Source organism: Pseudomonas allii (genome assembly GCF_055380095.1).
This window is the reverse complement of sequence record NZ_AP039450.1, coordinates 457643-515313: the sequence shown is the minus strand read 5'-3', so window position 1 is coordinate 515313 and position 57671 is coordinate 457643. Positions and strand designations below refer to the sequence as shown.

The following is a 57671-nucleotide window of genomic DNA, read 5'->3' as shown; positions in this document are numbered from 1 at the left end:
AGCTCAAGGCCTTGCGCACCTCGGGCATGCGCTCAAGGATCGGCCGGCTCCACTCGGGGGCGAGCACGTCGATCTGGCAGTCCGGGTAACGCACGCGCAGGCACTGGAACAGTGTCTGCGCCATCACCATGTCACCGACCCAACTGGGCCCAACGATCAGAATATTCATGTAGTTTCCACAAACGATGCGGGGAGGCTTATGCCTCCCCGCCTCGATAATTACTGTAGGTCATGGTTAGCCCGGTACTAGCTGTGTGTGTGGGAGCGGGCTTGCTCGCGAAAGCGGTATATCAGTCGATATTTTCAGTGACTGACACCGCGCTTTCGCGAGCAAGCCCGCTCCCACATTTAATCGAGTTTCAGCTTAACCCCAGTTCTTTCCAGATTCGCATCACCTGGCGCCGTTCGTCGGCGAACTGATCCCCGGCCACCGTACCGGCCTCGTTCTGCAAGGCCTGGCGGTGCGCGGCGGATCGGTAGGCCTTATACACCTCGCGCAGCAGATGGGCATCGGCGGAGGGCATCAAACCCACCTGCTCCAGACCTTCCAGAATGCGGATATTGTCGGTGTAGCGCAGCAACGATGGATGTTGCGCAGACCACGCCAAAGCCGCGTATTGCACCATAAATTCAATATCGACGATACCTCCGGCGTCCTGCTTGAGGTCGAACACCGCCGTGGCTTCGAAGGCATTGGCGCCGGTGCCGGCCGCCGTGCCCTTGGTGCCCAGGTTGTCACGCATCTTGGCGCGCATCTCGCTGACCTCCTGGCGCAGCTTCGCCAGGTCCCGTTCCTGCCCCAATACGTTAGCCCGTACCTGTTCGAACGCCTGGCCCACATCCTGGCTGCCCACCAGCACCCGCGCCCGGATCAGGGCCTGATGCTCCCAGGTCCAGGCTTCATTTTGTTGATAGCGCTCAAACGCGCCCAATGAACTCACCAGCAAACCGGATGCGCCGGAAGGTCGCAGGCGCATGTCCACTTCATACAGTTGGCCCGAGTTGGTCTGGGTGGTCAGCAAGTGAATGATGCGCTGGCCCAGGCGCGTGAAGAACTGCGCACCGTCGATGGGCTTGGCACCGTCGGTCTCGGCCTGGGGGTCACCATCGTGGATAAACACCAGGTCCAGGTCCGACCCATGCCCCAGTTCGATGCCGCCGACTTTCCCATAACCGACAATGATGAACCCAGGATCGCACAGGGTGCCGTCCAACCGCTGTGGCGAGCCGTGGCGCGCCACGGTCTGGCGCCAGGCCAGGGCCAGCACTTGCTCGAGGATGGCTTCGGCGAGCCAGGTGAGGTAGTCGCTGACTTTCATCAGCGGCAGGCTGCCGGCGATCTCCGAAGCGGCCACGCGCAGGCGGTGGGCCAGCTTGAAGTGCCGCAGGGCTTCCATCTGTTGTTCAAGGTCATCTTCGGGGATGCGCGTGAGGCGCTCGCGCAACTCGGCGGCCAGTTCCGGCGCCAACGGCGGCTTGAACAGGCGGCCTTCGTTGAGCAATTCGTCGAGCAACAACGGGAAACGGGTGATCTGCTCGGCGATCCATGGGCTGGCGGCGCACAGGGTCAGCAGGCGGCGCAGAGCATCGGGGTTTTCCGTGAGCAGCACCAGATAGGCGGAACGTCGGGCGACGGCTTCCACCAGCGGCAACACGCGCTCCAGCACAAGGTCCGGGTTGGCATGCTCGACAGCCTGGGCGAGCAGGCGCGGGATAAATGCATCCAGACGCTCACGCCCCAGACGCTGCATGGCGCGCAATTGCGGGCTGTTGCGCAGGCCTGCCAACGTCTTGAGGGCCTTGGCCGCGTCGGTAAAACCACCTTCGGCCAACTGACGGCACGCAGCCTCTTCATCTTGGGACTCTTCCCACAGCGGCAACCACTCACCGCCTACGACCAATTCGCTTTCTTCGCCCTCTTCTTCGTCCGGATCGGCAATCACTTGGCGGAAGTGCCAGTCCACCCGGCCACGCCAGTACATCAGGCGCTCGTGGAAGGCGGCCCAGTCGGCAAACCCCAACATAAAGGCAATGCGCGCCTGGTCTTCGGGGCTGTCCGGGAGCATTTGTGTCTGGCGGTCGGCAATCGCCTGGATCGCGTGCTCGGTGTAACGCAGGAATTCGTAGCCATTGCGCAATTCGGCAATCACCGCCGGCGGCAGGTAACCCTGGCCTTCCAGGGTGCCAAGCACCTTGAGCAGCGGGCGCTGTTGCAGGCTCAGGTCGCGCCCACCGTGAATCAATTGGAACGCCTGGGCGATGAACTCCACTTCGCGGATGCCGCCCGAGCCCAGCTTGATGTTGTCGGCCATGCCTTTGCGCCGCACTTCCTGCTGGATCAGCTGTTTCATGGTGCGCAGCGCTTCGATGGCGGAGAAGTCCAGGTAGCGGCGGTAGACGAACGGCCGCAGCATGTCGAGCAATTGCGCACCGGCCACCTGGTCACCGGCCACGACCCGCGCCTTGATCATGGCATAGCGTTCCCAGTCGCGGCCCTGGTCCTGGTAGTACTGCTCCAGCGCATTGAAGCTAAGCACCAGCGCACCGGCTGAGCCATAGGGACGCAGGCGCATGTCGACGCGGAACACAAAACCGTCGACGGTCATCGGGTCAAGAGCCTTGATCAGTTTTTGACCAAGGCGGATAAAAAACTCCTGGTTATCCAGGGCGCGCTTCACACCGACCGTCTCGCCGCCCTCCGGGTAGGCGAAGATCAGGTCGATATCCGACGACAGGTTCAGCTCCACCGCACCGAGCTTGCCCATGCCGAGGATGACCATATGCTGCGGCTCGCCGCTGCGTCGGCCGGTGGGCGTGCCGAACTGTACGCAGTGGCGTTGGTACAGCCACTGGTAGGCCTGGTCGATGCAGGCGTCGGCCATGTCGGAGAGGTCGCGGCAGGTTTGCACCAGGTCGGCCTGACGGGTGAGGTCGCGCCAGATGATGCGCACTTGCTGGCGCGTGCGCTGGCGACGCAGCACACGGCCGAGTTCATCTTCTGTTTCGACTTGTTGCACGGCGCCAGCAATCTGCCCGCACAGCTCGCCGGGCGCAAAACCCCGGTCCAATTCGCCCCAGGCGGCCAGTTCGAGCAACATCAAAGGGTCACGAACACTCTGTTCAATGACGAAATCACTGGCGGCGCACACGCGGGCGAAGTCGGCCCACCGTTGCGGCGTCCACGCAGAAAGTCCATGATCGTCGTCCAGCGCGGCCACTGCGTCACGAAATGACTGCTCGGCCCGCTGGGCTTTTGGCAAGAGAATGGCCGGGAGTTGGGCCAGTGTTGGAAGGCTCATGGTCTATCCTTGATCGGCGTGTAATTGGCTACGTGTTGTGAACGCAAGGACCACGCTCTATGAAGGACTGTCGAACAAAGGTTAGAAATAGCTGAAATTAATTTCATTTTGGCAGCCAACATCAAACTTTCACCTTTTCTTGTTCGCAAAAGATCAACAATAACGATTATGCTCACCAGCCAGACCGAGCCATACGCTCAGTCTTGTGTAGTTTTACTACTCGTATATACATTCGAAAGGCTGAAATGGCCGACGATTTGTAGTAAAACTACAGGACGCCGAAGCAACCTTCGGCCATCCAAGAATTTATGTCGTCTGCCCACAAGGCCAGTCGCAAACTTCAGGCAACCGATTCTGGTAGCCTTTCCGCCCTGGAGCAAGCCATGCAAGACCTCGATCCCGTCGAAACCCAGGAATGGCTGGACGCCCTGGAATCGGTTCTCGACAAAGAAGGCGAAGACCGTGCTCACTACCTGATGACCCGTATGGGCGAACTCGCGACCCGCAGCGGCTCGCAACTGCCTTACGCCATCACTACGCCATACCGCAACACCATCCCCGTTACCCACGAAGCACGCATGCCTGGCGACCTGTTCATGGAACGCCGCATTCGCTCGCTGGTACGCTGGAACGCCATGGCGATGGTAATGCGCACGAACTTGAAAGATTCGGACCTGGGCGGTCACATCTCCAGCTTCGCTTCCAGCGCAACCCTGTATGACATCGGCTTCAACTACTTCTTCCAGGCCCCGACCGACGAACACGGCGGCGACCTGATCTACTTCCAGGGCCACACCTCGCCAGGCGTCTACGCCCGCGCGTTCATGGAAGGCCGCATCACCGAAGAACACATGAACAACTTCCGCCAGGAAGTGGACGGTAACGGCCTGTCGTCGTACCCGCACCCTTGGCTGATGCCTGAGTTCTGGCAGTTCCCGACCGTTTCCATGGGCCTGGGTCCAATTCAAGCGATCTACCAGGCACGCTTCATGAAGTACCTGGAAGCCCGTGGCTTCATCCCTGAAGGCAAGCAGAAGGTCTGGTGCTTCCTGGGCGACGGCGAGTGCGACGAGCCGGAATCCCTGGGCGCCATCTCCCTGGCCGGCCGCGAGAAGCTGGACAACCTGATCTTCGTCATCAACTGCAACCTGCAGCGCCTCGACGGCCCGGTTCGCGGCAACGGCAAGATCATCCAGGAACTCGAAGGCGTGTTCCGCGGTGCTCAGTGGAACGTGACCAAAGTCATCTGGGGCCGTTTCTGGGACCCACTGCTGGCCAAGGACGTCGACGGTATCCTGCAGCGTCGCATGGACGAAGTCATCGACGGCGAGTACCAGAACTACAAGGCCAAGGACGGCGCGTTCGTCCGCGAACACTTCTTCAACACGCCTGAACTCAAGGCGATGGTTGCCGACCTGTCCGACGACGAAATCTGGAAACTCAACCGTGGCGGCCACGACCCGTACAAGGTCTACGCGGCGTACCACGAAGCGGTCAACCACAAAGAACAACCGACCGTCATCCTGGCCAAGACCATCAAGGGTTATGGCACCGGTGCCGGCGAAGCGAAGAACACTGCGCACAACACCAAGAAAGTCGATGTCGACAGCCTGAAGTTGTTCCGTGATCGCTTCGACATCCCGGTCAAGGATGAAGAGCTGGAAAACCTGCCGTTCTTCAAGCCGGAGCCGAACAGCGCCGAAGCCCGCTACCTGGCCGAGCGCCGCGCCGCACTGGGTGGTTTCGTGCCACAACGCCGCGCGCAGAGCTTCAGCGTACCGACGCCGGACCTGAGCACCCTCAAGGCTATCCTTGACGGTTCGGGCGACCGTGAAATCTCCACCACCATGGCCTTCGTGCGGATCCTGGCGCAGTTGGTCAAGGACAAGGACATCGGCCCGCGCATCGTCCCGATCATCCCGGACGAAGCCCGTACCTTCGGTATGGAAGGCATGTTCCGTCAGTTGGGCATCTACTCCTCCGTCGGCCAGCTCTACGAGCCAGTCGATAAAGACCAGGTGATGTTCTACAAGGAAGACAAGAAGGGCCAGATCCTCGAAGAAGGCATCAACGAAGCGGGCGCCATGAGCTCCTTCATCGCCGCCGGTACTTCGTACTCCAGCCACAACCAGCCGATGCTGCCGTTCTACATCTTCTACTCGATGTTCGGCTTCCAGCGTATCGGCGACCTGGCTTGGGCAGCAGGCGACAGCCGTACCCGTGGCTTCCTGATCGGCGGCACCGCCGGCCGGACCACGCTGAACGGCGAAGGCCTGCAACACGAAGACGGTCACAGCCACATCCTGGCTGCCACCATCCCGAACTGCCGCACCTTTGATCCAACCTACGGCTACGAGCTGGCGGTGATCATCCAGGACGGCATGAAGAAGATGACCGAAGAGCAGCAGGACGTTTTCTACTACATCACCGTGATGAACGAGTCCTACCAGCAGCCAGCCATGCCGGCCGGCGTGGAAGAAGGCATCATCAAGGGCATGTACCTGCTCGAAGAAGACACCAAGGAAGCGGCGCACCACGTACAGCTGATGGGCTCCGGCACCATCCTGCGCGAAGTGCGTGAAGCGGCCAAGATCCTGCGTGACGAATTCAACGTTGGCGCCGATGTGTGGAGCGTGACCAGCTTCAACGAACTGCGTCGCGACGGCCTGGCCGTAGAGCGTCACAACCGCCTGCACCCTGGCCAGAAGCCACAGCGCACCTTCGTTGAAGAGTGCCTGACCGGCCGTAAAGGCCCGGTGATCGCTTCGACCGACTACATGAAACTGTTTGCTGAACAAATTCGCCAGTGGGTCCCGTCCAAGGAATTCAAAGTCCTGGGCACCGACGGTTTCGGCCGCAGTGACAGCCGCAAGAAGCTGCGTCACTTCTTCGAAGTTGACCGTCACTTCGTGGTGTTGGCAGCCCTGGAAGCCTTGGCTGACCGTGGTGAGATCGAACCGAAGGTGGTGGCTGACGCTATCGTCAAGTTCGGGATCAACCCGGAAAAACGCAACCCACTGGACTGCTGAGGAGATTTTTTGTGAGCGAACTCATTCGCGTACCTGACATCGGCAGCGGTGAAGGTGAAGTAATCGAGCTGTTTGTGAAGGTCGGCGACACCGTCGAAGCCGACCAGAGCATCCTGACCCTGGAGTCGGACAAGGCGAGCATGGAAATCCCTGCTCCCAAGGCTGGCGTGGTCAAGAGCCTGAAAGTGAAGCTGGGCGACCGCCTGAAAGAAGGCGACGAACTGCTGGAGCTGGAAATCGAAGGTGCCGCTGATGCGGCCCCTGCGGCGGCTCCTCCTGCCGCTGCTGCACCAGCGCCTGCCGCTGAAAAACCTGCTGCCGAGGCTGCTCCGACCCCGGCGGCTGCACCTGCCGCCGCCAGCGTCCAGGACATTCATGTCCCGGACATCGGCTCGTCGGGCAAGGCCAAGATCATCGAGCTGCTGGTCAAGGTCGGCGACACCGTCGAAGCCGACCAGTCGCTGATCACCCTGGAGTCCGACAAGGCCTCCATGGAAATCCCTTCGCCGGCTGCCGGCGTAGTGGAAAGCATCGCGGTCAAGCTGGAAGACGAAGTCGGCACCGGTGACTTCATCCTCAAGCTGAAAGTACAAGGCGCTGCGCCGGCTGCTGCTCCAGCACCTGCCGCAGCTCCTGCTGCCAAGGCTGAAGCGGCTCCGGCCGCTGCCGCTCCTGCACCTGCTGCAAAAGCCGAGGCCGCTCCAGCCCCTGCTGCTGCCGCACCTGCGCCAAGCGGTGCCAAGGTTCACGCCGGCCCTGCCGTGCGTCAGTTGGCCCGTGAGTTCGGCGTTGAGCTGAGCGCTGTGTCGGCCACCGGCCCTCACGGCCGCGTGCTGAAGGAAGACGTGCAGGTCTACGTCAAGGCCATGATGCAGAAAGCCAAGGAAGCGCCAGCTGCTGGCGGCGCTACCGGTGGTTCGGGCATTCCGCCGATCCGCACCGTCGACTTCAGCCGCTTCGGCGAAGTCGAAGAAGTGCCGATGACCCGCCTGATGCAAATCGGCGCGGCCGGCCTGCACGCCAGCTGGTTGAACATCCCGCACGTGACGCAGTTCGACCAGGCCGACATCACCGACCTGGAAGCTTTCCGCGTTGCGCAGAAAGCCGTGGCCGAGAAGGCCGGCGTGAAACTGACCGTGCTGCCACTGCTGCTCAAGGCCTGTGCCTACCTGCTCAAGGAGCTGCCGGACTTCAACAGTTCGCTGGCGCCAAGCGGCAAGGCGATCATCCGCAAGAAGTACGTGCACATCGGTTTCGCGGTGGACACCCCGGATGGCCTGCTGGTACCGGTCATCAAGAACGTCGACCAGAAGAGCCTGCTGCAACTCGCTGCCGAAGCCGCCGCGCTGGCTGCCAAGGCCCGCGACAAGAAGCTCACCCCGGACGACATGCAGGGCGCATGCTTCACCATCTCCAGTCTCGGTCACATTGGCGGTACCGGCTTCACGCCAATCGTCAACGCGCCGGAAGTGGCGATCCTGGGTGTGTCCAAGGCGACTATCCAGCCGGTTTGGGACGGTAAAGCGTTCCAGCCGAAGCTGATGCTGCCGCTGTCGCTGTCCTACGATCACCGTGTGATCAACGGCGCCGCTGCTGCGCGCTTCACCCAGCGTCTGGGCCAAGTGCTGAACGATATCCGCACTATCCTGCTGTAAGCCGCCACGGCCTCCTCCTCACCGAGGAGGCCTGGCTGCATCGATTTTCGAGCGCCACGCTCGTACCTCAACCCCGCCACTTGGCGGGGCTTTTTTTGCCGGTTTTCAGGCAGGAAGCTGGACGCGCAAAACAGGTTTGTACACCTTCCATCACCTCGATTGCAGAAATCCCTTCCACAGCCGATAACCCCCTTATAGCACTTAGCCTTCATCCTCTCTTGTCAGCCCGCGCCGCATGATGCAACCTTGCCGCAGGCAACAGAAAAGAGGGCGTGAGCCCGGCGCCGTGCGCGTTATTTCAAGTGAGTTTCCCCCATGAAAAGCCAACCCGATGTCGCCCGAATGGCGGCCGAGGTAGTGACGCAGTTACCGGTGCCTTCGCGCCTCGGTATGCTGCGTTTCGAGCGGCTTAATGAGGCAAGCTGGGCCCTCCTTTACCTCGACCCCAATTGCGAGCGCCAATTCGGCCTGCCGGCGGTCGAGCTGTGCGCGCTGATCGGCACTCCGTACGCCAGCCTGATGGAGCCCCAGGCGCGCTATCAACTGCACGACATCATCCAGCAGCAACTGAACCAGAGCCCGCACTACCTGGTGCGCTATACCCTGCACACCAGCGACGGCCCGCTGAGCCTGCTGGAAATGGGCGAAGCCTACAAACAACACAATCGTCACCTGCTGCGCGGCTACCTGATGGTAGTCGATGGCCTGTTCAGTGAAATCCCCACTGCCGTGCCCACGGCAGACCTGGAAAACCAGAACAGCCGCCTGCAGATCGCCCTGGAACTCAACCAACGCGCCCAGCAGGAACAGCTGCAACATCTGGAGCGGGTGCGCGCCCAGCAGGAACTGATCCTGCTGCTGGCCCGCCAGCGCTACACCACCCACAATTCGTTGCAGGAAGCCGCCGAGCTGATCACCCGCAGCGCCTGCGATATCTACCAGATCGACTGCGCCAGCATTTGGAACCTCGAAGGCCAGCGCCTGGTGCCGATCTCTGCCTACCACCGCGCCGACCAGCAGCATCACCTGCCCGAACCCATCGACGCCAGCTGTTTTCCGGACTACCTGGAAGCCTTGCACTCCAGCCGCGCCATCGACGCCACCAACGCACTGCGCGACCCACGCACCCGGGAAATGGCCGACAGCCTGCGCGACAAAGACATCCACGCGATGCTTGACGCGAGCATTCGCGTCGATGGCCATGTGGTGGGCGTGCTGTGCCTGGAGCAAAGCGCCAGCACCCGCGCCTGGCAGGCCGATGAAATTGCCTTTGCCGGCGAGCTGGCCGACCAGTTCGCCCAGGTGATCAACAACCACAATCGCCGCACCGCCACCAGCGCCCTGCACCTGTTCCAGCGTGCAGTGGAACAAAGCGCCAACGCCTTTCTGCTGGTCAACTGCGACGGCGTGGTGGAGTACGTCAACCCAAGCTTTACTGCGATCACCCAGTACAGCGCCGAAGAGGTTCACGGCCACCGCCTGGCCCAATTGCCGGCGCTGGAGAACCTCAGCGAATTGCTGTTCGACGCTCCCTCGAGCCTGGCCAAAAGCAACAGCTGGCAAGGCGAATTCAAGAGCCGGCGCAAAAACCTGGAACCCTACTGGGGCCAGTTGTCGATTTCCAAGGTGTACGGCGACAACCGCGAGTTGACGCACTACATCGGCATCTACGAAGACATCACCCAGACCAAGCTGGCCCAGCAACGCATCGAGCGCCTGGCCTACACAGACAACCTGACCAACCTGGGCAACCGCCCGGCGTTCATCCGCAACCTCGATGAACGCTTTGCCCGTGACAGTGACAGCCCGATCAGCCTGCTGCTGGTGGACATCGACAACTTCAAGCGCATCAACGACAGCCTCGGCCACCAGACCGGTGACAAGCTGCTGATCAGCCTGGCCCGGCGCCTGCGCAACAGCCTGAGCACCGGTGGCAGCCTGGCGCGCTTTGCCAGTAACGAGTTTGCGGTGCTGCTCGACGACACCGACCTGGAAAGTGGCCAGTTGGTGGCCAGCCAATTGCTCGCGACCCTCGACAAGCCGATGTTCGTCGACAACCAGTTGATCAGCGTCACCGGCTCCGTGGGCCTGGCCTGCGCGCCACTGCATGGCCGCGACCCGCAGACCCTGATGCGCAACGCCGGCCTGGCCCTGCACAAGGCCAAGGCCAATGGCAAACACCAGGTGCAGATCTTTACCGAAGCACTGAATGCCGAGGCCAGCTACAAGCTGTTCGTCGAGAACAACCTGCGCCGCGCCCTCACCCAGAACGAACTGGACGTGTTCTACCAGCCCAAGCTGTGCTTGCGCAGTGGCCGTCTGCTCGGGATGGAAGCGTTGCTGCGCTGGAACCATCCGGAAAAGGGCATGATCCGCCCCGACCAATTCATCAGCGTGGCTGAAGAAACCGGCCTGATCATTCCCATCGGCAAATGGATCGCGCGCCAGGCCTGTCGCATGAGCCGACAGTTGACCGCCGCTGGCATGGGTAACTTGCAGGTGGCGATCAACCTGTCACCCAAGCAGTTTTCCGACCCGGACCTGGTGGCCTCGATCGCCACGATCCTCAAGGAAGAAAAACTGCCGGCCAACCTGCTGGAGCTGGAACTGACCGAAGGCCTGCTACTGGAAGCCACCGAAGACACGCGCCTGCAGCTTGATCAACTGAAGAGCTTCGGCCTGACCCTGGCCATGGACGACTTCGGCACCGGTTACTCGTCGCTGAGTTACTTGAAAAAATTCCCCATCGACATCATCAAGATCGACCGCAGCTTCATCCACGAGATCCCGGACAACCAGGACGACATGGAAATCACCTCCGCCGTGATCGCCATGGCCCACAACCTCAAGCTCAAGGTGGTGGCCGAAGGCATCGAAACCGCCGAGCAACTGGCGTTCCTGCGCCGGCACCGTTGCGATGTGGGCCAAGGCTACCTGTTCGACCGGCCGATCCCCGGCGCCGAGCTGCTGGCGATGCTGAAACGCTACCCGCGCGGCCCAATCGCCTGACAGCGCTGTAACACTCGGGCACACTGGCGGTCTCAATCTTTATTGCTAACTCAACCTGACGAGAGGACTGATCATGGTCTTGCGCTCGGAAATTCTGGTGAACAAAAACGTGCTGCCTACTCAAGAACAAGCTCTGCCTGGCCGTGAAACCCCGATGGCGCTGCCAGAGACGCACTTCGTCAACGGCAACCCGCTGCTCGGCCCGTTCCTCGATGACGTCGGCTTTGCAATCTTCGGCCTGGGTTGCTTCTGGGGTGCCGAGCGCCGGTTCTGGCAGCGCGATGGCGTGGTCAGCACCGTGGTCGGTTACGCCGGCGGCTACACGCCGAACCCGACCTATGAAGAAGTCTGCTCGGGCCTGACCGGCCACAGCGAAGTGGTGCTGGTGGTGTATGACCAGGCCAAAGTGAAATACGAAGATTTGTTGAAAATGTTCTGGGAACTGCACAACCCGACCCAGGGCATGCGCCAGGGCAATGACATCGGCAGCCAGTACCGTTCGGTGATCTATGCGACCACACCGGAACAACTGGCGGCGGCGCAGGCCAGTGCCGAAGCCTATCAAGGCGAACTGACCAAGGCGGGGTTGGGTGCGATCACCACGGAAATCGAAGAAGCACCGACGGTGTACTTCGCCGAGGCGTATCACCAGCAGTACCTGGCGAAGAATCCGCAGGGCTATTGCGGGATCGGCGGCACCGGCGTGACCTGCCCGATCTAAAGTCGACACAGGTCAAATGTGGGAGGGGGCTTGCCCCCGATAGCGGTGTGTCAGTCAGTACATCTGTAACTGATAGATCGCTATCGGGGGCAAGCCCCCTCCCACATGGGGTATTCACAAGGCGTGGTTACTCAGCGATCAGCCAATCCATCTGCCACCCGCCCTGGGTCTGCCCAAGCTTCTTGGACAGCCACGGCAGCAGCTCACGCAGCTCCTCTTCCAGTCCCCACGGCGGGTTGGCGATGGCCAAGCCCGAGCCGGTCAGGGTGTTGGGGGTGTCCAGCGGATGCACCAGCAATTCCACCCGCAGCAACTTCGGCGCACCGGTGCCGGCCAGGTCCTGGTAGAAACGGCGCAACAGGCGCTGGTCCTTCACCGGGTACCAGATCGCTGCTACGGTCTGGCGCATACGGCCCACGGCTTCCTTGAGGGAGGCGGCGCAGCGTTGCATCTCGTCGAGCTTTTCGAACGGCGGGTCGATCAGCATCAGCGCGCGTTTTTCCGGCACCGGCAGCAGCGCACGCGGTACGTGCCAACCCTCGCCCAGGTGCACTTTGACGCGGCGGTCACCCTTCATGTTGTCCTTGAGCAATACACCGTCTTCCGGGTGCTTCTCATTGAGCAGCACGCGGTCCTGAGGGCGCGTCAGGCGCCGCGCCAGTTCCGGCGAACCGGGGTAGTAACGCAACTCGCCATCCGGGTTCATCTCATGCAGCACGCGCATGTAATCGGCGGTCAACGGTGGCAGGTCGCTTTCGCCCCACAGGCGAGCGATGCCTTCCAGGTACTCACCGGTGCGGTTGGCCTGGTCGCCCTGCAGGTCGTACAGACCGATCCCGGCATGGGTGTCGAGGTAGGCGAACGGCTGCTCCTTGCGCGACATCAGAGCGATGAGGCGGGTCAAGGTCAGGTGTTTGAAGACATCGGCATGGTTGCCGGCGTGAAAGGCGTGACGATAATTCATGGTTGCTCCTGCGCAGGGGGCGAAGTTTACCTTTTACGCGAGCGTTGGTGCAGGGCAACGTGCCGGGCGGTGCTTATATCGAAAAGACAGGCAATCACTGGAAAAAAGTCTAAATCTCAACGATGACTGGGACTTATTGTGGCGATCCACACTCCAGGGAGGTCCATCACCATCATGAAAGACGCCACTATCGCACTGCACCACGGCTTCTCCTCAGACCCGACTACCAAAGCCGTGGCCGTGCCGATCTACCAGAATGTCGCCTTCGAATTCGACAACGCCCAGCACGGCGCCGACCTGTTCAACCTGGACGTGCCCGGCAATATCTACACACGCATCATGAACCCCACCAATGACGTGCTGGAGCAGCGCATCGCCGCGCTCGAAGGCGGTATCGCAGGCCTGGCGGTGTCGGCCGGCAGCGCGGCGATCCACTATGCGATCCAGACGCTTACCCGCGCCGGGGACAATATAGTCACTACCCCGCAGCTTTACGGCGGCACCTACACCTTGTTTGCACACTTGCTGCCCAGCTTCGGCGTCGATGTACGCTTTGCCCGGGATGACTCTGCCGAGGCCATCGCCGAGCTGATCGACGACAACACCAAGCTGGTTTACTGCGAAAGCATCGGCAACCCGGCGGGCAACATCGTCGACCTGGAAGCCCTGGCCAAGGTCGCCCACGCGCGCGGCGTACCGCTGGTGGTGGATAACACCGTGGCCACGCCAATCCTGTGCAAACCGATCCAGTTCGGTGCCGATATCGTGGTGCACTCGGTGACCAAATACATCGGCGGCCACGGCAACTCCCTGGGCGGCGTGATCGTCGACAGCGGCAACTTCCCCTGGACCGACTACCCGCAGAAATTCCCCGGGCTCAACAACCCCGAGCCCGCCTATCACGGCGTGGTCTACACCGAAAAATTCGGCCCCGCCGCCTTCATCGCCCGCGCTCGCACCGTGCCACTGCGCAACACGGGCGCGGCATTGGCCCCGATGAACGCCTTCCTGCTGCTGCAAGGCCTGGAAACCCTGGCCCTGCGCATGGAACGCCACACGGAAAACGCCTTGAAAGTCGCGCAGTTCCTGCAAGGCCATGCCGAGGTAGAGTGGGTCAGCTACGCAGGCCTGCCGGACCACCCGCACCACGAATTGGCGCAGAAGTACTTGCAAGGCAAACCGTCAGCAATCCTTTCGTTTGGCTTGAAGGGCGGCTATGAGGCCGGCGTGCGCTTCTACGACGCACTGCACATCTTCAAGCGCCTGGTGAACATCGGCGATGCCAAGTCCCTGGCCTGCCACCCCGCCTCCACCACCCATCGGCAGATGAACCAACAGGAACAAGCCAAGGCCGGGGTGAAGCCGGAGATGATTCGCCTGTCGGTGGGCATCGAGGCCATTGAAGACCTGATCGAAGATCTGCAGCAGGCGCTGGGTTCAACTCAGCTCTGAGGCCAGGTAATCAGCCAGCGCCTCATGACTGATATGCGACCGACGCGCAAAGTAGGCGACCTTGTGCTGCAAGGTCGTCGGCGCAAAAGCCGTGTAGAGGTCGGGGCGCTGCTCTTCGAGCCATTGCAACAGGTTACCGACCAGGGTTTGCGGCGATTGCTCCGCCAAGTGCTCCAACAAAGGTGCCGGCACTCGCCACCATGGGCTGGCTTTGGCGGCAGTGACCGGGCCAGATGCCCCCGACAGTGGCTGGCCATTGATCAGGTATCGTTGGAATACCGGCAATATTTCTTCACCCCGTTGTTGAAGGATCGGCAGAAACTGCGCCCCATCCCAAAAGCGCAAGAACACCTCCTGCCCATCGGCCAGATACACCTTGGTCAGGCTTTGCAAGTGTGCGACCACCACGTCCAACGGGCTGGACGATACGGCCAGCCAGCCCCAATCCGTAGCGTCAGTGGCGGCGGCCCATTCCAGGAACGCGCTGCCCGGATCGACGATGCCTACATAGGGCATCACCTCCTCCCAGGTCGCATAGGCCGTACTGGCCCAAACGGGATGCAACGGCGCTCCGCTGGCCAGCGTTCGCCACGCATTCAACGGCTCGGCGTCGCTGGCAGCGCCGAGTACCGCGAAGATCTTTTCACCAGCAAGCAAGGGTTGAAGCATCGACGTAGAGTCCTTCTGGATGGAAGTCAGTTGAGTTCGCACTGGCCGCTCCTGCAACGCTCGCACTCTTCGCAAAACGGTGCGCTGCGTTTCAGGCTGGCAACCTGCACGCGAGACAGCGGAGCGGGGATCACTGCCAACAGTTTTGCCTTCACTCCCGGCATCAACGGCGCGACTACAGCAGCGGGCGCACCGCCAGGCTGGATGGGTACGCTGCTGAAAATGCCGCCGGCAGACAGGGTGATCGACTGCCCACCCGCCTGAATCGTGACGGTCGCGCCCGCATCAATGACGACGCTTTGTCCCGCGCTTATCTGGATGGTCTGCCCGGCCCGCACCTGTTGCGAACCACCCACCACCAGATGGTCGTCCTGCTTGAGCTCGGTCAGGCGGCTGCCATGGTTTATCCGCTGCTCTTCGCCCTGCACTTCATGGTGTGATTCGCCGTCCACCGTCACCCGCTGGTCATGCAGCACATGTTGCGTCCAATCCCGCTGGGCGCGCAGGTAGATTTCCTCGGCGCCCTTGCGATCCTCGATGCGCAGCTCGTTATAGCCACCACCACCGGGGCTGCTCTGGCTGCGCAAGATGCTGCGGGTTTTGTCTGCTGGCAAATCGAGGGGCACCTGTGTTGCCGCATTGGGCAGGCAACCCATCACCAGCGGCATATCCGGGTCGCCATTGACGAAGCCCACCAGGACTTCCATGCCGACCCGCGGGATCAGTACCGAACCATAACGATCATGGGCCCAACCGCTGGCAACCCTCAGCCAGCAACTGGACTGATCGTTGCGCTCACCGGCGCGGTCCCAGGCGAATTGCACCTTGACCCGGCCGTATTCGTCGCAATGGATTTCACTGTCGGCGGGGCCCGTCACCACTGCGTTCTGGTAACCCGACATGGGCGGCCGCGACGTCATGAGTGGTGTTCGAAACAGCACGTCCCAAGGCGTTACGACAAATTCATTGCTGTAGCCTTGAGAGGATTCATCGCCATACCCTTCAGGCATAGATTCCTCAAGCACCTGAGGCTGGCGCCCTACATGGTGCAATTGGGTGACCAGCCACAAGTCATTCCACTCCTGACGAGGGTGCCCAGCCATCTTCAGGAACTGTCCGGTGACCAACGCCGGCTGGTCGCTATGGCCGCTGGCCTGGCGGTAATCGCTGCGATGACGCTCCAACACGCGTTGCGCCAGGTACTTGCCACGCTCACGATCCACGAAGTGCCCTGGGTAACGCTGGTCGTTCAGAGTGGGTTGCTGCTGACTGGAGACTGCGCTTTCCAACGTCAGGTTGGGCTTTTTGAAGTCGTAGTCCCGCAGGTTCACATCACTGGTGCGGGTCTTCAGCCGCAGCATAAAGCGCTTGATCGCAGGCCCATCGGCAACCATCCCGGAGCCGGGTGAATACGGCGTGGTGTGATCCGGCCGCGCAAACACGCTTTGATTGTCGCCAAACACCAACAGGTGGCGCTCGGAGCTGTGCTGGAAGTGATAGTGAATGCCCCATTCGGCACACAAGCGCTGAATGAATTCCAGATCGGTTTCGCCGAACTGAACACAATACTCACACTCGGGGTACTTGCCGCTCAGATGAAACGCAAAGGCATCAGCCTTGATGGCCTGGGCTTCCAATACCTGGGCAATGATCTGGGGCACTGTTTTTTTCTGGAAGATCCGCTGATGAGTGCTGTGCTCCAAATAAGCCAACTGCGGCACCAGGGTGATCTGATAGCGCGTAAGGCGCCTGCCCGAATCGCCTTGGGCCACCCGATACACCTGGCCATGTATGCCATGGCCGTTAGCATCAAACCCCAGGAACGCCTGGCGGTGCAGCAGGCTCTCAAGGTCCACGTCGGGTTGCTCGCTGACCAGTTCCAGGTCAAAGCGAAAAGGCAGGCTGATGAACTCATCCCCCATGAATCCATGGACCTTGAATTCACTGGGCTCCCCATCGAGGGACAGGGTAAAGGCACTTTGATTGGCAGGAGCGAACATCCGGTGTTTCTCTGCGAGGGGTAAGGTGGCCGATTCTGCATCACGACTGCCCTCTACCGAACACGCGCCAGACAAATCAGTAAAACCCTACAAAAACGCGTACGAATCCTTTCTGGATCGGCGTAAAGCACACGCAAAAAAAAGCCCGCTATCCGTAGGAAGCGGGCCTTTCTTTCAACTCATCAGGCGCTTAAGCACCCGAAGAATTACTTGTTGAGGTTGTAGTCTTTTTCCGCCGCATCAAAGCGCTCGACCATACCGGCAGTCGGTGCGCCCAACTTGCTCACGAAGTAGATCGCCAGGCTGGCGAAGATGAAGCCTGGGATGATTTCGTACAGGCCCAGCAGCTCAAAGTGTTTCCACACGATCACGGTGATCGCGCCGACCAGGATACCGGCCAGTGCGCCGTTACGGGTCATGCCTTTCCAGATCACCGAGATCAGCACCACAGGACCGAACGCAGCGCCGAAACCAGCCCAGGCGTAGCTCACCAGGCCCAATACGCGGTTGTTCGGGTTGGCGGCCAGGCCGATAGCGACCAGGGCCACCAGCAGCACCATGGCACGACCGACCCACACCAGCTCAACCTGGGAGGCGGTCTTGCGCAGGAAGGTTTTGTAGAAGTCTTCGGTCAGGGCGCTGGAGCACACCAGCAACTGGCAGCTCAGGGTGCTCATCACGGCAGCCAGAATGGCCGACAGCAGCACACCGGCAATCCATGGGTTGAACAGCAGCTTGGCCAGCTCGATGAATACACGCTCGTGGTTTTCGGTCACGGGACCAGCCACTTCCGGGTGTGCCGAGAAGTAGGCGATACCGAAGAAACCCACTGCCACGGTGCCGCCCAGGCACAGGATCATCCAGGTCATGGAGATACGACGCGCCTTGGCGATCGACTTCACCGAGTCCGCCGCCATGAAGCGCGCCAGGATATGCGGCTGGCCGAAGTAACCCAGGCCCCAGCCCATCAGCGAGATGATGCCGATGAAGCTGGTGTTCTTCAGCATGTTGAAGTTGTCAGGGTTCTTCGCTTCGATCGCCAGGAAGGTGGTGTCGACGCCACCGGTAGCCAGCAGCACGATGATCGGCGTGAGGATCAGCGCGAAGATCATCAGGGTGGCTTGTACGGTATCGGTCCAGCTCACGGCCAGGAAACCACCGACGAAGGTGTAGGCAATGGTCGCTGCGGCACCGGCCCACAGGGCGGTCTCGTAGGACATGCCGAAGGTGCTTTCGAACAGACGGGCGCCGGCGACGATGCCGGAAGCGCAGTAAATGGTGAAGAACACCAGGATCACCACGGCGGAGATGATCCGCAGCAGCCCGCTTTTATCTTCGAAACGGCTGGAGAAGTAATCCGGCAGGGTCAGGGCATCACCGTTGTGCTCGGTCTGGACCCGCAGGCGACCGGCGACGAACAGCCAGTTGAGGTAGGCACCGACGATCAGGCCGATGGCGATCCAGCTTTCCGACAGGCCGGACATGTAGATCGCGCCCGGCAGGCCCATCAGCAACCAGCCGCTCATGTCGGAAGCGCCGGCCGACAAGGCAGTCACTACGCTACCGAGGCTGCGACCGCCCAGGATGTAATCGGAAAGGTTGTTGGTGGAGCGATAGGCCATGAAGCCGATCAGCACCATTGCTGCGATGTAGATCACAAACGTGATCAGGGTTGGATTACTAACGCTCATAAGAGTGACGCCCTGGCTTTGTTTTTATGTAGCGGCGGTCTGTCAGACGACCACCCACTGGAAGTAGGTAGACGTAGCTGCGTGCCGCGCATTTATGACTGACGTTTCCCCAGGAAAGCCGCCAGCCGATGAACCAAACCTCAGAGGTGGTTGCACCTTGGGCGCGAATGCTATTCAACAAAGCAAATAAGGTGCAACCAGTTTCTTGAGAATAAGTTGCACCTTGATGCTAAATGCGCAAAACACCCCGTTTTTGCTCCTTTTCGGAGCAAGAACAGCCGATCTCAGAAGCAAACGCACCAAGTCGAAGCGGATTCCGTCGAAGGCCGGATTTTTTCCCGAACACGATCGAAAAAATCATGAAGAAAATGGGTTGCACCCGGTTGCACCTCTGCATGCGCAAAGCTAATCTTGCCACCAGCTGATGCCACTCGGTAGTGGCACCCATGAGGATAAGAAAATGGCTACGACCACCCTTGGGGTCAAACTTGACGACCCGACCCGCGAGCGCCTCAAGACCGCCGCGACCTCCATTGATCGCACGCCGCACTGGCTGATCAAGCAGGCGATTTTCAATTACCTGGAGAAACTGGAGGGTGGTGCAACCCTGACCGAACTCAATGGTTTGAGCAGCAAGGACGCCGACGATGCAGGCGAGGTGCAGACCGACCACGCCCACCAGTGCTTCCTGGAGTTCGCCGAAAGCATCTTGCCGCAATCCGTGCTGCGCGCGTCGATCACCGCTGCTTACCGTCGCCCGGAACCTGAAGTGGTGCCGATGCTGATCGAGCAGGCCCGCCTGCCGGCGCCAATGGCCGAAGCCACCAACAAGCTGGCCGCCTCGATTGCCGAAAAACTGCGTAACCAGAAGAGTGCCGGCGGCCGTGCCGGAATTGTTCAGGGCCTGCTGCAAGAGTTTTCCCTGTCGTCCCAGGAAGGCGTGGCGCTGATGTGCCTGGCCGAAGCGCTGCTGCGCATCCCGGACAAAGGCACCCGCGACGCACTGATCCGCGACAAGATCAGCACCGGCAACTGGCAGCCGCACTTGGGCAACAGCCCGTCGCTGTTCGTCAATGCTGCGACCTGGGGCCTGCTGCTGACCGGTAAACTGGTCGCCACCCACAATGAAGCGGGCCTGACCTCGTCCCTAAGCCGCATCATCGGCAAGAGCGGCGAGCCGATGATCCGCAAGGGCGTCGACATGGCCATGCGCCTGATGGGCGAGCAGTTCGTCACCGGCGAAACCATCGCCGAAGCCCTGGCCAATGCGAGCAAGTTCGAAGCCAAGGGCTTCCGCTATTCCTACGACATGCTCGGTGAAGCCGCACTCACCGAACACGATGCTCAGAAGTACCTGGCCTCGTACGAACAAGCCATCCACTCCATCGGCAAAGCCTCCCACGGCCGTGGGATTTATGAAGGCCCGGGCATTTCCATCAAGCTGTCGGCGCTGCACCCGCGCTACAGCCGTGCGCAATATGAGCGCGTGATGGACGAGCTGTACCCGCGCCTGCTGTCCCTGACCCTGCTGGCCAAGCAATACGACATCGGCTTGAACATCGATGCCGAAGAAGCCGACCGCCTGGAGCTGTCCCTGGACCTGCTCGAACGCCTGTGCTTCGAGCCACAACTGACCGGCTGGAACGGCATCGGTTTCGTGATCCAGGCCTACCAGAAGCGTTGCCCGTATGTGATCGACTACGTCATCGACCTGGCGCGCCGCAGCCGCCACCGCCTGATGATCCGCCTGGTAAAAGGCGCGTACTGGGACAGCGAAATCAAGCGCGCCCAGGTCGAAGGCCTGGAAGGCTACCCGGTGTACACCCGCAAGGTGTACACCGACGTTTCCTACATTGCCTGCGCACGCAAACTGCTGTCGGTGCCGGAAGTCATCTACCCGCAGTTCGCCACGCACAACGCCCACACACTGTCGGCCATCTACCATATCGCCGGTCAGAACTATTACCCCGGCCAGTACGAGTTCCAGTGCCTGCACGGCATGGGTGAACCGCTGTACGAGCAAGTGGTGGGCAAGGTTGCCGATGGCAAGCTGAACCGCCCGTGCCGTGTGTATGCACCGGTCGGCACCCATGAAACGCTGCTGGCCTACCTGGTTCGTCGCCTGCTGGAAAACGGTGCGAACACCTCGTTCGTCAACCGCATCGCCGACCAATCCATCTCGATCCAGGAGCTGGTGGCCGATCCAGTGGCCAGCATCGAGCAAATGGCCACGCTGGAGGGCGGCTTCGGCTTGCCGCACCCGCGTATTCCATTGCCGCGTGACCTGTACGGCAGCGACCGCGCCAACTCGGCCGGTATCGACCTGGCCAACGAACATCGCCTGGCATCACTGTCCTGCGCGCTGCTGGCCACCGCTCACAACAACTGGAAAGCCGCACCGATGCTCGGTTGCACCTCCAGCGAGCAAGCCGCGGCGCCGGTGCTCAACCCGTCCGACCTGCGCGATGTAGTCGGTCATGTGCAAGAAGCCACTGTCGAAGACGTCGACAACGCGATCCAGTGCGCCATCAGTGCCGGTCCGATCTGGCAGGCCACCCCGCCCGCCGAGCGCGCCGCGATCCTGGAGCGCGCCGCCGACCTGATGGAAGGCGAGATCCAGCCACTGATGGGCCTGCTGGCCCGCGAAGCCGGCAAGACCTTCGCCAACGCCATCGCCGAAGTGCGTGAAGCCGTGGACTTCCTGCGCTACTACGCGGTGCAGGCACGCAACGACTTCACCAACGACGCCCACCGCCCACTGGGCCCTGTGGTCTGCATCAGCCCGTGGAACTTCCCGCTGGCGATTTTCAGCGGTCAGGTTGCGGCTGCCTTGGCCGCCGGTAACCCGGTACTGGCCAAGCCTGCTGAGCAAACGCCGCTGGTCGCCGCACAAGCTGTGCGCATCCTGCTGGAAGCCGGCATTCCCGAAGGCGTGCTGCAACTGCTGCCAGGCCAGGGTGAAACCGTGGGTGCCCGCCTGGTGGGTGATGATCGCGTCAAAGGCGTGATGTTCACCGGCTCCACCGAAGTGGCGCGCCTGCTGCAACGCAACGTCGCCGGCCGCCTGGATGCCCAGGGCCGTCCGATCCCGTTGATCGCCGAAACCGGCGGCCAGAACGCGATGATCGTCGACTCCTCGGCACTGACCGAACAAGTCGTGATCGACGTGGTTTCGTCGGCCTTCGACAGCGCCGGCCAGCGTTGCTCGGCCCTGCGTGTACTGTGCCTGCAAGAAGATTCGGCAGACCGTGTGATCGAAATGCTCAAGGGCGCCATGGCGGAATGCCGCCTGGGCAACCCGGAGCGTCTGTCGGTGGATATCGGCCCGGTGATCGACGCCGAAGCCAAGGCCGGCATCGAGAAACACATCCAGGCCATGCGCGACAAAGGCCGCAATGTGTACCAGGTGGCGATTGCCGATGGTGAGGAGATCAAGCGCGGCACCTTCGTGATGCCTACCCTGATCGAGCTGGAAAGCTTCGACGAGCTGCAACGCGAGATCTTTGGTCCGGTGCTGCACGTGGTGCGCTACAAGCGCAAAGAAATCGACCAGCTCATCGGCCAGATCAACGCTTCCGGCTATGGCCTGACCCTGGGCGTGCACACCCGCATCGACGAGACCATCGCCAAGGTGATCGACAACGTCAATGCCGGTAACGTCTACGTCAACCGCAACATCGTCGGTGCCGTGGTTGGCGTACAACCGTTCGGCGGCGAAGGCCTATCGGGCACTGGCCCGAAAGCTGGTGGCCCGCTGTACCTGTACCGCCTGCTGTCGACACGCCCTACGGATGCCATTGAGCAATCCTTCGTACGCGGCGACGCACTGGCCGCACCGGATGTTCGTTTGCGCGACGCCATGAGCCAACCGCTGACGGCCCTCAAAACCTGGGCCGACAGCAATAAGTCCAGCGACCTGAGCGCCCTGTGCGGCCAGTTCGCCGCGCAATCGCAAAGCGGTATCACCCGCCAACTGGCCGGCCCGACCGGCGAGCGCAACAGTTACGCCATCCTGCCCCGCGAGCACGTTCTGTGCCTGGCGGACGTGGAAGGTGATCTGTTGACGCAACTGGCGGCAGTGCTGGCCGTGGGCGGTTCGGCGGTATGGCCGGAATCTGACCTGACCAAGGCCTTGTTCCCACGCCTGCCGAAGGACATTCAGGCGAAGATCAAGCGCGTGGCCGACTGGACCAAGGACGAAGTGGTATTCGACGCGGTTCTGCACCACGGCGATTCCGACCAGTTGCGTGCGGTGTGCCAGCAAGTGGCGCAGCGTGGTGGCGCGATTGTCGGGGTGCATGGTTTGTCCCAGGGCGAGACGTCGATTGCGCTGGAGCGTTTGGTGATCGAGCGGGCGTTGAGTGTCAATACCGCTGCTGCTGGCGGTAACGCCAGCCTGATGACCATCGGCTAACTGCCTGACGAAATGCGGTAAAAAATGTGGGAGGGGGCTTGCCCCCGATAGCGGTGGATCAGCCAATGCACTTGGTGACTGACACATCGCCATCGGGGGCAAGCCCCCTCCCACATTTGCCTGTGCATCACCCAAATCAATCTTGCTATTCACCCTCTATTCGCGCACTTAGACTCAGGCCAATTCCTCCAAAGGTAATCCGCCATGTCCGAGACGCTGCTCAGTTCCCGCAATCTGGCTTTCGAGCTGTACGAAGTCCTCGATGCCGAGGGCCTGACCCAGCGCGAGCGGTTTGCCGAGCACAATCGCGAAACCTTCGACGCGGCCATCAGCACCGCCCGCAGCATTGCGGAAAAATACTTCGCCCCCCACAACCGCAAGAACGACGAGAACGAACCGCGCTACGAAGACGGTAAGGCCATCCTGATTCCGGAGGTCAAACCGGCGGTGGATGCGTTCCTCGAAGCTGGCTTCCTCAACGCCGCACGCAGTTTCGAAGCCGGCGGCATGCAGTTGCCCACCCTGCTGTCGCAAGCCTGTTTCGCGCACTTCCAGTCAGCGAACGCCGCCTCTACCTCCTACCCGTTCCTGACTATGGGCGCCGCCAACCTGATCGAAAGCTTCGGCACCGACGATCAGAAGCAACGCTTTTTGCAACCGATGATCGATGGCCGTTTCTTCGGCACCATGGCCCTCACGGAACCCCACGCAGGCTCATCGCTGTCGGATATTCGTACCCGCGCAGAACCTGCGGCTGACGGCACCTTCCGCCTCAAAGGCAACAAGATCTTTATCTCCGGCGGCGATCACCCGCTGTCGGAAAACATCGTGCACATGGTACTGGCCAAGCTGCCGGACGCGCCCGCTGGGGTGAAGGGCATTTCGCTGTTTATCGTGCCCAAGTTCGTGGTCAACGACGATGGCAGCCTGGGCGAGCGCAACGATGTGCTGCTGGCCGGGCTGTTCCACAAGATGGGCTGGCGCGGCACTACCTCGACAGCGCTGAATTTCGGCGATAATGGCAACTGTGTCGGCTATCTGGTGGGCAAACCGCACCAGGGCTTGAGCTGCATGTTCCAGATGATGAACGAGGCGCGTATTGGCGTCGGCATGGGGGCGGTGATGCTCGGTTACGCCGGCTACCTCTATTCCCTGGAGTACGCCCGCGAACGCCCTCAAGGTCGCCTGCCGGACAGCAAGGATCCCACAACTGCACCGGTCTCGATCATCCAGCACGCCGACATCAAGCGCATGCTGCTGACGCAAAAAGCCTACGTGGAAGGTGCCTTCGACCTGGGCCTCTACGCCGCACGCCTGTTCGACGACACCACCACTCTGGTAAGCGAAGCCGAGCGCAAGCAAGCCCATGAACTGCTGGACCTGCTGACCCCCATCGTCAAATCCTGGCCGTCGGAGTTCTGCCTCAAGGCCAATGAACTGGCGATCCAGATTCTCGGCGGCCACGGCTACACCCGTGAGTATCCGGTGGAGCAGTACTACCGCGATAACCGCCTGAACCCGATCCATGAAGGCACCCATGGCATTCAGTCCCTGGACTTGCTGGGACGCAAGCTGGCACAGAATGGCGGCGCGGGTTTGAAGCAACTCATCAGGCTGATCGCCGAAACCGGCAGCCGTGCGCAGCAATACCCGAGCCTCACTGCGCTAAGGGAACCGCTGGAGCACTTGGTGAACCGCCTGCAAAGCGTGACCATCGGCCTGCTGACAGACCTCGCCCAGGGCAAGGTCAACAGCAGCCTGGCGAATTCGGCGCTGTACTTGAAGGTGTTCGGGCATACGGTGATTGGCTGGCGCTGGCTGGAACAGGCGACTCGCGCCGAAGAAGGCTTGCTTAAGGGCAATGCGGCCGATGTGGCCTTCTATAAAGGCAAGCTCCAGGCCGCGCGGTACTTCCTGACCTGGGAAGTACCGGGCTGCCATCATGAACTGGCGATTCTGGAGGCACGCGATGATACGTGCCTCGGGATGCAGGATGAGTGGTTCTAAGGCGTTCCGATCGCCTTGGAAATCACATCGACCGTGGCGCTGACTTGCTCTTGGTAACGGTCGAGTTCCTGCTGGTGAGCCTGCTGCATTTCGATCTGCTCGGCGCACAGGTTCAGCGCCGCCAGCACCAGTAATTTGTCACCGATCAGGGTCGGGTACTTTTTCTTGGTGGTGGCCAGGGAAGCCTTGAGCAGGGTCACGGCGTGCATCAGGGTTTTATCTTCCCCAGGCGGGGCCTTGATCGAGTAATCCTCTCCGAGAATCGAAACGACCTTTATGCCTTCACTCATGCGCTGACAGGCCCTGCACTCACACGCTCAACCAGCGCCTGGATACGGGCGGCAGTGGCACCATGTTTCTCTTCCTGTTCCATCAGGTTCAGTTGCAGGCTGTCATTCTCATCCTTGGCGCGGGCCAGTTCGGCCTTGAGGGATTCGTTGCTGCCCAGCAGGTCCTGATTCTGCTGTACGAGGTCGCTGACCAGTTGTTCCAATTGGCTGAGGGATGCTTCTAACATTTTGATTTCTCTGGCTTTTCAAAGGGCGGTGACGATAAAGAAAATTCACCTCGGATGCCAGGGTTATCCCCGGCGCGCGGCCCGTTTTTTAAGGGCCGGGCCGCACTTTCGAGCCTTAGTGACTGCATTTACCGGATCTGGTTCCTGAATCAGTCAAACCCCTCGTCAGGTGCGACAAAACAGCACACGCCCCTTTAGACTTTAGTCGTACGACCGATAGAGAGGCACACCCCGTCTCACGGCCGCACGGATCGCGCTTCTCCCCCAGGATTCCCGCATGTCGCTTCGTAATATGAATATCGCTCCGAGGGCCTTCCTCGGCTTCGCGTTTATTGGTGCGTTGATGTTGTTTCTCGGTGTGTTCGCCCTGAATCAGATGAGCAAGATCCGCGCTGCCACCGAAGACATCACCCTGTCCAGCGTGCCAAGCATTCGTGCCCTGGATGAGTTCACCCAACTGACCCTGCGCCTGCGGGTGCTGTCGTACCGCCTGCTGACCAACCGCGAGCCGGACGTGCAGCAAAAGACCCTGGAAGCCTTCGAGCTGCGCAACCAGCAGATCCGCACCGCACAGGGCATCTACGAAAAACTCATCGAAAGCCCTGAAGAACGCTCGACCTACGACGAATACGTGCGCCTGCTCGGCCAGTACCACCAGATTGAAGAGCGCATGAAGAGCCTGTCGCGGGCCAACCAGGTGGAAGAGCTGCGCAGCCTGCTCAACACCGAACTGCTGAGCAACTCCGAGCAGGTCAACGCCGTGCTCACGCGCCTGCTGGACCTCAACAACAAGATGGCCCTGGAGACCAATAAGGAAGCCGAGGACCAATACAACATGGCCTTCAACTTGGTGGTAAGCCTGTTGGTGGTCGCCACCCTGCTGACCCTGTTGTTCGCCTGGCTGCTGACCCGCAGCATCACCCTGCCCATTTCCCAGGCGTTGGAAGCCGCGGAAGAAGTGGCCGAAGGCAACCTGACCCGCCCGATCAAGGTCGACGGCAACGACGAAGCCGGGCGCCTGCTGGCGGCCATGGCCAAGATGCAGGACAAACTGCGTGACACCCTGCAACGCATCGCCGGTTCCGCCACCCAGCTGGCCTCGGCCGCCGAAGAGTTGAACGCGGTCACCGACGAAAGCGCCCGTGGCCTGACCCAGCAAAACAACGAAATCGAACAAGCCGCCACGGCGGTGAATGAGATGACCAGCGCCGTCGAAGAAGTGGCCCGCAATGCGGTGAGCACCTCCGAAGCGTCGCGCAACGCCACCACTTCCGCCGGTGATGGCCGTGACCTGGTACAGGAAACCGTCAGCGCCATCGAACGCATGAGCGGTGACGTGCAAGCCACCGCGACCCTGATTGGCGACCTGGCCAATGAGTCCCGCGACATCGGCAAGGTGCTCGACGTGATCCGTGGCCTGGCTGACCAGACCAACCTGCTGGCGCTGAACGCGGCGATTGAAGCGGCGCGCGCCGGTGAGGCCGGTCGCGGTTTTGCTGTAGTGGCCGATGAAGTGCGGGCGTTGGCCCATCGCACCCAGCAGTCGACCAGCGAAATCGAGCGGATGATCGGCAGTATCCAGGCTGGCACCGAGCACGCGGTGGATTCGATGCGCAACAGCACCGAACGTGCCGAATCGACGCTGAACATCGCCAAAGGTGCGGGGATGTCGCTGGACACCATCAACACCGCAATCGTCGAGATCAACGAGCGCAACCTGGTGATCGCCAGCGCGGCGGAAGAACAGGCGCAGGTGGCGCGGGAAGTGGACCGCAACCTGGTGAACATCCGCGACTTGTCTGTGCAGTCGGCCACCGGCGCCAGCCAGACCAGTGCGGCGAGCAGCGAGCTGTCGCGACTGGCGGTGGACTTGAACGGCATGGTCGGCCGCTTCCGCCTCTAACTGACGCAACTGGGTCAAAATTGTGGGAGGGGGCTTACCCCCGATTGCGATGGTTCAGCTACAGATAAGTTGGCTGACAGGCCGCCATCGGGGGCAAGCCCCCTCCCACATTTAGATCTACGCCTGTCTTTAAAAGCTTTTTGACAGCGCAGCAATTCAACAGGTTAGAATCGCTGGCACGCAGACTGCATGGTCAGTTTGCGCCCTGTCTTGTTTGCCCACGGAGTACTGCCTTTGAATGCGACGACCATCAACAGCCTGTTCCTGATCGGCGCGTTGCTGGTAAGTGCGAGCATTCTGGTGAGTTCTCTTTCGTCCCGCCTGGGCATCCCGATCCTGGTGATCATCCTGGCCGTGGGCATGGTCGCCGGCGTCGACGGCGGCGGCATCATCTTCGACAACTACCCCACCGCCTACCTGGTGGGCAACCTCGCCCTGGCCGTGATCCTGCTCGATGGCGGTTTACGCACGCGGGTGGCGAGTTTCCGCGTGGCACTCTGGCCGGCGTTGTCGCTGGCCACGGTGGGGGTGTTGATTACCACCGGCCTCACCGGCATGGCCGCGGCCTGGCTGTTTGACCTCAATATCATCCAGGGCTTGCTGATAGGCGCGATTGTCGGCTCAACGGACGCCGCAGCGGTGTTCTCCCTGCTGGGCGGCAAGGGCCTGAACGAACGGGTGACCGCCAGCCTGGAAATCGAATCCGGCAGCAACGACCCGATGGCGGTGTTCCTCACGGTCACCCTGATCGACATGCTCGCCAGCGGCCAGACCGGCCTGCACTGGAGCCTGCTGACCCACCTGGTGCGCGAATTCGGCATCGGCGGCATCGTCGGCCTGGGCGGCGGCTGGCTGATGTTACAAATGGTCAACCGCATCAACCTGGCCACCGGCCTGTACCCGATCCTGGTGATCGCCGGCGGCCTGTTCGTGTTCGCCGTGACCAACGCCCTGCACGGCAGTGGCTTCCTCGCCGTGTACCTGTGCGGCCTGGTGATCGGCAACCGCCCGGTACGCAGCCGTCATGGCATTTTGCATATGCTCGACGGCATGGCCTGGCTGGCGCAGATCGGCATGTTCCTGGTGCTGGGCCTGCTGGTCACGCCCCATGACTTGTTGCCGATTGCCCTGCCGGCCCTGGGCCTGGCGCTGTGGATGATCCTGTTTGCGCGGCCGCTGTCGGTGATGGTCGGCCTGCTGCCCTTCAAGGCGTTCCATGGTCGCGAAAAAGCCTTTATCGCCTGGGTGGGTTTGCGCGGTGCGGTACCGATCATTCTGGCGGTGTTCCCGCTGATGGCCGGGCTGCCCCATGCGCAGCTGTATTTCAACCTGGCGTTCTTTATCGTACTGGTGTCGCTGCTGGTGCAGGGCACGAGCCTGCCGTGGGTGGCCAAGCTGCTCAAGGTCACCGTCCCGCCGGACCCGGCGCCGATTTCACGTGCAGCCCTGGAAGTGCACGTCACCAGCGAGTGGGAGCTGTTCGTCTACCGCCTGGGCGCGGAAAAATGGTGCATCGGCGCCGCCCTGCGCGAGCTGAAAATGCCCGAAGGCACGCGGATTGCCGCGCTGTTCCGTGGCCAGCAACTGCTCCATCCGTCGGGTAGTACTGTGCTGGAAGTCGGCGATTTACTCTGCGTGATCGGCCACGAACACAACCTGCCGGCCCTGGGCAAACTGTTCAGCCAGGCACCGCAACGCGGGCTGGATTTGCGCTTCTTCGGCGACTTCGTGCTGGAAGGCGATGCCCAGCTGGGCGCGGTTTCGGCCTTGTACGGCCTGAAGCTGGAGGGCATCGACCCGGACATGCCGCTGAGCAGCTTCATCACCCAAAAAGTCGGGGGCGCGCCCATCGTCGGCGACCAGGTGGAGTGGAACAACACCATCTGGACCGTCGCGGTCATGGACGGGAACAAGATCGGCAAAGTGGGCGTCAGATTCCCCGAAGGAAGTCGCCCGGGCCCCGGACTCTTCCTCTAAACTGCGGGGCGACGACGCCCCCGATTCTTCACCTTGCACGACCGGTCTCTATGCCAACCTTGCGCACTCTTCTCGCCACTGCCCTGCTGAGCCTGACCCTGTGTGTCGGCGTCGTCCACGCCGCCGACCCGCCCAGCGCCGAGTCTATTCAGCAAACCCTGGACAAGCTGCCCGACCGCAAGCTGCCCGACGCCGACATGAAGGCGTTGCAGACCATCCTGCAGCAGACCCTCACGTATCTGGGCAACAAACAGGATTACGAGCAGCGCCTGGTCGACCTCAAGCGCCAACTGGAAGACGCCCCGCGCGAGACCGCCGACAACCAGCGCGAACTGGCGCGGCTCAAGGCCACCAAAGTCATCCCGGTCGCCCAGCGCTACGCCAGCCTGCCGGTGCCACAGCTTGAACAGTTGCTGGTGCAGCGCAGCACCCAGCAAGGCGACCTGCAAAAAGAACTGGCCGATGCCAACAGCCTGTCCATCGCCGCCCAGACCCGTCCTGAGCGCGCCCAGACCGAAATCAGCAACAGCCAGACGCGCATCCTGCAGATCAATTCGACGCTCAAGGCCGGCAAAGACAACGGCAAGACCCTCAGCGCCGACCAGCGTAACCAGCTCAACGCCGAACTCGCGGCGCTCAACGCGCTGATCCCCCTGCGCCGCCAGGAACTGGCCGGCAACAGCCAGCTGCAAGACCTGGGCAACAGCCAGCATGACCTGGTGATGGAAAAGACCGCACGCCTGGAACAAGAGATCCAGGACCTGCAGACCCTGATCAACCAGAAGCGCCTGGCCCAGTCCCAGCAGACCGTGACCCAGCAGTCCATCGAAGCGCAAAAAGCCGGTGGCAGCAGCCTGCTGGCCACGGAAAGCGCGGCCAACCTGAAGCTGTCCGACTACCTGCTCAAAAGTACCGACCGCCTCAACGACCTGACCCAGAAGAACCTGCAGACCAAGCAGCAACTGGACACCGTGACCCAGAGCGACTCGGCCCTGGACGAACAGATCAACGTGCTCAAGGGCAGCCTGCTGCTGTCCAAGATCCTCTACAAGCAAAAGCAGGCCCTGCCGCGTCTCACCGTGGACCGCGACCTGGCGGACGACATCGCCAACATTCGCCTGTACCAGTTCGAGGTCAACCAGCAGCGCGAGCTGATCAGCTCGCCCAGCGCCTATGTGGATAACCTGCTGGTCAACCAGGCGCCGGAAGACGTCACCCCGCAACTGCGCCGCACCCTGCTGGAACTGGCGATCACCCGCAGCGACCTGCTGGAGCGCCTGAGCCGTGAGCTGAGCGCGCTGCTCAACGAATCCATCACCCTGCAACTGAACCAGAAACAACTGCTCAGCACCGCCACCACCCTGCGGGCGACGCTGGATGAGCAGATGTTCTGGATTCCCAGCAACAAGCCGCTGGATACCGAGTGGCTGGAAACCGTTCCCGCACACCTGAGCAAGCAAGTCGCCACCCTGCCCTGGGCCTCCAGCGTCAGCGAGCTGTATGACGGCCTGACCCAGCGCCCGTTGCTGTTCCTGCCGTTGCTGCTGTTGATCGGCGCGCTGCTGTGGCGGCGTAAAAATCTGTATCAACGCTTGAGCAAGGTGCACCTGGACATCGGCCACTTCAAGCGCGACAGCCAGTGGCATACGCCCCAGGCCATCCTGATCAACATCCTGCTGGCGATGCCGGTGTCCCTCGGCCTCGCGCTGTGCGGGTATGCGCTACAAATCGACGCCCGCGGGCAAAACGCCAACCTCGGTTCGGCCCTGCTGCAGATCGCCCAGGCCTGGCTGGTGTTCTACACCGCCTATCGCATCCTGGCGCCGGGTGGCGTGGCTGAACTGCACTTCCGCTGGGAAAAACCCCAGGTCGAATTCCTGCAAGGCTGGGTGCGCAAACTCGGGCTGGTGGTACTGGCACTGGTGGCCGTGGTGGCGATTGCCGAGCACCAACCGGCGGCGCTGGCTGACGATGTGCTGGGCATCGGCGTGGTGCTGACCTGCTACGCGCTGATGGCCTGGCTGCTGGGCCGCCTGCTGTTGCACAGCCCGACCCATGAAAAAGCCTCGCTGTTCCGCAAAGCCGTGGGCCTGCTATTCACTGCGTTGCCCATCGCATTGTTCATCGCTGTGTGCTTCGGCTACTACTACACCGCGCTCAAGCTCAGCGACCGGCTGATCAACACCCTGTACCTGCTGATGTTCTGGCTGGTGATCGAAGCCACCTTCGTCCGTGGCCTGGGCGTTGCCGCTCGGCGCCTGGCCTATGCGCGAGCCCTGGCCAAACGCCAGGCCGCCAAGGAAGCCGGCGACGGCGAGGCGGTGATCGAAGAACCGACCCTGGACATCGAGCAGGTCAACGAGCAGTCCATGCGCCTGATACGCCTGGCCTTGCTCGGCGGCTTTATCGCCGCGCTGTATTGGGTGTGGTCGGACCTGATCTCGGTATTTTCCTACCTGGATAACGTCACGCTGTACGAATACACCAGCGGCACCGGTGCCAATATCAGCATGGTGCCCATCAGCATCGGCGACTTGCTCGGTGCGCTGATCATCATCGGCATCACCTTCGCCCTGGCGCGCAACCTGCCCGGTTTGCTCGAAGTGCTGGTGCTGTCCAAACTGGACCTGGCCCAGGGCAGCGCCTACGCGACCACCACGCTGCTGTCCTATGTAATTGCCGGCGTCGGTTTCGTCTCCACCCTGTCGACCCTCGGCGTGAGCTGGGACAAGTTGCAATGGCTGGTGGCGGCGCTGTCGGTGGGCTTGGGCTTTGGTATGCAGGAGATCTTCGCCAACTTCATCTCCGGCATCATGATCCTGTTCGAACGCCCGGTGCGCATCGGCGACACCATCACCATCGGCAACCTGTCGGGCACGGTGAGCAAGATCCGCATCCGCGCCACCACGATCACCGACTTTGACCGCAAGGACATCATTGTCCCGAACAAGACCTTCATCACCGGCCAACTGATCAACTGGTCGCTGACCGACACCATCACCCGTGTCACGTTGAAACTGGGCGTGGACTACGGCTCCGACCTGGATCGCGTGAAGGAATTGCTGCTCAAGGCCGCCCGCGACAACCCACGGGTGCTCAAGGAGCCGGAGCCGCACGTGTACTTCCTCAACTTTGGCGAAAGTACCCTGGACCACGAACTGCGCATGCACGTGCGCGACCTGGGCGACCGCAACCCGGTGATCGACGAAGTGAACCGCTTTATCAATCGCGAGTTCAAGAAAGAGCACATCAACATCTCGTTCCGCCAGATGGAGGTCTACCTCAAGAACCTCCACGGCCAGGAGTACAAACTGGTGGAAGTCGACACCCCGTCCAAGCCCGCCAACGACGGCGGCGTGCAGGAACCACCGCCGAGCAAACTCGACTAACCGCGCTATCCCCAGCAGAATGCTCGGACATTCTGCTGGAGATGGCCGGTGAAAGCCCTCGACGAACTGACCTTCGACAACCGCTTCGCACGCCTGGGCGACGCGTTCTCAACCCACGTCTTGCCCGAGCCCCTCGAGGCCCCGCGCCTGGTCGTGGCGAGCGAGGCCGCCATGGCCCTGCTTGATCTTGACCCCGCCATTGCCGAAACACCGGTGTTCGCCGAACTGTTCGGCGGGCACAAACTGTGGGCCGAGGCGGAACCACGGGCGATGGTCTATTCGGGACATCAGTTCGGCGGCTACACCCCGCAACTAGGCGATGGCCGTGGCTTGTTGCTGGGTGAGGTGTACAACGAAGCGGGCGAGCACTGGGACCTGCACCTCAAGGGCGCCGGCATGACGCCTTACTCACGCATGGGCGATGGGCGTGCCGTGCTGCGCTCGTCGATCCGCGAATTCCTGGCGTCCGAAGCGCTGCATGCGCTGGGCATCCCCAGCAGCCGCGCGCTGTGCGTGATCGGTTCCGACACCCCGGTGTGGCGCGAAAAACAGGAACGCGGCGCGATGGTATTGCGCATGGCGCACAGCCATATCCGCTTCGGGCATTTCGAATACTTCTACTACACCAAGAAACCCGAGCAGCAGGCGCAACTGGCCGAACACGTGCTCAACCTGCACTACCCCGAATGCCGCGAACAGCCCGAGCCGTACCTGGCGATGTTCCGCGAAATCGTCGAGCGCAATGCCGAGCTGATCGCGAAATGGCAGGCCTACGGTTTTTGCCACGGGGTGATGAACACCGACAACATGTCGATCCTGGGCATCACGTTCGACTTCGGGCCGTTTGCGTTCCTGGACGACTTTGACGCGCACTTCATCTGCAACCACTCAGACCACGAAGGGCGCTATTCCTTCAGCAATCAGGTGCCGATCGGGCAGTGGAACTTGAGTGCATTGGCCCAGGCGCTGACGCCGTTTATCAGCGTCGATGCATTGAAGGAAGCACTGGGGCTGTATCTGCCGCTGTACCAGGCGAACTACCTGGACCTGATGCGCCGCCGCCTGGGGCTGACCACCGCCGAAGACGATGACCAGCAGTTGGTCGAACGCTTATTGAAGCTGATGCAGAACAGCGGCGTGGATTACACCCTGTTCTTCCGCCGCCTGGGGGATGAGTCGGCGGCGTTGGCCGTGGCACGGCTGCGCGATGATTTTGTCGACCTTGCCGGGTTTGATGCCTGGGCCGAGCAGTACAAGGCGCGTGTTGAGCGGGATGGGGAATACAGTGAAGAACAACGCCGGGATCGCATGCATGCGGTGAACCCGCTGTATATCCTGCGCAACTACCTGGCACAGAACGCCATCGTTGCCGCCGAATCCGGGGATTACAGCGAAGTGCGAAGGTTGCATACGGTGCTTTCCAAGCCGTTTGAGGAGCAAGCGGGGATGGAGCAGTACGCACAGCGGCCGCCGGATTGGGGGAAGCATTTGGAGATTAGTTGTTCCTCATAGGAGACCTATCCAGAAGGTCGCCCACCGCCGTGATCGTAATCAGATGAACATGTCCACAGGGACCTTGAAGAACTCCGCCAGCCAACGAATCTGCCGAACGTTCAGCTGGCGTTTTCCACTCAGGATTTCTGAGACAACCGACTGAGCGCCGACCCCAGGCAGGTCACTTTGCGTCAAGCCATGCTCCTGCATCATTGACCGCAATACATCGACACCGCTCGCCTCAGGTATTGGCCAATGCTCTAAGTCATAGGCCTCAACCCAATCACCGATGATATCGACCAGCCCCATCAGCGGATGGGTTTCATCGTCCCCCACAATATCCAGCAATTCGTCGAGCGCCTCTACCAACACATCGTAATCAGCCTCGGTTTTCGGCTTACGCAACAAGGGGGACACGAACTGCCAATGCTCGGCGACTTGCTCGATCAATACACTCATTTTTCCCATGACTCCTTCCACTTACCCTTGTCGTATTCACGATGGTCCAAAACATGCCGGATGTAGAGACGCTGCATTCGATAACGCACGATGGCAATAAGGCGGAGCTTGTTGCCTCCGATATTGAATACATGCAGCGCCCCCACTTTATCCACAGCAGGGAAAATGGCTCTCAAGGTCGCAAAGTCTTCAGGGTTGATGACTTTGACCTTCCGATGCCACTCATCCAGAGCACTGGCTGAGTGAGGCCATTTTTCCTTGGCATTTCGTATTTGCTTCGCACTGATCACTCGCATGCAACATCCCTATCGCATCTTGCTATGAAGGTTAAACTCGAACGCTGACTATCGCAATTTGCTATAGAGTCAATCGGACCGGTGGTGCTTTGTCGAACGCGCTTTCACAGCCTAGATAGGCACGCGCAATCGACGCGCAGAAATCTGTGAGCATATGCAACGTCGCTTAGAACTTGATAACACCTACGCCCGACTCCACATTGAGCTCCACTGACTGCTTTCGTTGGAGCCCCACCATGTCCGAACCTCTTGTAATCCCCTGCCCCCGCTGCAACGGCCTCAACCGCATCCCCGGTGAACGCCTGGGTGATACGCCAAAGTGCGGGCGCTGCAAGCAGCCGGTTTTGTTGAACAAGCCGTTTGAGCTGAAACAAGGCGATTACGCCAGCCAGATCAAAGGCGACCTGCCGTTGCTGGTGGATGTATGGGCCGACTGGTGTGGGCCGTGCAAGTCGTTCGCGCCGGTGTTTGAACAGGCGGCCGGGCAGTTGGAGGGCAAGTGCCGCTTGGCCAAGCTGGACAGCGAGGCCAATCAACAGTTGTCGGCGCAGTTGGGGATTCGCTCGATTCCCAGTTTGATTCTGTTCAAGAACGGCCGCGAAGTGGCGCGCCAGAGTGGGGCATTTGCGTTGCCGCAGTTGATGGCGTGGTTACGCAGCCAGGGCGTGTAACTCGCCCCTGAGCACAACACAGATCAAAAGTGGGAGGGGGCTTGCTCCCGATCGCGGTGGGTCAGTTGATGAATGGGTTGACTGACACTCTGCTATCGGGAGCAAGCCCCCTCCCACAGGGGTTTTGTGTTGTCTTTTAGATCACGCGTTTTCCAGCAGGTTATGCAACTCCACAAACTGCTGTGTCAGCTTATGCCGTGGGTCCAGGTGGATCAGCGGCTTGCTCTCCTGGTGCGACTCGCGCATGCGCACGGAACTGGCCAGGTACACCGGTAATACCGGCAAGCCTTCTGCAATCAGCTCCTCCAGCATCTGCTGCGGCAGGCTCGCCCGGGCCTGGAACTGGTTGACCACGATGCCTTCCACTTCAAGGCCTTCGTTGTGGTCTTCCTTCAACTCTTCGATTTCCGCCAGCAGGCCATAGAGGGCCTGACGCGAGAAGCTGTCGCAATCGAAGGGGATCAGCACGCGATCAGCGGCAATCAGCGCCGAAACCGCATAAAAATTCAGTGCTGGTGGCGTATCCAGGTAAATCCGGTCGTAATCTTCGCTCAGCTCATCCAGCAACTTTCGCAGCTTGTTGATCTTGTGCTTGGCTTCGAGCTTGGGCTGCAGGTCCGCCAATTCTGCGGTTGCGGTGATCACGTGCAGGTTGTCGAAGGGCGTCTCGTAGATATCCACCCGGTTTTTCTTCGAAAACGGCCCGGAAGACAAGGTTTGCTTGAAGAATTCGGCAATGCCCATGGGTATATCGTCGCCGGTCAGCCCAGTGAGGTATTGGGTTGAATTGGCTTGCGCATCGAGGTCCACCAACAGGGTTCGATAACCTTCGCTGGCGCTGACTGCCGCCAGGTTGCAGGCGATGCTGGACTTGCCAACGCCGCCTTTTTGATTGAACACCACACGCCGCATGGAAAAACCTCCGTGTATCAATGAATGTCCGAGTGTAGAGGGCAAAAGCGCCTGTTAGCTACCTCGTTCATCCATGCACTGCTGCATCACGATGCCATTGGCGCGATGACTGTCATATACAGCCCACAGATTAAAAAGAACGGTCCGACAATCCAGCCAGCCCCTGGGTAAAGGACAATCTGTAAATTCTTTCCACTATTTCGTAATCGACCGTGCACAAATCTTTACCAAAGTTTGCTAGAACCCCACGGCACCGGGATAATGCGCGCCATTCGGCTATTGTTCCCTGTCCCGGTATTCGGGGCCAACAGCCGCACATGGAAGCCCGCAGGGGCGGGATAACTTCTCAGTGATCACTTTCAACATCGCCCAATGGCGCGCCTGGGCCCCCGGGCTCGATAGCGTGGACGACTGGCGCGCCTGGTGTCAGGCACCGGCGTTGCTGCCCGCAAGTGATGCAGCCCCCGACGTCTCGTTCCTGCCAGCCATGCAGCGCCGCCGCCTGAGCAGGCTGGCGCGCATGGCGTTCAGCGTGGGTTGGCCGTTGGCCGAAGGCCTGCAGGACCTGCCGCTGGTGTTTATTTCCCGGCATGGCGAGACCCCGCGCACCCTCGACATCCTCAGCGACCTGGCCAGCGAGCAGCCGCTGTCGCCGACCCAGTTCAGCCTGTCGGTGCACAACGCGGTAATTGGCCTTTGGTCGATCCTGCGCAATGAAACCAGCGAAATGACCGCCCTCGCCGCCGCCGGCGATGGCCTGGAGCACGGCATGCTCGAAGCCGCCGCGCTGCTCAACGAGGGCGCGCCAGCGGTTTTACTGGTGATTACCGAGGAGCAGCCGCCCGAAGCCTATGCCAGCTGGATCGTTGACGTACCCTTCCCCTACGCCCTCGGTCTGCTGCTGACGCCGGGCGACGAGTGGCAGTTGGAACTGAACAGCGGCACTGTCCAACACACTCAAACCCAGTGGCCCCACGCCCTGAACCTGCTGCGCACCCTGCTCACCGAACAGGTCGCCTGCCAACATGCCTGGAAGAACCGCGTATGGAACTGGCAACGCAAGCCCTGAATGACAAACCACGGGACGCCTATTACTGGCGTCTGTTCGCCACCGCCGCCAGCTTTGCGCTGTTCGGCTTCGGCGGGTTGTGCCTGCGTTTGCTGGTGTTTCCATTGCTCAGTTGCCTGCCAGGCAGCGCTGCAAAACACCGCAGCCGCGCCCGCCACACCATCAGTTGGCTGTTCTGGTTCTTTATCCGCCTGATGCAACGCGCCGGCGTGCTGACCTACAGCGTCGAAGGCGCCGGAAAGCTGGGCCGTCCGGGCCAGATGATCATCGCCAACCACCCGTCGCTGATCGACGTGGTGTTCCTGATCGGCCTGGTGCGCCAGGCCAACTGCGTGGTCAAGCAGAGCCTGTGGCAGAACCCGTTCACCCGCGGCCCGGTGCGCGACGCCGGTTATATCAGCAACGACGGCAGTGCCGAGATGCTCGATGCTGCCGCAGACGCCCTGCGCAGCGGCCAGACCCTGATCATCTTTCCCGAGGGCACCCGCACCACACCCGGCGCGGCGCCTGCCTTTCATCGCGGCGGTGCCGCCATTGCACTGCGGGGTGCGACAATCATCACCCCCGTGGTGATCAAGGTCAGCCCGACCACGCTGACCAAAGCCGAACCCTGGTATCGCATCCCTAAATGCCGCGTGCACTTCAGTTTGCGGGTGGGTGCCGATATAGAACCACAGGCGTTCGCAACACTGGGGCCCGCGCCCCAGGCCTCACGCAAGCTCAACGATTACCTGCATCACTATTTTATTAAGGAGCTCGCCGAAGATGAGCGACCAACACCGCCTTGAGCACGACATAAAGGCGCTGATCATCGAGGCCCTGGGCCTGGAAGACATCAGCGTCGACGACATCGGCAGCGAGCAGACCCTGTTCGGCGAAGGCCTCGGCCTGGATTCGGTAGACGCCCTGGAACTGGGCCTGGCGATCCAGAAAAAGTACGGCATCAAGATCGATGCCGACGCCAAGGACACCCGCAATCACTTCACCAACGTGGCCAGCCTTGCGGCGTTCGTCACGGCCAGACAGGCAGCTTGAGACCGGACCATGCAAACTCGTGACGATATTTTCAACACCCTGCGCGATGCCTTGGTGGAACTGTTTGAACTGCCGCCGGAACGCGTCACCCTGGACGCCAATCTGTACCAGGACCTGGAAATCGACAGCATCGATGCCGTCGACTTGATCGACCATATCAAGCGCCAGACCGGCAAGAAGATCGCCGCCGAGGAATTCAAGGCGGTGCGCACCGTGAACGACGTGGTTGAGGCGGTGTACCGTCTGGTCACGCCTGCCGCATGAGCCGGCTGATCGGCCTTGGCCTGTTGCTGGCGGGGCTGCTGTACCCCTTTGCGGTGTATTACGGCACCGAACACTTCGCACCGTGGCAATTCGGCCTGTTGCTGGGTGGCCTGTGGCTGCTGCGCGCGCTGACCGGTGCACGACGTCCCGGCAGCCGCTGGATGGCGCTGGCGGTGATCGTGTTCTGCCTGTTGCTGGCCTGGTTCGACAACCCGCACTTGCTGCGCTGGTACCCGAGCCTGGTCAGCGCGTTCATGCTGGCGTTGTTTGGTTTGAGCCTCAAATACGGCCCGCCGATGGTCGAGCGCCTGGCGCGCATGACCGACCCGGTATTGCCCCCGCATGCCATCGTGTATACCCGCCAGGTCACCGTGGTGTGGAGTGTGTTTTTTCTGTGTAATGGCTTGCTCGCCGCCGCCCTCACCCTGTGGGCGCCGCTGAGCTGGTGGACGTTGTACAACGGCCTGATCGCCTACGGGCTGATGGGGCTGTTGTTTGCCGTGGAATGGCTGGTACGACAAAGGGTTCGAGGCCGCGTATGAATGGGTTGAAACTTGAGCATGTGTTGCTTGAGCCGCTGGAACAGCGTCCGGTCACCACCGAACCTGCCATGAATCACGCCCAGCTGTGGGCATACTCCCTGAGCCTGGCCGCAGGCCTGCAAGCGCGCGGTATCCAGCGCCTGGCCGTGTACCTGGAAGACGCGGGCCTGCTGGCGATTGCTCTGCTGGGTGCCTGGCGGGCCGGGGTCAGCGTGTTGCTGCCGGCCGACCTGCAACCTCAGACCCGCCAACGCTGGGATGAGGCCGTCGATGCCTGGCTGACCGAAGCGGCTGACCTTGAGGCGCTGTATGCGGCGCCACTGAGCGCTACCGTACTCGACCTGGACACTTGCCACCTGAGCCTGTGCACCTCCGGCTCCAGCGGCGAGCCCAAGCGCATCGACAAGACCCTGCGCCAACTGGCCAACGAGATCGAGGCCCTGGAAACCCTGTGGGGCCAGGACCTCAAGGACGCCTGCATCATCGGCAGCGTCGCCACCCAGCACATCTACGGCTTGCTGTTCCGTGTGCTGTGGCCGCTGTGCGCCGGCCGTACCTTTGTGCGCAAGCAACTGGCCTTCCCTGAAGACATGCAGCGCGCCAGCCGCGAACATGCCCAGTTTGCCTGGGTTGCCAGCCCGGCATTGCTCAAGCGCATGGGCGACAACCTCGACTGGCCGGCGCTGAGCCAGGTGTCGCGGGTGTTTTCGTCCGGCGGCGCATTGCCGGTGGACGCCGCCGGCAGCCTGTACGACCGCTTGCAACAGTGGCCGACCGAGATTCTCGGCAGCTCGGAAACCGGCGGCATCGCCTGGCGCCAAGGCGCACAGCCCTGGCAGCCCTTTGCCGACGTGCAACTGAGCCAGAATGCCGACGGCGCCCTGCGCATTGTATCGCCTTACCTGCCTGAGGGGCATGTCGAACAAACCGCCGACGCCGCACGCATCCATGCCGATGGCCGTTTCGAGCTGCTTGGCCGCCTGGATCGCATCGTCAAGCTGGAAGAAAAACGCATCTCCCTGCCCATGCTGGAACACGCGCTGATGGCCCACCCGTGGGTCGCCGAAACCCGTCTGGGCGTAGTCCAGGAAAATCGCGCTTCACTCGGGGCGCTGGTGGTGTTGAGCGCTGAAGGCCTGCATGCGTTGCGCAATCAAGGCCGCCGAACCGTCACCCAAACCTTGCGCCAACACCTCAGCCAGCACTGCGAAGCCCTGGCGCTGCCGCGTCGTTGGCGGTTGCTGAGACAGCTACCGCTGAACAGCCAGGGCAAACTGCCTCAGGCCGACGTCGAGGCACTGCTGCTGGCACCCCGGCCCAAGGCACCGGAAGTCTTGGAGCGCGTCGAAGCCAATGGCGAATGGACCGTGCAACTGAGCGTACCGCCAGATCTGGCCTACTTCAGCGGCCACTTCCCGGTCACGCCGGTGCTGCCGGGCGTGGTGCAGGTCGAGTGGGCGTTCAACCTGGGCCAGCAACTGCTCGATTTGCCACCGAGTTTTGCGGGTATGGAAGTGCTCAAGTTCCAGCAACTGGTGCGCCCAGGCGATGCCATCGAACTGCACCTGCGCTTTGATGCGCAGCGCGGCAAATTGTATTTCGCCTATCGCAATGGTGTTGCGGCCTGCTCCAGCGGCCGGATTTTGCTGGAGAAGCCAAGTGAATAAGCTTTTGTGGCCTACGGGCTTGTTATTTATCAGCCGGTCGGGTGAGCAATGCATAACCCCTGCGCCCTGATCCCGGTCTACAACCACGAAGCCGCCGTGCCGGCCGTAGTCCGCAGCCTGCTGGACAGCGGCCTGCCCTGCCTGCTGGTGGATGACGGCAGCAGCCCGGCGTGCGCGGCGGTATTGGCGCAACTGGCAACCCTGGAAAACGTCATCCTGCTGACCTTGCCCAGCAACCAGGGCAAAGGCGGCGCAGTGATGGCCGGCTTTCGCGAAGCCGCACGCCTGGGTTTCAGCCACGCCCTGCAAGTCGACGCCGACGGCCAGCACGACCTGCGCGAAGTCGAGACCTTTATCGACACCTCGCGCCGGCACCCCGATGCAATCATCTGCGGCTACCCGGAATACGACGACAGCGTGCCCAAGGGCCGTTTGTATGCGCGCTACCTGACCCACGTGTGGGTGTGGATCAACACCCTGTCGTTGCAGATCCGCGACTCGATGTGCGGTTTTCGCGTGTACCCGCTGGCACCGGTGCTGGCGCTGATGGACTCGGCCTACATCGGCACGCACATGGACTTCGACTCCGACATCCTGGTGCGCCTGGCCTGGCGCAACCAGCCGATGCGCTGGCTGCCGACCCAGGTGCATTACCCGGCCGATGGCCTGTCGCACTTCCGCCTGTTCCGCGACAACGTGCGCATCTCGGCCATGCACACCCGTCTGTTCTTCGGCATGCTGATCCGCGCGCCGATGATCCTGTGGCGGCGGTGGCAGGCATGAACGACAGCACTAAACACTGGGCCGACCGCGAGGAGCGCGGCAGCTATTGGCTGATGAAACTCACCGCCTTCGCCGCCAAGGTCCTTGGTCGTCGGCTGCTGAGCCCGGTGTTGTACGGCATCGTCCTGTACTTCTTCCTGTTCGGCCGCACCGCGCGCCAGAGCGCCTGGCAATACCAGCAGCGCCTGGCCGACTGGAGCGGGCGTGACGAACTGCGCCCTACCCACTGGAAAGTCTTCGGCCAGTTCATGGCCTTTGCCGACGCCTTGCTCGACAAGCTCGACGTGTGGAACGGCAAGCTGCGCCTGGAACAGATCGAGATCAATGACCCGGCGCAATTGCGCGGGCAACTGCGAGGCGAGCGCGGACAGATGCTGGTGGGCGCGCACCTGGGCAACCTCGAAGTGTGCCGCGCGCTGGCCGAGATCGGTGAACAGGTCACCATGAACGTGCTGGTGCACACCAAGCACGCCGAACAATTCAACCGCCTGTTGGGCGAGGCCGGGGCTACGCACTTGCGCCTGATCCAGGTCAGCGAGCTGGACCCGGCCACCATGCTGCTGCTCAGCCAGCGCCTGGACGATGGCGAGTGGCTGGCAATCGCCGGCGACCGCGTGCCGCTGCATGGCGGGCGCACGGTACGCGTGGATTTCCTCGGCCATGACGCGGCTTTCCCCCAAGGCCCGTGGCTGCTGGCCGGCCTGCTCAAATGCCCGGTGAACCTGTTGATGTGCCTCAAGCACGGCAGCCGCTATCGCCTGAGCATCGAGCCGTTTACGTCGCTGATCGAATGGAAACGCACCACCCGCGAGCAGGTCATAGCCCTGTGGACCGCACGCTACGCCGCACGCCTGGGCCAGTTCTGCCTGGAAGCGCCCCAACAATGGTTCAACTTTTACCCTTTCTGGAAGACCGATGACCCCGCATCTTGAGCCGGTAACCTTTGGCGAACGCCCTTTGCGCATCGAAGACGTGCTGGCCCTGGCCAACCGTCAGGCGCCTACGCAGTTGCAGGATGACGCCGCCTATCGCCAGCGCATCGCCAAGGGCGCGCAGTTCCTCGACTCGCTGCTGGACAAGGAAGGCGTGATCTACGGCGTGACCACCGGCTACGGCGATTCGTGCGTGGTGGCGGTGCCCTTGCAGCACGTCGAGGCCCTGCCCCGTCACCTCTATACCTTCCACGGTTGCGGCCTGGGCAAGTTGCTCGACGCCCAGGCCACCCGTGCGGTGCTGGCCGCACGTTTGCAGTCGCTGTGCCACGGCGTATCGGGTGTGCGCGTGGAGCTGCTGGAGCGCCTGCACGCGTTCCTCGAACGCGATGTGCTGCCGCTGATCCCGGAAGAAGGTTCGGTGGGCGCCAGCGGTGACCTGACACCGCTGTCCTACGTGGCCGCAACGCTGTCCGGTGAACGCGAAGTGATGTTCCGTGGCGAGCGCCGCCAGGCCGCCGATGTGCACCGCGAACTGGGCTGGGACCCGCTGGTGCTGCGCCCCAAGGAAGCCCTGGCGCTGATGAACGGCACCGCCGTGATGACCGGCCTGGCATGCCTGGCCTTCGCCCGCGCCGACTACCTGCTGCAACTGGCCACGCGCATCACCGCGTTGAACGTGGTGGCGCTGCAAGGCAACCCGGAACACTTCGACGAGCGCCTGTTCGCCGCCAAACCGCACCCGGGGCAGATGCAAGTCGCCGCCTGGCTGCGCAAGGACCTGGCCATCGATGCGCCCACTGCGCCGCTGCATCGCCTGCAAGACCGCTACTCGCTGCGTTGCGCACCCCACGTCCTCGGCGTGCTGGCCGACAGCCTGAACTGGCTGCGCTCGTTCATCGAGATCGAGCTGAACAGCGCCAACGACAACCCGATCATCGACGCCGAAGAAGAACGCGTGCTGCACGGCGGGCACTTCTACGGCGGGCATATCGCTTTTGCCATGGACAGCCTCAAGACCCTGGTGGCCAACGTCGCCGACCTGCTCGACCGCCAGCTCGCGCTGCTGGTGGACGTGCGTTACAACCACGGCCTGCCGAGCAACCTGTCCGGCGCGCCGGCTGATCGCGCCATGATCAACCACGGCTTCAAGGCGGTGCAGATCGGCACCAGCGCCTGGACCGCCGAAGCCTTGAAAAATACGATGCCGGCCAGCGTGTTCTCGCGCTCCACCGAGTGCCACAACCAGGACAAGGTCAGCATGGGCACCATCGCCGCCCGCGATGCGATCCGTGTGTTGGAGCTGACCGAACAAGTCGCCGCCGCGACTTTGCTCGCCGCCAACCAGGGCGTGTGGCTGCGGGCCCAGGCCGAGGATGCGCGACCGCTGCCGCCGGCCTTGGCCGCCATGCACGCGGAACTGGCCCAGGACTTCCCACCGGTGATCGAAGACCGCGCCCTGGAAGGCGAACTGCGCCTGTGCCTGCAACGCATCGCCGAGCAACACTGGAGGCTGCATGCGTAGCCAGGGCGTACTGCATTGCGACACTGAAATCCTCGTGCCGTTTTTTGACGTCGACACCATGAACGTCGTGTGGCACGGGCATTACGTGAAGTACCTGGAAGTGGCGCGTTGCGCGTTGCTGGACAAGCTCGGCCACAACTACACGGCGATGCTCGAATCGGGCTACGCCTGGCCGGTGATCGACCTGCAACTGCGCTACGTGCGCGGCGCCGTGTTCGGCCAGACCATCAACGTGCGCGCCAGCCTGGTGGAGTGGGAGAACCGCTTGAAGGTCAATTACCTGATCACCGATTTAGCCAGCGGCGAGCGTTTGACCCGCGCCAGCACCGTGCAGGTGGCAGTAGAGATTGCCAGCCGCGAGATGCAGTTGGCCTCCCCCAAAGTCTTCACCGACGCCGTCGAAAGGGCCCTGAAATGAAATCCCATGTGGGAGGGGGCTTGCCCCCGATGGACTTCAACGATAACGCGATCCGCCGGACACTACGCAGCGCCCTCAGGCTCATCGCGGGCAAGCCCGCTCCCACATTATTGATAGGGTTGCTCCTGAGCTTTAGTGCACACGCTTTCGACTTGCAGCAACTCAGCGATCAACTGGCCAAACCATCGGTGATCCACGGCAACTTCACCCAGGAAAAACACCTGCGCGCCCTGCCCCAGCCATTGGTCAGCAAAGGCACCTTCGTGCTCGCCAAGGACCATGGTCTGCTGTGGCTGCTGAAAACCCCACTGCAGCAGGACTACCGCATCAGCGCCCAGGGCATTGCCCGTCGCGATGCCAATGGTTGGCAACTGCTGCCGAACAAGAGCGCCGGTGCCGAGCAAAATCGGCTGTTCCTCGCCGTACTGCAGGGCGACAGCAGCGGCTTGCAGCGAGACTTCGAACTGCAATTGAAAGGCGAAGCCAACGACTGGAAGCTGACGCTGATCCCACGCTCGCTGCTGTTAAAACAAGTCTTCACCCAGATCAATATCGACGGGGGCGAGTTGGTGCAAAAAATCGAGCTGCTGGAAACCCAGGGCGACAGCACCCTGCTGCGCATGCAGGACAGCACCGCAGCCCAGCCCTTGAGCGACGCGGAGCAACACGACTTTGCCCAGTGAGCGCCTGCTGCCGCGCCTGTTCCTGATCCTGCTGGTGGCCGTGCTGGCCCTGGCCGGCTGGCAATGGCGTCACGGCGCGCCGCTGTCGGCCAACCTGATGGAACTGGTGCCGGGCAGCACCCCGGATGCGCTGGAACAGCAAGCCGAACAACGCATGCAGGAACCGCTGAACCGCGAAATGCTGGTGCTGGTGGGGCATGCCGACCGCCAGCAAGCCGTGGCCGTGGCGCAACAGTTGGGCGAGCGCTGGCAGGCCAGTGGCTTGTTTGAAAAAGTGCAGTGGAACCTGCAAGCCGATTTGCCGGCGCTGCGTGAACAATTGCTGCGTGGCCGTCTGGCGATGCTGTCAGCCAAGGACCGCGAACAACTGACCGAACACCCTGACGCGTTTATCCAGCAACGCGTACAGGCCCTGTTCGACCCCTTCACCGGGTTCAGCCTGGTGCCGAGCCAGGATGACTGGCTCGGCCTGACCGGACGTATCCAGAACAGCCAACCGCAACACGGCTCGGTGCAGCTGGATATCGGCAGCGGTGCGCTGATCGCCAATGCCGACGGCAAAAGCTGGGTGCTGCTGCGGGCACGCACCACCGGCAATGCCTTCGACATGAAACTGCCGCTGCAGGTGGCGGACCTGCTCCAGGCCAGCCGCGAGCAAGCCGGTCAGCAAGGTGCGCAGTTGCTTGCCGCCAGCGGTTTGCTGTACGCCGCCAATGGCCAGCAGCAGGCCACGCGGGAGATTACCTGGGTCGGTGGCGGTGCTACCGTCGGCATCCTGTTGTTGCTGCTGCTCGCCTTCCGCCGCTGGCGCGTGCTGCTAGCGTTTGTGCCGGTGCTGGTGGGTATGCTGTTTGGCGCGGTGGCCTGCGTGGCGCTGTTCGGCCATATGCATGTGATGACATTGGTGCTGGGCTCCAGCCTGATCGGCGTAGCGGTGGATTACCCGCTGCATTACCTGTCGAAAAGCTGGAGCATGAGCCCGTGGCGTAGTTGGCCGGCGCTGCGCATCACCTTGCCGGGCTTGAGCCTGAGCCTGGCCACCAGTTGCATCGGCTACCTGGCGCTGGCCTGGACGCCGTTCCCGGCACTGACCCAGATTGCGGTGTTCTCGGCGGCGGGTCTGGTCGGTGCGTACCTGTCGGCCGTGTGCCTGCTGCCGGCGCTGCTCAAGGGCGTCGAACTGCGCCCGGCGCAATGGCCGCTGCGTATTGCCGAATGCCTGTGGCTGGTGCGCGAGTCGTTGCTCAAGCGCGTGCCGAGCCCGGCATTGCTGGCGCTACTGCTGCTGTTTTGCGCCGGTGGTCTGTGGCACTTGAACAGCAAGAACGATATCCGCCAGTGGATCGGCGCGCCGCCGCAATTGCTGCAAGAGGCCCAGGCCGTGGCGCGGATCACCGGGTTCCAGCCCACCAGCCAGTTCTTCCTGGTGCGTGCAGACAACCAGCAGCAACTGTTGGAGCGTCAACGCGCGTTGGGCCAACGCCTTGATCAGTTGGTGAACATGGACAAGCTCCAGGGCTACCTGGCGCTCAATCAACTGGTCAGCCTGCCCGCCGAACAGCAACAACTGCGCGACGCGCTAAACGCACTCGCGCAACACTGGCAGCCGCTGCTGGACCTCGGCGTACCCGCCAGTGCCTTGCAAGCCGAAGTCGCCCAGTTGCAAGCACTGCCCACCCAAGACATCGATGCCGCGCTGAAAGGCCCGCTGGCCGAACCTTGGCGCACGCTGTGGCTTGGGCAGGTGGACGGCGGCGTGGCGGCGATGGTCAGCCTGCAAGGCTTGAACAACCCCGCGCTGCTGCGCGTGCAAGCGCTGGATCTGCCCGGCGTGCAGTTGGTCGACCGCCTGGGCGACTTGAACCGGGTGTTTGCCGACACCCAGATCAGCGCCGCTGAATTGAAATTGATGTCCTGCGTCTTGATCGTCCTGCTGCTGATCCTGCCGTTCGGTTTCGGCGGGGCCTTGCGCATCGTCGCCCTGCCATTGCTGGCGGCGCTGTGCAGCCTGGCCAGCCTCGGTTGGCTGGGCCAGCCGCTGACGCTGTTCAGCCTGTTCGGCCTGCTGCTGGTCACGGCCATCAGCGTCGACTACGCGATCCTGATGCGCGAACAGATCGGCGGCCCTGCGGTCAGTCTTCTCGGCACATTGCTGGCGGCGCTGACGACCTGGTTGTCGTTTGGCCTGCTGGCGGTGTCCAGTACACCGGCGGTGAGCAATTTCGGCTTATCGGTCAGCCTGGGCCTGGCCTTCAGCTTGATGCTGGCGCCCTGGGCCGGGCAACAGAAACACGCCTTATGAATGTGATTATCGCCAATGTGGCAAGGAGCCCTCGTGCCCACAGTTGAAATGGAACGTCGCCAGGTGGTGGTGATCGGTGCCGGTCCATCCGGGGCCATCGCCGCCGCGCTGTTAAAGCGCAAAGGGCATGATGTATTGATCATCGAGCGCCAGCATTTCCCACGGTTCTCGATTGGCGAAAGCCTGCTGTCGCACTGCATCGACTTCATTGAAGAAGCCGGCATGCTCGACGCCGTGCAGGCGGCGGGCTTCCAGGTGAAGACCGGCGCCGCGTTCGCCTGGGGCGAGCGCTACAGCGCGTTTGATTTCGGCGACACCTTCAGCAACGGCAAACCGACCACCTTCCAGGTGCAGCGCGGCGAGTTCGACAAGTTGCTGGCCGATCAGGCCGCCAAGCAAGGCGTGGAGATTCGCTACGGCGAAACCATCGTCGGCGTGGACTTCAAGGGCGAGTCGCGCTACCTGCACGTACGCCGCGAGAACGGCAGCGAATACCACCTCAAGGCCAAGTTCGTGCTCGATGCCAGCGGCTACGGCCGGGTATTGCCGCGCCTGCTGGAGCTGGATCTGCCGTCGGACTTTCCGGTGCGCCAGGCGGTGTTCACCCACATCGAAGATCGCATCGAACACCTGGGCTTCGACCGCACCAAGATCCTGGTGACCACACACCCTACGAAACGCGATATCTGGTTCTGGACCATCCCGTTCAGCAACGGCCGCTGCTCGGTGGGCGTGGTCGCCGCCAAGCCGCATTTCGACGGTCGCGATGCTGACCTCGACGCCTGCCTGCGCGGCTTCATCGATGAAACCCCAAGCTTGGCCGGTGTGCTGCAAAACGCCGTCTGGGATACGCCGGCGCGGACCATCGGCGGCTATGCGGCCAACGTCAAAGCCCTGCACGGTCCGGGCTTCGCTTTGCTGGGTAACGCAGCGGAATTCCTCGACCCGGTGTTCTCTTCGGGTGTGACCATCGCCATGCGTTCGGCGAGCATGGCAGCCGGCGTGCTGCATCGTCAGCTCAACGGCGAAACCGTCGACTGGCAGACCGAATTTGCCGAACCGTTAAAGCGCGGTGTCGATACCTTCCGCTGCTACGTCGCAGGCTGGTACGCCGGGACGTTCCAGGATGTGATCTTCCATCCGGGCAGTTCGCCGGAGATTCGCCGGATGATCGCTTCGATCCTCGCCGGTTATGCGTGGGATGAGCGCAACCCGTTTGTGAGTGAGCCCAAGCGACGCTTGCGGATGTTGTCGGAAATTTGTGCAGGGGATGCGGCGTGAGCAGTCAGTATTTGAGTAAGAACTACGTCGAAGAGACCCGGTTCGGCTTCTGGTTCCTGCGCAGTCACACCTGGCAGCACCATGTGTTGCGCGTAGCGATCAATGACCTGCGCGGCCTGTTCACCGAGCCGCTGCCGCAGGCGCCGGTGCTGCTGGACGCCGGTTGCGGCCAGGGCAAATCCTTCAAGCTGTTGCAGCAGGTGTTCGCCCCGAAGCGCCTGATCGGTCTTGACGCGGACCTGCACAGCCTGGAACTGAGCCGTGCAGAAGCGGCGCGCCAGGGCTTGGCCATCGAGCTGATCGGCAGTGACTGCGCCACCCTGCAGGTGCCGGACAACAGCGTGGACATCCTGTTCTGCCACCAGACCTTCCATCACCTGGTTGAGCAGCATCGCGCACTCAAGGAGTTCTACCGCGTGCTCAAGCCGGGCGGTTACCTGCTGTTTGCCGAGTCCACCGAAGCCTATATCGACACCTGGGTGATCCGCTGGCTGTTCCGTCACCCGATGCATGTGCAGAAAAGCGCCGAAGAATACCTGGAGATGCTCCGCGAACAAGGCTTTGAGTTCGGCCCGCAAAACGTTTCGTACCCATACCTGTGGTGGAGCCGCGCCAGTGACTTCGGCCTGCTGGAACGCTGGGGGCTGCGCAAGGCACCGCCGGTGGGCCAGCGTGAAGAAACCCTGGTCAACTGCGTGGCACGCAAACCTTTGGCGAGTACCGCTCCATGATGCGCTGGCTGTTGATCGGTTGCCTGTTGATGCTGAGCGCCTGCGCCAGCCAGGCGCCGTTGCCCGAGAAAATCCCGGCCCTGGCCTTGCCGCTGCAACTGCATGTGCAACGCCTGGCTGACGGCAAGAGCCAGGACTGGCTGTTGGTGATCCAGCGCGAAGGCGGCGGCATTCGCTGGTCGATGATGGACCCGCTGGGCATCCCCCAGGCCCGGCAAAAGCTGATCGATGGCGAATGGCAAGCCGATGGCTTGCTGCCGCCCAATCCCCAGGCGCGCGAGCTGTTCGCCGCGCTGTTGTTTGCACTGACCTCGGCGGATGACGTGCGTGCGCTGTACCCCAGCGCGCAGGCGATGGATTTGACACGCACCCTGCCGGGTCATTGGCAGATTGTGTACCAGTCGTCCGAGGTATTCAGCGTGAACATGACTGGCCAGCCCTTGAGCTACCGCATCACGCCGCTAGGAGCGGCACGATGAGCGCCTACCTCAACGCGCTCGGCGTGATCTGCGCCCTCGGCCGTGGCCAGGCCGAGGTCAGCCGCCGCCTGTTTGCCGGTGACTGCTCCGGCATGCGCGCCGAGAGTGGCTGGGTGCCGGAACGCATGTTGCCGGTGGCCGGGGTGCGCGGCGAGCTGGCAACCATACCCACCGAGTTGGGCCAGCAAAGCAGCCGCAATAACCAGTTGCTGCTGGAAGCGGCGTTGCAGATCGAGGGCGAGCTCCGCCAGGCGATCCGCACCTACGGCGCCTCACGGGTTGGCATTGTGCTCGGCACCAGCACCTCGGGCATCGACGAAGCCAGTCGCGGTATTGCTCATTACTTGCGCGACCACCACTTCCCCAGCGATTACGACTACCAGCAGCAGGAACTCAGCGCCCCGGCGAACTTCCTCGCCGACTGGCTGCAACTGAGCGGCCCGGCCTATGTGATCTCCACCGCCTGCACCTCCAGCGCCCGCGCACTGATGAGCGCCCAGCGCCTGCTGGACCTGGGCATGTGCGACGCGGTGATCTGCGGCGGCGTCGACAGCCTGTGCAAGCTGACACTTAACGGCTTCAGCTCGTTGGAAGCCGTATCGAACGAGCGCTGCAACCCGTTTTCGGTGAACCGCAACGGCATCAACATCGGCGAAGCAGCCGTGCTGTTCCTGATGAGCAAGGCGCCCGCCCCCATCGCCCTGCTGGGCAGCGGCGCCAGTTGCGATGCGCACCATATCTCCGCGCCCGAACCCACCGGCAAAGGTGCGTTGCAGGCGATGCGCAAGGCCCTGGCCAGTGCGAAATTGCAGCCCGAGCAGATCGGCTACCTGAACCTGCACGGCACCGCCACCCAGCATAACGATGCGATGGAAAGCCTGGCCGTCGCCAGCCTGTTCCCCCACGGCGTGCCTTGCTCATCGACCAAACCCATGAGCGGGCATACCCTGGGTGCTGCCGGTGCGCTGGAAGCGGCGTTCTGCTGGTTGAGCCTGGTCCACCACCGGGTGCCACCGCACGTCTGGGACGGCCAGGCCGACCCGGCACTGCCCGCCTTGCACTGGGCGCAAGCCGCAGAGGCCCTGGAAAAACGCTGCCTGATGAGCAACTCGTTTGCCTTCGGCGGTAATAACGTCAGCCTGATTATTGGAGAGGCCCCATGATCGATTGGCCACTCGCTGAACTGCTGCCCCATGCGGGCGACATGATCCTGATCGACCAGGTGCTGTCGTTCGATGAAGAACAGATCCAAACCCGCACCACGGTCAAGCCCGGCGGCCTGTTCAACCGCACTGACGGCAGCCTGCCGGCCTGGGTCGGCATCGAGTTGATGGCGCAGAGCGTCGCCGCCTACGCCGGTTGCCACGCGCGCCAGAAAGGTGAAGCGGTGGCACTGGGCTTCCTGCTTGGCACACGCAAGTTCGAGTGCAACGTGGAGCACTTTCCGGCAGGCGCCGAGCTGAGCATCCACGGCCTGCGTTCCCTGGAAGACGACAATGGCATGGGTGTGTTCGAATGCCACCTGACCAGTGAAGGTATCCAGGCCAGCGCCCGCTTGAATGTATTTCGACCGCCCCAGGCGGCCAATTATTTAGATGAATCGAAGGACGTAACGCCATGACTGAATCCGTACTGGTCACCGGCTCCAGCCGTGGCATCGGCCGCGCCATTGCACTGCGCCTGGCCCAGGCCGGGCATGACCTCGTGCTGCACTGCCGCAGCGGGCGTAGCGACGCCGATGCGGTGCAGGCCGAGGTTGAAGCGCTGGGCCGCAAGGCGCGGGTGCTGCAGTTCGACGTGGCGGATCGTGCGCTGTGCAAGCAAATTCTCGAGGCCGATGTGGAGCAACATGGCGCCTATTACGGCGTGGTGCTCAACGCCGGCCTGACCCGTGACGGCGCGTTCCCGGCCCTGTCGGAGGACGACTGGGACGTGGTGATGCGCACCAACCTCGACGGTTTCTACAACGTGCTGCACCCGGTGATGATGCCAATGATTCGTCGTCGTGCGGCCGGGCGCATCGTGTGCATCACGTCGGTTTCCGGTTTGATCGGCAACCGTGGCCAGGTCAACTACAGCGCGTCCAAAGCCGGTCTGATTGGCGCGGCCAAGGCCCTGGCCATCGAGCTGGGCAAGCGCAAGATCACCGTCAACTGCGTCGCCCCCGGCTTGATCGACACGGCGATGCTGGATGAAAACGTGCCAGTGGAAGAATTGATGAAAATGATCCCGGCGCAGCGCATGGGCACGCCGGAAGAAGTGGCTGGTGCGGTGAACTTTCTGATGTCGGCCGAAGCCGGCTACATCACGCGCCAGGTCCTGGCCGTGAATGGAGGTTTGTGCTGATGAAGCGCGTCGTCGTCACCGGCATGGCCGGCATGACCTCCCTGGGCAGCGATTGGGCGACCATTTCGGCCAACTTCCGCGCCAACCGCAGCGGCATCCGGCGCATGGACGAGTGGGACCGCTTTACCGAACTGAACACGCGCCTGGCCGGGCCGATCGACGATTTCGTCGTGCCTGCCCATTGGACGCGCAAGCAACTGCGCAGCATGGGTCGTGTGTCGCGCCTGGCGGTGTGGGCCGCAGAGCAGGCGTTACAGGACGCCGGTTTGCTCGGCGACGAGTCGATCAAGGACGGGCGCATGGGCGTGGCCTGCGGCTCGTCCACCGGCAGCACCGACGAGATCAAGGCATTCGGCAATATGCTGCTGAACTCGGTGGCCGAGGGACTGAATGCCAACTCCTACGTGCGCATGATGCCGCACACTACGGCGGCGAATATCAGCATCTTCTTTGGCCTGACCGGGCGGCTCATCCCCACTTCCAGCGCCTGCACCAGTGGCAGCCAGGGCATCGGCTATGCCTATGAGGCAATCAAGTTTGGCCGCCTGCCGTTGATGCTCGCCGGCGGCGCCGAAGAACTGTGCCCAACCGAGGCCATGGTGTTCGACGCGCTCTACGCCACCAGCCTGAAGAACGACGCCCCACAAACCAGCCCACGCCCCTATGACAGTGGCCGCGATGGCCTGGTGATCGGTGAAGGCGGCGGCATGCTGGTGCTCGAAGAACTGGAACATGCGCTGGCGCGCGGTGCGCATATCCATGCCGAGATTGTCGGCTTCGGCAGCAACGCCGACGGCCAGCACACCACCCGCCCGGAGCAGAAAACCATGCGCCGCGCCATGGAGCTGGCCCTGGAAGATGCCGGGCTTGAGCCGTCCGCGATCGGCTACGTGAACGGGCATGGCACTGCCACCGACCAAGGCGACATCGCTGAAACCCTGGCCACCAGCAGCCTGTTCGGCAGCCGCATGCCCATCAGTTCGCAGAAGAGTTTCCTCGGCCATACCCTCGGCGCGTGTGGCGCGTTGGAGTCGTGGTTCAGCATCGAGATGATGAACCGCGACCAGTACGTGCACACCTTCAACCTGGATTCGGTAGACCCGCAATGCGGCGAGCTGGATTACCTGCAAGGTGAGTTCCGCGAGATGCACCACGACTACGTGATGAACAACAACTTTGCCTTTGGCGGCGTCAACACCTCGCTGATCTTCCGCCGCTGGTCCTGACTTTTTAATCGATTGGAGAAAACGGAATGTCTTCCTTGTTACGCGTCACCTTGATCACCCTGGCCCTGCTGGTCACCGCCGGTTGCACCAGCAAGCCGATCCTCAACACCCAGCACGACCTGCCGGCCAACGCCCAGGTCAGCGAAGAAAAAATGAAAATGGTGATCGTCAACGCCCTGCAAAAACGCGAATGGACGGTACAACGCCTGAGCCCGCAACTGGTGCAGGCCGAGATCAATGTGCGTAACCAGTACTACGCCGCCATCGACATCCGCTACACCCGCAACAGCTACGCCATCACCTACCGCGACAGCCGCGAACTGGGCTACAAGGATGGGAAGATCCATCGCAACTACAACCGTTGGGTGAACAATCTGGATAGCGACATCATGGCGGGCTTGCGCAGCAATGGCGTGAATGAGGCAGGGTCGGCGGCGCAGTTGTTTGAGCAAACCGGCACCACCAAGTAAAACGAATTCAGGCTCTACAGAAACGACAAAGGGCGCCATTCGGCGCCCTCTTCACAAACAGGTTGGCTTGTCATCGCCGCTTCCTGCCTGGCTCTGCGATGGCTGGTTGCCCAGGATCCTCAGAGTCTCACAAGCCCCTTTCAGGAACTTGGGGCAGTATGCCTGAAAACAGCCTTCCGACAACCCGTGGCAAAGTGCCGATTTGACGACTAACGCAGTACCTGTGGCGAGCGGGCTGTTGTGGTGAGCGGGCTTGCCCCGCGCTGGAGTGCGAAGCGCTCCCAAGATCTTTGGGGCCGCTACGCAGCCCAACGCGAGCAAGCTCGCTCGCCACATCAACTTGCTTGCCGGAGGTTATTGGGCAGCCTTACGCGTCAACAACTCCACAAACGCCCTCGCCATCGGTGTCTGCACACCTCTGCGCTGTACCAGCCACACCGCCGTCATCGCCTCCTGATCCAACAACGTGCGATACACCACCCCATCGATCCTTATCCGCTGGTACGACGCCGGCAGCACCGACACTCCCAGCCCCGCCGCCACCAGGCCGATGATAGTCATCGCCTCGCCCGCCTCCTGGGCGAAGTGCGGGCTGAAACCCGCGTCACGGCACAGGTTCAGCAACTGCGCATAGAGACCACTGCCATAGGTGCGCGGGAAAAACACAAACGGTTCGTCCGCCAACTGCGCCAGGTGCAAGCCACGTTCACTGCCGTGCACCAACGGATGCCCCGCGTTCAACACTGCGACCAGGGGTTCGCGCATCAACTCGACCACGCTCAAGGAATCCGGCAACGGCAGTGGCCGCATCAAGCCCACTTGGATCGACTCATCCACCAGCGACTCGGCCACCTCAGTACTGCTCATCTCCTGCAGGTTCAGATGCACCGCCGGGAACGCCTGACGAAACGCGAAAATCGCCTGGGGAATACTGGAGTTGAACGGTGCCGACGAGGTGAAACCAATCTTCAATTCGCCCAGTTCACCCAACTGCGCCCGGCGCGCCACATCCGCCGCCTTGTCGACCTGCGCCAGTACCAACCGCGCCTCTTGCAGGAACAGCCGCCCGGCCTCGCTCAGCTCGACCCGACGATTGGTGCGCTCAAACAAGCGTGCCCCGACCTCCTGCTCCAGCGCCTGGATCTGCTGGCTCAACGGCGGCTGCGAGATGCCCAACACCTGCGCGGCCCGGCCGAAATGCAGTTCTTCGGCGACGGCGATGAAGTACCGCAAGTGACGCAATTCCATGCAAGCCTCATTAGGTCGTTAAAGCTATCAAACAGGTCGAACAATATATTGGAAAGAATCATTAGGGAGCTATATTCTTTTTTGCATTGCCGGTCCCGGCAGGCTCTTCCTCCCCGAGGTCCCCGTGAAAGCTGCTGTCGCTCCACTCGCTCAAGAAGTCCCGCCCACTGCCTTGGATGAGGTGGTGGCCCAGCTCAACGATGCGTACATCGAAAAAGGCACGCCGATGTTCATGCGTACAGTGCTGGCACTGTTCTCCGGCGGTTTCGCCACTTTTGCGCTGCTGTATTGCGTGCAGCCGATGATGCCAGCGCTGTCCCTCGAATTTTCCATCAACGCGGCGCAAAGCAGCCTGATCCTGTCGGTGGCCACGGCGATGCTGGCGTTCGGCTTGCTGATCACCGGGCCGATTTCCGACCGGCTGGGGCGCAAGCCGGTGATGGTGTCCGCGCTGTTCTGCGCCGCATTGGCCACCATCGCCAGTGGCCTGATGCCGACCTGGGAAGGCATCCTGTTGATGCGCGCGCTGGTGGGCCTGTCGCTAAGCGGCCTGGCCGCCGTGGCCATGACCTACCTGAGCGAAGAGATCCACCCGCAGCACATTGGCCTGGCCATGGGCCTGTACATCGGCGGCAACGCCATCGGCGGTATGAGCGGGCGCCTGATCATCGGCGTGTTGATCGACTTCGTCAGCTGGCACACCGCAATGCTGATCATCGGTGCCCTGGCGCTGATCGCCGCCACGGTATTCTGGAAAATCCTCCCCGAATCGCGCAACTTCCGCGCCACCAGCCTCAAGCCGCGCAGCCTGGTGGACGGCTTTGTCATGCACTTCAAGGACGCAGGCCTGCCCTGGCTGTTCCTCGAAGCCTTCCTGTTGATGGGTGCGTTCGTGACAATGTTCAACTACATCGGCTATCGCCTGCTGGCCGATCCGTACGACCTGAGCCAGGCTGTGGTCGGCCTGCTGTCGCTGGTGTACCTCTCGGGCATCTACAGCTCGGCCAAGATCGGCTCCCTGGCCGACCGCCTCGGCCGCCGCCGCGTGCTCTGGGCCACTATCGTGCTGATGCTCGCCGGCATGGCCCTGACCCTGTTCACCCCGCTGTGGCTGGTGGTACCGGGCATGCTGATCTTCACCTTCGGCTTCTTCGGCGCCCACTCGGTGGCCAGCAGCTGGATCGGCCGTCGCGCGGTCAAGGCCAAGGGGCAGGCGTCATCGCTGTACCTGTTCTGCTACTACGTGGGGTCGAGTATTGCGGGGACGGCGGGCGGATTCTTCTGGCACTTCGCCGGGTGGAACGGGATCGGCGCGTTTATCGTGGCGCTGTTGATTGGCGCGCTGCTGGTGGCGTTGAAGCTGGCGAAGTTGCCGCCGTTGGGGCAAGCGAAGGCCTGAGTTTCTCTGGCTTTTAATGTGGGAGGGGGCTACACCCCGATGAGGGTAGATCAGTCATAGTCGTACTGACTGGTACACCGCCATCGGGGGCAAGCCCCCTCCCACATTTGTTTTGCGTGTTATTCGTGATACTGCGCCGACAACTCATGCACCGCGCGCAGGAATGCGCCAGCGTGCTCCGGGTTCACTTCCGGAGTAATCCCATGACCGAGGTTGAACACATGCCCGGTGCCCTTGCCGTAGCTGGCCAGTATGCGGCCGACTTCGGTGCGGATCGCTTCCGGCTTGGCGTACAGCACGGTCGGGTCCATGTTGCCTTGCAGCGCGACCTGGCCGCCAACGCGACGGCGAGCTTCACCAATATCGCAAGTCCAGTCCAGGCCCAGTGCATCGGCACCGGCATCGGCGATGCTTTCCAGCCACAGGCCGCCACCTTTGGTGAACAGGATCACCGGTACCTTGCGGCCTTCGTGTTCGCGGATCAGGCCGCTGACGATCTTGCGCATGTAGGCCAGGGAGAACTCCTGGTACGCCGCCGCCGAGAGGTTGCCGCCCCAGGTGTCGAAGATCTGCACGGCTTGCGCACCGGCCATGATCTGGCCGTTGAGGTAGGACGTGACCGACTGCGCCAGCTTGTCCAGCAGCAAGTGCATGGCTTGCGGGTTGTCGTAGAGCATGGCTTTGGTCTTGCGGAAGTCTTTCGACGAGCCGCCTTCGACCATGTAGGTGGCCAGGGTCCAGGG

46 protein-coding genes and 1 pseudogene (2 of these 47 running past the window's edge) are annotated in these 57671 nt (G+C 62.0%); 34 read left to right on the top strand and 13 right to left on the bottom strand.

Features of this window, described 5'->3' with window-relative positions:
• Both waaF and glnE read right to left on the bottom strand, forming a co-directional pair.
• Positions 1 to 169, bottom strand: the start of a protein-coding gene (waaF, locus tag ACZ445_RS02285) for a lipopolysaccharide heptosyltransferase II (RefSeq protein WP_179029567.1). Its footprint begins 866 nt before the window's first position; only the first 169 of its 1035 coding nucleotides appear in the window; its start codon is at positions 167 to 169; the stop codon falls past the left edge of the window.
• Positions 170 to 359: 190 nt separating this feature from the next.
• Positions 360 to 3299, bottom strand: coding sequence for a bifunctional [glutamate--ammonia ligase]-adenylyl-L-tyrosine phosphorylase/[glutamate--ammonia-ligase] adenylyltransferase (gene glnE / locus ACZ445_RS02280; RefSeq protein ID WP_464707964.1), 2940 nt, complete (start codon positions 3297 to 3299; stop codon positions 360 to 362).
• 383 nt (positions 3300 to 3682) lie between these two features.
• On the opposite strand from glnE, the gene aceE reads away from it, so the two are divergent.
• The 4 genes from aceE to msrA all read left to right on the top strand — a co-directional run bounded on the left by aceE (position 3683) and on the right by msrA (position 11713).
• The gene (gene aceE / locus ACZ445_RS02275; RefSeq protein WP_179029565.1) at positions 3683 to 6328 is read left to right on the top strand and encodes a pyruvate dehydrogenase (acetyl-transferring), homodimeric type; all 2646 of its coding nucleotides are present in this window, start codon (positions 3683 to 3685) and stop codon (positions 6326 to 6328) included.
• Positions 6329 to 6339: 11 nt separating this feature from the next.
• Positions 6340 to 7983, top strand: coding sequence for a dihydrolipoyllysine-residue acetyltransferase (gene aceF, locus ACZ445_RS02270; RefSeq protein ID WP_464707963.1), 1644 nt, complete (start codon positions 6340 to 6342; stop codon positions 7981 to 7983).
• A gap of 315 nt (positions 7984 to 8298) precedes the next feature.
• Positions 8299 to 10992: a putative bifunctional diguanylate cyclase/phosphodiesterase gene (locus ACZ445_RS02265; RefSeq protein ID WP_464707962.1), complete on the top strand. Its 2694-nt coding sequence runs from the start codon at positions 8299 to 8301 to the stop codon at positions 10990 to 10992.
• 73 nt (positions 10993 to 11065) lie between these two features.
• The gene (gene msrA, locus ACZ445_RS02260) at positions 11066 to 11713 is read left to right on the top strand and encodes a peptide-methionine (S)-S-oxide reductase MsrA (protein ID WP_058423515.1); all 648 of its coding nucleotides are present in this window, start codon (positions 11066 to 11068) and stop codon (positions 11711 to 11713) included.
• A 127-nt stretch (positions 11714 to 11840) separates the two neighbouring features.
• Here the strand turns inward: msrA and ACZ445_RS02255 are convergent, their stop codons facing one another.
• Positions 11841 to 12677: a 23S rRNA (adenine(2030)-N(6))-methyltransferase RlmJ gene (locus ACZ445_RS02255; RefSeq protein ID WP_058423516.1), complete on the bottom strand. Its 837-nt coding sequence runs from the start codon at positions 12675 to 12677 to the stop codon at positions 11841 to 11843.
• A gap of 174 nt (positions 12678 to 12851) precedes the next feature.
• Here ACZ445_RS02255 and ACZ445_RS02250 point away from each other — a divergent pair, with 174 nt between their 5' ends.
• Positions 12852 to 14129, top strand: a complete 1278-nt coding sequence (locus ACZ445_RS02250; protein WP_464707961.1) for an O-acetylhomoserine aminocarboxypropyltransferase/cysteine synthase family protein — start codon at positions 12852 to 12854, stop codon at positions 14127 to 14129.
• On the opposite strand, the gene ACZ445_RS02245 is transcribed toward ACZ445_RS02250, so the two are convergent.
• From ACZ445_RS02245 to putP, 3 genes are all read right to left on the bottom strand, one after another.
• Positions 14115 to 14798: a DUF4123 domain-containing protein gene (locus tag ACZ445_RS02245; RefSeq protein WP_464707960.1), complete on the bottom strand. Its 684-nt coding sequence runs from the start codon at positions 14796 to 14798 to the stop codon at positions 14115 to 14117. The two genes, ACZ445_RS02250 and ACZ445_RS02245, sit on opposite strands and share 15 nt — an antisense overlap.
• Before the next feature lie 26 nt (positions 14799 to 14824).
• Positions 14825 to 16798, bottom strand: coding sequence for a type VI secretion system Vgr family protein (locus ACZ445_RS02240; RefSeq protein ID WP_464707959.1), 1974 nt, complete (start codon positions 16796 to 16798; stop codon positions 14825 to 14827).
• A 206-nt stretch (positions 16799 to 17004) separates the two neighbouring features.
• Positions 17005 to 18489, bottom strand: a complete 1485-nt coding sequence (putP, locus tag ACZ445_RS02235) for a sodium/proline symporter PutP (RefSeq protein WP_058423520.1) — start codon at positions 18487 to 18489, stop codon at positions 17005 to 17007.
• A 460-nt stretch (positions 18490 to 18949) separates the two neighbouring features.
• Between putP and putA the strand changes: the two genes are divergently transcribed.
• Positions 18950 to 22903: a trifunctional transcriptional regulator/proline dehydrogenase/L-glutamate gamma-semialdehyde dehydrogenase gene (gene putA, locus ACZ445_RS02230; protein WP_058423521.1), complete on the top strand. Its 3954-nt coding sequence runs from the start codon at positions 18950 to 18952 to the stop codon at positions 22901 to 22903.
• 204 nt (positions 22904 to 23107) lie between these two features.
• Positions 23108 to 24910 (top strand): acyl-CoA dehydrogenase, encoded by a 1803-nt coding sequence (locus tag ACZ445_RS02225; RefSeq protein WP_464707958.1) that lies wholly within the window; start codon positions 23108 to 23110, stop codon positions 24908 to 24910.
• On the opposite strand, the gene ACZ445_RS02220 is transcribed toward ACZ445_RS02225, so the two are convergent.
• Both ACZ445_RS02220 and ACZ445_RS02215 read right to left on the bottom strand, forming a co-directional pair.
• Positions 24907 to 25200, bottom strand: coding sequence for a cell division protein ZapA (locus ACZ445_RS02220; RefSeq protein ID WP_071492333.1), 294 nt, complete (start codon positions 25198 to 25200; stop codon positions 24907 to 24909). The two genes, ACZ445_RS02225 and ACZ445_RS02220, sit on opposite strands and share 4 nt — an antisense overlap.
• Entirely contained in the window at positions 25197 to 25427 is a 231-nt protein-coding gene (locus ACZ445_RS02215; RefSeq protein WP_012721849.1) for a hypothetical protein, read from the bottom strand. The genes ACZ445_RS02220 and ACZ445_RS02215 overlap by 4 nt, the downstream gene beginning before the upstream one ends.
• Positions 25428 to 25704: 277 nt before the next feature.
• Between ACZ445_RS02215 and ACZ445_RS02210 the strand changes: the two are divergent.
• The 5 genes and pseudogenes from ACZ445_RS02210 to selO all read left to right on the top strand — a co-directional run.
• Positions 25705 to 26427, top strand: a pseudogene (locus ACZ445_RS02210) (MCP four helix bundle domain-containing protein); the annotation flags it as partial.
• 30 nt (positions 26428 to 26457) lie between these two features.
• A complete protein-coding gene (locus tag ACZ445_RS02205) occupies positions 26458 to 27330 on the top strand; it encodes a methyl-accepting chemotaxis protein (RefSeq protein ID WP_370694346.1) in 873 nt (290 codons plus the stop codon).
• Between the two features lie 234 nt (positions 27331 to 27564).
• Positions 27565 to 29307, top strand: a complete 1743-nt coding sequence (locus tag ACZ445_RS02200) for a potassium/proton antiporter (protein WP_058423526.1) — start codon at positions 27565 to 27567, stop codon at positions 29305 to 29307.
• A 50-nt stretch (positions 29308 to 29357) separates the two neighbouring features.
• Positions 29358 to 32696, top strand: a complete 3339-nt coding sequence (gene mscK, locus ACZ445_RS02195; protein WP_310863237.1) for a mechanosensitive channel MscK — start codon at positions 29358 to 29360, stop codon at positions 32694 to 32696.
• Between the two features lie 48 nt (positions 32697 to 32744).
• A complete protein-coding gene (selO, locus tag ACZ445_RS02190) occupies positions 32745 to 34208 on the top strand; it encodes a protein adenylyltransferase SelO (RefSeq protein ID WP_464704705.1) in 1464 nt (487 codons plus the stop codon).
• A gap of 39 nt (positions 34209 to 34247) precedes the next feature.
• Here selO and ACZ445_RS02185 read toward each other — a convergent pair whose 3' ends face one another.
• Both ACZ445_RS02185 and ACZ445_RS02180 read right to left on the bottom strand, forming a co-directional pair.
• Positions 34248 to 34649, bottom strand: coding sequence for a helix-turn-helix domain-containing protein (locus ACZ445_RS02185; RefSeq protein ID WP_038846491.1), 402 nt, complete (start codon positions 34647 to 34649; stop codon positions 34248 to 34250).
• Complete coding sequence (locus ACZ445_RS02180) at positions 34646 to 34945, bottom strand: type II toxin-antitoxin system HigB family toxin (protein WP_464704704.1); 300 nt, start codon at positions 34943 to 34945, stop codon at positions 34646 to 34648. Before ACZ445_RS02180 ends, ACZ445_RS02185 begins: the two co-directional genes overlap by 4 nt.
• Before the next feature lie 236 nt (positions 34946 to 35181).
• Here ACZ445_RS02180 and trxC point away from each other — a divergent pair, with 236 nt between their 5' ends.
• The gene (trxC, locus tag ACZ445_RS02175; protein ID WP_464704703.1) at positions 35182 to 35616 is read left to right on the top strand and encodes a thioredoxin TrxC; all 435 of its coding nucleotides are present in this window, start codon (positions 35182 to 35184) and stop codon (positions 35614 to 35616) included.
• A gap of 141 nt (positions 35617 to 35757) precedes the next feature.
• Here trxC and ACZ445_RS02170 read toward each other — a convergent pair whose 3' ends face one another.
• Positions 35758 to 36528, bottom strand: a complete 771-nt coding sequence (locus tag ACZ445_RS02170; protein ID WP_058423638.1) for a ParA family protein — start codon at positions 36526 to 36528, stop codon at positions 35758 to 35760.
• Positions 36529 to 36877: 349 nt separating this feature from the next.
• Between ACZ445_RS02170 and ACZ445_RS02165 the strand changes: the two genes are divergently transcribed.
• From ACZ445_RS02165 to ACZ445_RS02070, 20 genes are read left to right on the top strand one after another with little or no spacing between them, the layout of a single operon-like run.
• A complete protein-coding gene (locus tag ACZ445_RS02165; RefSeq protein ID WP_058423639.1) occupies positions 36878 to 37597 on the top strand; it encodes a beta-ketoacyl synthase chain length factor in 720 nt (239 codons plus the stop codon).
• Positions 37573 to 38385 (top strand): lysophospholipid acyltransferase family protein, encoded by an 813-nt coding sequence (locus tag ACZ445_RS02160; RefSeq protein ID WP_058423640.1) that lies wholly within the window; start codon positions 37573 to 37575, stop codon positions 38383 to 38385. The genes ACZ445_RS02165 and ACZ445_RS02160 overlap by 25 nt, the downstream gene beginning before the upstream one ends.
• Complete coding sequence (locus ACZ445_RS02155) at positions 38363 to 38632, top strand: phosphopantetheine-binding protein (protein ID WP_058423641.1); 270 nt, start codon at positions 38363 to 38365, stop codon at positions 38630 to 38632. Before ACZ445_RS02160 ends, ACZ445_RS02155 begins: the two co-directional genes overlap by 23 nt.
• A gap of 9 nt (positions 38633 to 38641) precedes the next feature.
• Positions 38642 to 38896 (top strand): acyl carrier protein, encoded by a 255-nt coding sequence (locus ACZ445_RS02150; protein ID WP_016979215.1) that lies wholly within the window; start codon positions 38642 to 38644, stop codon positions 38894 to 38896.
• Positions 38893 to 39438 carry a COG4648 family protein gene (locus ACZ445_RS02145; RefSeq protein ID WP_058423642.1) on the top strand — a complete coding sequence of 182 codons (546 nt, stop codon included), beginning with the start codon at positions 38893 to 38895 and terminating at the stop codon, positions 39436 to 39438. The genes ACZ445_RS02150 and ACZ445_RS02145 overlap by 4 nt, the downstream gene beginning before the upstream one ends.
• Positions 39435 to 41105, top strand: a complete 1671-nt coding sequence (locus ACZ445_RS02140) for an ApeI family dehydratase (protein WP_464707957.1) — start codon at positions 39435 to 39437, stop codon at positions 41103 to 41105. The genes ACZ445_RS02145 and ACZ445_RS02140 overlap by 4 nt, the downstream gene beginning before the upstream one ends.
• A gap of 48 nt (positions 41106 to 41153) precedes the next feature.
• Positions 41154 to 41888: a glycosyltransferase family 2 protein gene (locus ACZ445_RS02135; protein WP_058423644.1), complete on the top strand. Its 735-nt coding sequence runs from the start codon at positions 41154 to 41156 to the stop codon at positions 41886 to 41888.
• Entirely contained in the window at positions 41885 to 42820 is a 936-nt protein-coding gene (locus ACZ445_RS02130) for an LpxL/LpxP family acyltransferase (protein ID WP_058423645.1), read from the top strand. Before ACZ445_RS02135 ends, ACZ445_RS02130 begins: the two co-directional genes overlap by 4 nt.
• The gene (locus tag ACZ445_RS02125; protein WP_058423646.1) at positions 42804 to 44345 is read left to right on the top strand and encodes an HAL/PAL/TAL family ammonia-lyase; all 1542 of its coding nucleotides are present in this window, start codon (positions 42804 to 42806) and stop codon (positions 44343 to 44345) included. The genes ACZ445_RS02130 and ACZ445_RS02125 overlap by 17 nt, the downstream gene beginning before the upstream one ends.
• Complete coding sequence (locus ACZ445_RS02120) at positions 44338 to 44763, top strand: acyl-CoA thioesterase (RefSeq protein ID WP_058423647.1); 426 nt, start codon at positions 44338 to 44340, stop codon at positions 44761 to 44763. The genes ACZ445_RS02125 and ACZ445_RS02120 overlap by 8 nt, the downstream gene beginning before the upstream one ends.
• A gap of 29 nt (positions 44764 to 44792) precedes the next feature.
• Entirely contained in the window at positions 44793 to 45446 is a 654-nt protein-coding gene (locus tag ACZ445_RS02115) for an outer membrane lipoprotein carrier protein LolA (RefSeq protein ID WP_058423648.1), read from the top strand.
• On the top strand, positions 45436 to 47748 hold the full coding sequence (locus tag ACZ445_RS02110; RefSeq protein WP_058423649.1) for an MMPL family transporter: 2313 nt from the start codon (positions 45436 to 45438) through the stop codon (positions 47746 to 47748). Before ACZ445_RS02115 ends, ACZ445_RS02110 begins: the two co-directional genes overlap by 11 nt.
• A 33-nt stretch (positions 47749 to 47781) precedes the next feature.
• A complete protein-coding gene (locus ACZ445_RS02105) occupies positions 47782 to 49029 on the top strand; it encodes an NAD(P)/FAD-dependent oxidoreductase (protein WP_063611809.1) in 1248 nt (415 codons plus the stop codon).
• Entirely contained in the window at positions 49026 to 49760 is a 735-nt protein-coding gene (locus ACZ445_RS02100; RefSeq protein WP_058423651.1) for a class I SAM-dependent methyltransferase, read from the top strand. Before ACZ445_RS02105 ends, ACZ445_RS02100 begins: the two co-directional genes overlap by 4 nt.
• Entirely contained in the window at positions 49757 to 50239 is a 483-nt protein-coding gene (locus tag ACZ445_RS02095; RefSeq protein WP_058423652.1) for a hypothetical protein, read from the top strand. The genes ACZ445_RS02100 and ACZ445_RS02095 overlap by 4 nt, the downstream gene beginning before the upstream one ends.
• Positions 50236 to 51402 (top strand): beta-ketoacyl-[acyl-carrier-protein] synthase family protein, encoded by a 1167-nt coding sequence (locus tag ACZ445_RS02090; protein ID WP_058423653.1) that lies wholly within the window; start codon positions 50236 to 50238, stop codon positions 51400 to 51402. Before ACZ445_RS02095 ends, ACZ445_RS02090 begins: the two co-directional genes overlap by 4 nt.
• Positions 51399 to 51860 (top strand): hotdog family protein, encoded by a 462-nt coding sequence (locus tag ACZ445_RS02085; protein ID WP_058423654.1) that lies wholly within the window; start codon positions 51399 to 51401, stop codon positions 51858 to 51860. The genes ACZ445_RS02090 and ACZ445_RS02085 overlap by 4 nt, the downstream gene beginning before the upstream one ends.
• Entirely contained in the window at positions 51857 to 52585 is a 729-nt protein-coding gene (gene fabG, locus ACZ445_RS02080; protein WP_058423655.1) for a 3-oxoacyl-ACP reductase FabG, read from the top strand. The genes ACZ445_RS02085 and fabG overlap by 4 nt, the downstream gene beginning before the upstream one ends.
• Positions 52585 to 53811: a beta-ketoacyl-ACP synthase gene (locus tag ACZ445_RS02075; RefSeq protein ID WP_058423656.1), complete on the top strand. Its 1227-nt coding sequence runs from the start codon at positions 52585 to 52587 to the stop codon at positions 53809 to 53811. The genes fabG and ACZ445_RS02075 overlap by 1 nt, the downstream gene beginning before the upstream one ends.
• A gap of 26 nt (positions 53812 to 53837) precedes the next feature.
• Positions 53838 to 54281 (top strand): hypothetical protein, encoded by a 444-nt coding sequence (locus tag ACZ445_RS02070; protein WP_058423657.1) that lies wholly within the window; start codon positions 53838 to 53840, stop codon positions 54279 to 54281.
• Positions 54282 to 54635: 354 nt separating this feature from the next.
• Here ACZ445_RS02070 and ACZ445_RS02065 read toward each other — a convergent pair whose 3' ends face one another.
• Positions 54636 to 55529, bottom strand: coding sequence for a LysR family transcriptional regulator (locus tag ACZ445_RS02065; protein WP_058423658.1), 894 nt, complete (start codon positions 55527 to 55529; stop codon positions 54636 to 54638).
• A gap of 172 nt (positions 55530 to 55701) precedes the next feature.
• Between ACZ445_RS02065 and ACZ445_RS02060 the strand changes: the two genes are divergently transcribed.
• A complete protein-coding gene (locus tag ACZ445_RS02060) occupies positions 55702 to 56928 on the top strand; it encodes an MFS transporter (RefSeq protein ID WP_205347665.1) in 1227 nt (408 codons plus the stop codon).
• A gap of 119 nt (positions 56929 to 57047) precedes the next feature.
• On the opposite strand, the gene hemE is transcribed toward ACZ445_RS02060, so the two are convergent.
• On the bottom strand, positions 57048 to 57671 hold the 3' portion of the coding sequence (hemE, locus tag ACZ445_RS02055) for a uroporphyrinogen decarboxylase (protein ID WP_058423659.1). 444 nt of this gene lie beyond the right edge of the window; only the last 624 of its 1068 coding nucleotides appear in the window; its start codon lies beyond the right edge, outside the window; the stop codon is at positions 57048 to 57050.

Bases quoted from the DNA above. Each gene is read 5' to 3' on its own strand.
- ACZ445_RS02115 (WP_058423648.1), top strand. From the start codon at position 44,793: ATGGACTTCAACGATAACGCGATCCGCCGGACACTACGCAGCGCCCTC.
- fabG (WP_058423655.1), top strand. From the start codon at position 51,857: ATGACTGAATCCGTACTGGTCACCGGCTCCAGCCGTGGCATCGGCCGC.
- trxC (WP_464704703.1), top strand. From the start codon at position 35,182: ATGTCCGAACCTCTTGTAATCCCCTGCCCCCGCTGCAACGGCCTCAAC.
- ACZ445_RS02140 (WP_464707957.1), top strand. From the start codon at position 39,435: ATGAATGGGTTGAAACTTGAGCATGTGTTGCTTGAGCCGCTGGAACAG.
- ACZ445_RS02215 (WP_012721849.1), bottom strand. From the start codon at position 25,427: ATGTTAGAAGCATCCCTCAGCCAATTGGAACAACTGGTCAGCGACCTC.
- glnE (WP_464707964.1), bottom strand. From the start codon at position 3,299: ATGAGCCTTCCAACACTGGCCCAACTCCCGGCCATTCTCTTGCCAAAA.
- msrA (WP_058423515.1), top strand. From the start codon at position 11,066: ATGGTCTTGCGCTCGGAAATTCTGGTGAACAAAAACGTGCTGCCTACT.
- ACZ445_RS02075 (WP_058423656.1), top strand. From the start codon at position 52,585: ATGAAGCGCGTCGTCGTCACCGGCATGGCCGGCATGACCTCCCTGGGC.
- aceE (WP_179029565.1), top strand. From the start codon at position 3,683: ATGCAAGACCTCGATCCCGTCGAAACCCAGGAATGGCTGGACGCCCTG.
- ACZ445_RS02245 (WP_464707960.1), bottom strand. From the start codon at position 14,798: ATGCTTCAACCCTTGCTTGCTGGTGAAAAGATCTTCGCGGTACTCGGC.
- mscK (WP_310863237.1), top strand. From the start codon at position 29,358: ATGCCAACCTTGCGCACTCTTCTCGCCACTGCCCTGCTGAGCCTGACC.
- ACZ445_RS02090 (WP_058423653.1), top strand. From the start codon at position 50,236: ATGAGCGCCTACCTCAACGCGCTCGGCGTGATCTGCGCCCTCGGCCGT.
- ACZ445_RS02130 (WP_058423645.1), top strand. From the start codon at position 41,885: ATGAACGACAGCACTAAACACTGGGCCGACCGCGAGGAGCGCGGCAGC.
- ACZ445_RS02125 (WP_058423646.1), top strand. From the start codon at position 42,804: ATGACCCCGCATCTTGAGCCGGTAACCTTTGGCGAACGCCCTTTGCGC.
- ACZ445_RS02220 (WP_071492333.1), bottom strand. From the start codon at position 25,200: ATGAGTGAAGGCATAAAGGTCGTTTCGATTCTCGGAGAGGATTACTCG.
- ACZ445_RS02225 (WP_464707958.1), top strand. From the start codon at position 23,108: ATGTCCGAGACGCTGCTCAGTTCCCGCAATCTGGCTTTCGAGCTGTAC.
- ACZ445_RS02145 (WP_058423642.1), top strand. From the start codon at position 38,893: ATGAGCCGGCTGATCGGCCTTGGCCTGTTGCTGGCGGGGCTGCTGTAC.
- ACZ445_RS02240 (WP_464707959.1), bottom strand. From the start codon at position 16,798: ATGTTCGCTCCTGCCAATCAAAGTGCCTTTACCCTGTCCCTCGATGGG.
- ACZ445_RS02205 (WP_370694346.1), top strand. From the start codon at position 26,458: ATGGCCAAGATGCAGGACAAACTGCGTGACACCCTGCAACGCATCGCC.
- ACZ445_RS02095 (WP_058423652.1), top strand. From the start codon at position 49,757: ATGATGCGCTGGCTGTTGATCGGTTGCCTGTTGATGCTGAGCGCCTGC.
- ACZ445_RS02070 (WP_058423657.1), top strand. From the start codon at position 53,838: ATGTCTTCCTTGTTACGCGTCACCTTGATCACCCTGGCCCTGCTGGTC.
- putA (WP_058423521.1), top strand. From the start codon at position 18,950: ATGGCTACGACCACCCTTGGGGTCAAACTTGACGACCCGACCCGCGAG.
- ACZ445_RS02155 (WP_058423641.1), top strand. From the start codon at position 38,363: ATGAGCGACCAACACCGCCTTGAGCACGACATAAAGGCGCTGATCATC.
- ACZ445_RS02170 (WP_058423638.1), bottom strand. From the start codon at position 36,528: ATGCGGCGTGTGGTGTTCAATCAAAAAGGCGGCGTTGGCAAGTCCAGC.
- ACZ445_RS02185 (WP_038846491.1), bottom strand. From the start codon at position 34,649: ATGAGTGTATTGATCGAGCAAGTCGCCGAGCATTGGCAGTTCGTGTCC.
- ACZ445_RS02180 (WP_464704704.1), bottom strand. From the start codon at position 34,945: ATGCGAGTGATCAGTGCGAAGCAAATACGAAATGCCAAGGAAAAATGG.
- ACZ445_RS02150 (WP_016979215.1), top strand. From the start codon at position 38,642: ATGCAAACTCGTGACGATATTTTCAACACCCTGCGCGATGCCTTGGTG.
- ACZ445_RS02255 (WP_058423516.1), bottom strand. From the start codon at position 12,677: ATGAATTATCGTCACGCCTTTCACGCCGGCAACCATGCCGATGTCTTC.
- ACZ445_RS02265 (WP_464707962.1), top strand. From the start codon at position 8,299: ATGAAAAGCCAACCCGATGTCGCCCGAATGGCGGCCGAGGTAGTGACG.
- ACZ445_RS02160 (WP_058423640.1), top strand. From the start codon at position 37,573: ATGGAACTGGCAACGCAAGCCCTGAATGACAAACCACGGGACGCCTAT.
- putP (WP_058423520.1), bottom strand. From the start codon at position 18,489: ATGAGCGTTAGTAATCCAACCCTGATCACGTTTGTGATCTACATCGCA.
- ACZ445_RS02135 (WP_058423644.1), top strand. From the start codon at position 41,154: ATGCATAACCCCTGCGCCCTGATCCCGGTCTACAACCACGAAGCCGCC.
- ACZ445_RS02250 (WP_464707961.1), top strand. From the start codon at position 12,852: ATGAAAGACGCCACTATCGCACTGCACCACGGCTTCTCCTCAGACCCG.
- ACZ445_RS02085 (WP_058423654.1), top strand. From the start codon at position 51,399: ATGATCGATTGGCCACTCGCTGAACTGCTGCCCCATGCGGGCGACATG.
- ACZ445_RS02065 (WP_058423658.1), bottom strand. From the start codon at position 55,529: ATGGAATTGCGTCACTTGCGGTACTTCATCGCCGTCGCCGAAGAACTG.
- ACZ445_RS02120 (WP_058423647.1), top strand. From the start codon at position 44,338: ATGCGTAGCCAGGGCGTACTGCATTGCGACACTGAAATCCTCGTGCCG.